The 57671-nt window shown below is 38.9% G+C and carries 51 protein-coding genes and 1 tRNA gene (1 of these 52 running past the window's edge); 38 read left to right on the top strand and 14 right to left on the bottom strand.

Going from position 1 to position 57671, the window contains the following annotated elements; all coding sequences use genetic code 11:
• Both H5087_RS15970 and H5087_RS15965 read right to left on the bottom strand, forming a co-directional pair.
• Positions 1-1637: the 5' portion of a M13 family metallopeptidase gene (locus H5087_RS15970; RefSeq protein WP_182672680.1), read on the bottom strand. 442 nt of this gene lie to the left of the window's left edge; 1637 of the gene's 2079 nt are visible here — the first part of the coding sequence; the start codon lies at positions 1635-1637; its stop codon lies beyond the left edge, outside the window.
• Positions 1638-1877: 240 nt separating this feature from the next.
• On the bottom strand, positions 1878-3656 hold the full coding sequence (locus H5087_RS15965) for an ABC transporter ATP-binding protein/permease (protein ID WP_182672679.1): 1779 nt from the start codon (positions 3654-3656) through the stop codon (positions 1878-1880).
• A 101-nt stretch (positions 3657-3757) separates the two neighbouring features.
• Here H5087_RS15965 and H5087_RS15960 point away from each other — a divergent pair, with 101 nt between their 5' ends.
• The 7 genes from H5087_RS15960 (at position 3758) to H5087_RS15930 (ending at position 9055) form a co-directional block, all read left to right on the top strand.
• Positions 3758-4219, top strand: a complete 462-nt coding sequence (locus tag H5087_RS15960; RefSeq protein ID WP_033039295.1) for a hypothetical protein — start codon at positions 3758-3760, stop codon at positions 4217-4219.
• Positions 4220-4327: 108 nt separating this feature from the next.
• A complete protein-coding gene (gene secD / locus H5087_RS15955) occupies positions 4328-6166 on the top strand; it encodes a protein translocase subunit SecD (protein ID WP_182672678.1) in 1839 nt (612 codons plus the stop codon).
• Entirely contained in the window at positions 6159-7103 is a 945-nt protein-coding gene (secF, locus tag H5087_RS15950; protein WP_182672677.1) for a protein translocase subunit SecF, read from the top strand. The genes secD and secF overlap by 8 nt, the downstream gene beginning before the upstream one ends.
• 181 nt (positions 7104-7284) lie before the next feature.
• On the top strand, positions 7285-7761 hold the full coding sequence (locus tag H5087_RS15945; RefSeq protein ID WP_182672676.1) for a GreA/GreB family elongation factor: 477 nt from the start codon (positions 7285-7287) through the stop codon (positions 7759-7761).
• Positions 7762-8084: 323 nt separating this feature from the next.
• On the top strand, positions 8085-8342 hold the full coding sequence (locus H5087_RS15940) for a type II toxin-antitoxin system Phd/YefM family antitoxin (RefSeq protein ID WP_010555056.1): 258 nt from the start codon (positions 8085-8087) through the stop codon (positions 8340-8342).
• Positions 8330-8647: a type II toxin-antitoxin system RelE/ParE family toxin gene (locus H5087_RS15935; RefSeq protein ID WP_182672675.1), complete on the top strand. Its 318-nt coding sequence runs from the start codon at positions 8330-8332 to the stop codon at positions 8645-8647. The genes H5087_RS15940 and H5087_RS15935 overlap by 13 nt, the downstream gene beginning before the upstream one ends.
• A 198-nt stretch (positions 8648-8845) precedes the next feature.
• Positions 8846-9055 carry a zinc ribbon domain-containing protein gene (locus H5087_RS15930; RefSeq protein ID WP_007582647.1) on the top strand — a complete coding sequence of 70 codons (210 nt, stop codon included), beginning with the start codon at positions 8846-8848 and terminating at the stop codon, positions 9053-9055.
• A 272-nt stretch (positions 9056-9327) separates the two neighbouring features.
• Here the strand turns inward: H5087_RS15930 and H5087_RS15925 are convergent, their stop codons facing one another.
• Positions 9328-9666, bottom strand: coding sequence for a zinc ribbon domain-containing protein YjdM (locus H5087_RS15925; RefSeq protein ID WP_182672674.1), 339 nt, complete (start codon positions 9664-9666; stop codon positions 9328-9330).
• A gap of 293 nt (positions 9667-9959) precedes the next feature.
• On the opposite strand from H5087_RS15925, the gene H5087_RS15920 reads away from it, so the two are divergent.
• From H5087_RS15920 to H5087_RS15910, 3 genes are read left to right on the top strand one after another with little or no spacing between them, the layout of a single operon-like run.
• The gene (locus H5087_RS15920) at positions 9960-11354 is read left to right on the top strand and encodes a RimK family protein (protein WP_182672673.1); all 1395 of its coding nucleotides are present in this window, start codon (positions 9960-9962) and stop codon (positions 11352-11354) included.
• Between the two features lie 4 nt (positions 11355-11358).
• Positions 11359-12471 carry a GNAT family N-acetyltransferase/peptidase C39 family protein gene (locus tag H5087_RS15915; RefSeq protein WP_182672672.1) on the top strand — a complete coding sequence of 371 codons (1113 nt, stop codon included), beginning with the start codon at positions 11359-11361 and terminating at the stop codon, positions 12469-12471.
• An 8-nt stretch (positions 12472-12479) separates the two neighbouring features.
• A complete protein-coding gene (locus H5087_RS15910; RefSeq protein ID WP_002960746.1) occupies positions 12480-12992 on the top strand; it encodes an MgtC/SapB family protein in 513 nt (170 codons plus the stop codon).
• 16 nt (positions 12993-13008) lie between these two features.
• Here H5087_RS15910 and H5087_RS15905 read toward each other — a convergent pair whose 3' ends face one another.
• Both H5087_RS15905 and H5087_RS15900 read right to left on the bottom strand, forming a co-directional pair.
• On the bottom strand, positions 13009-14235 hold the full coding sequence (locus H5087_RS15905) for an EAL domain-containing protein (protein ID WP_182672671.1): 1227 nt from the start codon (positions 14233-14235) through the stop codon (positions 13009-13011).
• A gap of 88 nt (positions 14236-14323) precedes the next feature.
• The gene (locus H5087_RS15900) at positions 14324-15334 is read right to left on the bottom strand and encodes a GlxA family transcriptional regulator (protein WP_138488986.1); all 1011 of its coding nucleotides are present in this window, start codon (positions 15332-15334) and stop codon (positions 14324-14326) included.
• Positions 15335-15460: 126 nt separating this feature from the next.
• Here H5087_RS15900 and H5087_RS15895 point away from each other — a divergent pair, with 126 nt between their 5' ends.
• Positions 15461-17368 (top strand): beta-ketoacyl synthase, encoded by a 1908-nt coding sequence (locus H5087_RS15895; RefSeq protein ID WP_182672670.1) that lies wholly within the window; start codon positions 15461-15463, stop codon positions 17366-17368.
• A gap of 181 nt (positions 17369-17549) precedes the next feature.
• Positions 17550-18575 (top strand): energy transducer TonB, encoded by a 1026-nt coding sequence (locus H5087_RS15890; protein WP_182672669.1) that lies wholly within the window; start codon positions 17550-17552, stop codon positions 18573-18575.
• A 62-nt stretch (positions 18576-18637) separates the two neighbouring features.
• On the opposite strand, the gene H5087_RS15885 is transcribed toward H5087_RS15890, so the two are convergent.
• Together H5087_RS15885 and H5087_RS15880 are read right to left on the bottom strand one after the other, a co-directional pair.
• Positions 18638-19822, bottom strand: a complete 1185-nt coding sequence (locus H5087_RS15885) for a DUF1624 domain-containing protein (protein ID WP_182672668.1) — start codon at positions 19820-19822, stop codon at positions 18638-18640.
• Between the two features lie 149 nt (positions 19823-19971).
• Positions 19972-20388, bottom strand: a complete 417-nt coding sequence (locus tag H5087_RS15880) for an MgtC/SapB family protein (protein ID WP_002960738.1) — start codon at positions 20386-20388, stop codon at positions 19972-19974.
• Between the two features lie 512 nt (positions 20389-20900).
• Here H5087_RS15880 and H5087_RS15875 point away from each other — a divergent pair.
• On the top strand, positions 20901-21275 hold the full coding sequence (locus H5087_RS15875) for a hypothetical protein (protein ID WP_182672667.1): 375 nt from the start codon (positions 20901-20903) through the stop codon (positions 21273-21275).
• On the opposite strand, the gene fghA is transcribed toward H5087_RS15875, so the two are convergent.
• Together fghA and H5087_RS15865 are read right to left on the bottom strand one after the other, a co-directional pair.
• Positions 21229-22071 (bottom strand): S-formylglutathione hydrolase, encoded by an 843-nt coding sequence (fghA, locus tag H5087_RS15870; protein ID WP_182672666.1) that lies wholly within the window; start codon positions 22069-22071, stop codon positions 21229-21231. The genes H5087_RS15875 and fghA overlap by 47 nt on opposite strands.
• Positions 22072-22137: 66 nt before the next feature.
• Complete coding sequence (locus H5087_RS15865) at positions 22138-23259, bottom strand: S-(hydroxymethyl)glutathione dehydrogenase/class III alcohol dehydrogenase (RefSeq protein WP_182672665.1); 1122 nt, start codon at positions 23257-23259, stop codon at positions 22138-22140.
• 134 nt (positions 23260-23393) lie between these two features.
• On the opposite strand from H5087_RS15865, the gene H5087_RS15860 reads away from it, so the two are divergent.
• From H5087_RS15860 to hflX, 7 genes are all read left to right on the top strand, one after another.
• Positions 23394-24266, top strand: a complete 873-nt coding sequence (locus H5087_RS15860; RefSeq protein ID WP_182672664.1) for a LysR family transcriptional regulator — start codon at positions 23394-23396, stop codon at positions 24264-24266.
• Between the two features lie 147 nt (positions 24267-24413).
• Positions 24414-25631, top strand: coding sequence for a lipoprotein-releasing ABC transporter permease subunit (locus H5087_RS15855; protein WP_039490161.1), 1218 nt, complete (start codon positions 24414-24416; stop codon positions 25629-25631).
• A complete protein-coding gene (lolD, locus tag H5087_RS15850) occupies positions 25624-26322 on the top strand; it encodes a lipoprotein-releasing ABC transporter ATP-binding protein LolD (protein WP_182672663.1) in 699 nt (232 codons plus the stop codon). The genes H5087_RS15855 and lolD overlap by 8 nt, the downstream gene beginning before the upstream one ends.
• Positions 26312-27556, top strand: a complete 1245-nt coding sequence (locus tag H5087_RS15845; protein ID WP_182672662.1) for a lipoprotein-releasing ABC transporter permease subunit — start codon at positions 26312-26314, stop codon at positions 27554-27556. Before lolD ends, H5087_RS15845 begins: the two co-directional genes overlap by 11 nt.
• Before the next feature lie 117 nt (positions 27557-27673).
• Positions 27674-28147: a DUF1456 family protein gene (locus H5087_RS15840; protein ID WP_002960721.1), complete on the top strand. Its 474-nt coding sequence runs from the start codon at positions 27674-27676 to the stop codon at positions 28145-28147.
• 373 nt (positions 28148-28520) lie between these two features.
• Positions 28521-29873, top strand: a complete 1353-nt coding sequence (gene gdhA / locus H5087_RS15835) for an NADP-specific glutamate dehydrogenase (RefSeq protein WP_182672661.1) — start codon at positions 28521-28523, stop codon at positions 29871-29873.
• 197 nt (positions 29874-30070) lie between these two features.
• The gene (gene hflX, locus H5087_RS15830; RefSeq protein WP_182672660.1) at positions 30071-31420 is read left to right on the top strand and encodes a GTPase HflX; all 1350 of its coding nucleotides are present in this window, start codon (positions 30071-30073) and stop codon (positions 31418-31420) included.
• Between the two features lie 142 nt (positions 31421-31562).
• On the opposite strand, the gene H5087_RS15825 is transcribed toward hflX, so the two are convergent.
• Positions 31563-33296, bottom strand: a complete 1734-nt coding sequence (locus tag H5087_RS15825; protein WP_182672659.1) for an AMP-binding protein — start codon at positions 33294-33296, stop codon at positions 31563-31565.
• 185 nt (positions 33297-33481) lie between these two features.
• Positions 33482-33928 (bottom strand): DUF3010 family protein, encoded by a 447-nt coding sequence (locus H5087_RS15820; RefSeq protein WP_002960715.1) that lies wholly within the window; start codon positions 33926-33928, stop codon positions 33482-33484.
• 354 nt (positions 33929-34282) lie between these two features.
• Between H5087_RS15820 and thrS the strand changes: the two genes are divergently transcribed.
• From thrS to H5087_RS15770, 10 genes are all read left to right on the top strand, one after another.
• Entirely contained in the window at positions 34283-36193 is a 1911-nt protein-coding gene (thrS, locus tag H5087_RS15815) for a threonine--tRNA ligase (protein WP_024606251.1), read from the top strand.
• A 59-nt stretch (positions 36194-36252) separates the two neighbouring features.
• Positions 36253-36813 (top strand): translation initiation factor IF-3, encoded by a 561-nt coding sequence (gene infC, locus H5087_RS15810; protein ID WP_002960714.1) that lies wholly within the window; start codon positions 36253-36255, stop codon positions 36811-36813.
• 211 nt (positions 36814-37024) lie between these two features.
• Positions 37025-37225, top strand: coding sequence for a 50S ribosomal protein L35 (gene rpmI / locus H5087_RS15805; protein ID WP_002960713.1), 201 nt, complete (start codon positions 37025-37027; stop codon positions 37223-37225).
• 15 nt (positions 37226-37240) lie between these two features.
• The gene (gene rplT / locus H5087_RS15800; RefSeq protein ID WP_002960711.1) at positions 37241-37600 is read left to right on the top strand and encodes a 50S ribosomal protein L20; all 360 of its coding nucleotides are present in this window, start codon (positions 37241-37243) and stop codon (positions 37598-37600) included.
• Positions 37601-38041: 441 nt separating this feature from the next.
• On the top strand, positions 38042-39859 hold the full coding sequence (locus H5087_RS15795) for a M14 family metallopeptidase (RefSeq protein WP_182672658.1): 1818 nt from the start codon (positions 38042-38044) through the stop codon (positions 39857-39859).
• A gap of 1 nt (position 39860) precedes the next feature.
• Complete coding sequence (locus H5087_RS15790) at positions 39861-40502, top strand: MBL fold metallo-hydrolase (RefSeq protein WP_138488997.1); 642 nt, start codon at positions 39861-39863, stop codon at positions 40500-40502.
• Positions 40503-40608: 106 nt separating this feature from the next.
• Positions 40609-41067, top strand: coding sequence for an Lrp/AsnC family transcriptional regulator (locus tag H5087_RS15785; RefSeq protein WP_002960703.1), 459 nt, complete (start codon positions 40609-40611; stop codon positions 41065-41067).
• Between the two features lie 128 nt (positions 41068-41195).
• On the top strand, positions 41196-42752 hold the full coding sequence (locus tag H5087_RS15780; RefSeq protein ID WP_182672657.1) for a SulP family inorganic anion transporter: 1557 nt from the start codon (positions 41196-41198) through the stop codon (positions 42750-42752).
• Positions 42753-43001: 249 nt separating this feature from the next.
• Positions 43002-44078: a sensor histidine kinase gene (locus H5087_RS15775; protein ID WP_024596641.1), complete on the top strand. Its 1077-nt coding sequence runs from the start codon at positions 43002-43004 to the stop codon at positions 44076-44078.
• Positions 44071-44895 carry a LytTR family DNA-binding domain-containing protein gene (locus H5087_RS15770; RefSeq protein ID WP_024596642.1) on the top strand — a complete coding sequence of 275 codons (825 nt, stop codon included), beginning with the start codon at positions 44071-44073 and terminating at the stop codon, positions 44893-44895. The genes H5087_RS15775 and H5087_RS15770 overlap by 8 nt, the downstream gene beginning before the upstream one ends.
• Positions 44896-45172: 277 nt before the next feature.
• On the opposite strand, the gene pyk is transcribed toward H5087_RS15770, so the two are convergent.
• Complete coding sequence (gene pyk / locus H5087_RS15765) at positions 45173-46609, bottom strand: pyruvate kinase (protein ID WP_002962904.1); 1437 nt, start codon at positions 46607-46609, stop codon at positions 45173-45175.
• A 377-nt stretch (positions 46610-46986) separates the two neighbouring features.
• Here pyk and gndA point away from each other — a divergent pair, with 377 nt between their 5' ends.
• A complete protein-coding gene (gene gndA, locus H5087_RS15760) occupies positions 46987-48360 on the top strand; it encodes an NADP-dependent phosphogluconate dehydrogenase (protein WP_165743572.1) in 1374 nt (457 codons plus the stop codon).
• A 68-nt stretch (positions 48361-48428) separates the two neighbouring features.
• On the opposite strand, the gene ansA is transcribed toward gndA, so the two are convergent.
• Entirely contained in the window at positions 48429-49439 is a 1011-nt protein-coding gene (gene ansA, locus H5087_RS15755; protein WP_002962901.1) for an asparaginase, read from the bottom strand.
• An 82-nt stretch (positions 49440-49521) separates the two neighbouring features.
• Positions 49522-51387, bottom strand: a complete 1866-nt coding sequence (sppA, locus tag H5087_RS15750) for a signal peptide peptidase SppA (RefSeq protein WP_039489813.1) — start codon at positions 51385-51387, stop codon at positions 49522-49524.
• A 219-nt stretch (positions 51388-51606) separates the two neighbouring features.
• Between sppA and H5087_RS15745 the strand changes: the two genes are divergently transcribed.
• The 7 genes from H5087_RS15745 to H5087_RS15715 all read left to right on the top strand — a co-directional run bounded on the left by H5087_RS15745 (position 51607) and on the right by H5087_RS15715 (position 56969).
• Positions 51607-53568, top strand: a complete 1962-nt coding sequence (locus H5087_RS15745) for an FAD-dependent oxidoreductase (protein ID WP_182672656.1) — start codon at positions 51607-51609, stop codon at positions 53566-53568.
• A gap of 93 nt (positions 53569-53661) precedes the next feature.
• Positions 53662-54345, top strand: a complete 684-nt coding sequence (locus tag H5087_RS15740) for a DoxX family protein (protein WP_182672655.1) — start codon at positions 53662-53664, stop codon at positions 54343-54345.
• Positions 54346-54474: 129 nt separating this feature from the next.
• On the top strand, positions 54475-55023 hold the full coding sequence (locus tag H5087_RS15735; protein WP_138489000.1) for an NAD(P)H nitroreductase: 549 nt from the start codon (positions 54475-54477) through the stop codon (positions 55021-55023).
• 203 nt (positions 55024-55226) lie between these two features.
• Complete coding sequence (locus H5087_RS15730) at positions 55227-55604, top strand: hypothetical protein (RefSeq protein ID WP_024596649.1); 378 nt, start codon at positions 55227-55229, stop codon at positions 55602-55604.
• A gap of 144 nt (positions 55605-55748) precedes the next feature.
• Positions 55749-55839 (top strand) — tRNA-Ser (locus tag H5087_RS15725).
• A 53-nt stretch (positions 55840-55892) separates the two neighbouring features.
• A complete protein-coding gene (locus H5087_RS15720) occupies positions 55893-56279 on the top strand; it encodes a hypothetical protein (RefSeq protein WP_182672654.1) in 387 nt (128 codons plus the stop codon).
• A gap of 69 nt (positions 56280-56348) precedes the next feature.
• On the top strand, positions 56349-56969 hold the full coding sequence (locus H5087_RS15715; protein ID WP_002962890.1) for an FKBP-type peptidyl-prolyl cis-trans isomerase: 621 nt from the start codon (positions 56349-56351) through the stop codon (positions 56967-56969).
• Positions 56970-57671: the final 702 nt, after the last annotated feature.

The following is a 57671-nucleotide window of genomic DNA, read 5'->3' as shown; positions in this document are numbered from 1 at the left end:
TTTTCGTCAGATTTTGAACCTTGATCGTCAAACCCATGACCCATTTCGTGACCAATTACAGCACCAATACCGCCATAGTTTACAGCCGGATCGGCATTTGGATCGAAAAACGGCGGTTGTAATATCGCAGCCGGAAATACAATTTCATTAAACGAGCTATTGTAGTAAGCGTTTACGCGTTGTGGCGTCATGCCCCAGCGGTTACGGTCTGTTTTTTGTAGCTCTTTTTCAACACTTTCTGCATGAAAAAATTCACGCATGTTTTTCACATTACCGATTAAATCGTTTTTAGTAATGCTTAAACCATCATAAGACTGCCAAACATCGGGATAACCAATTTTTGGTACAAATGCAGCCAGTTTAGCGCGCGCATTTACTTTAGTTTCATCGCCCATCCACTCTAGGTTATCAATACGTTCACCAAGAGCTGTACGAAGGTTTTCAACCAGCTCTGACATTTGTTGTTTTGACGACTCAGGAAAGTAACGTGCTACGTATATTTTACCAATAGCAAAACCAAGCGAACTTGTGCCCGACATTTCACTGATTGCACGCTTCCAACGAGGGCGAGGCTCTTGTTGTCCGTTTAGTTCTTTACCAAAAAAAGCAAAGTTAGTATTAAATACTTCCTCTGATAGTAAACCTGCGTTACCGCTAATAGCGTGATACGTTAGGTAGTCTTTCCATACTGCAATATCTTCTTGATTGATTAGCTCAATCATCGCTTTTATAGGTTCAGGTTGAGAGACATTTAACTGAGGTACTTTATAACCTGTTTGCGCAAAGTATAAATCCCAGTTAAAACCAGGATAAGCAGTGCTTAAATCGGCGCGTTCAATTTGGTTTAGCGTTAAATCGCGATTACGGCGCTTTTCACGAGGCCAATGACCTTGTGCAATTTTGGTTTCAAGATCAACAATTGCTTGAGCACGCTCTGCGCTATTTTCGACTCCTGCAAACTCAAGCATGTCAGCAATGTGGGCAACATAAGCTGTACGGGTTTTAACAAAGCGCTCAGCATCTTCAAGGTAGTAAGAACGATCGGGTAGACCTAAACCACCAGCACCTAGTGACATTTCATATTTATTAGGGTCTAGGCGATTAAACCACATGCCGCCGCCAAAAGGAGCTTTATTACCGGTTAACCAAGACTTACCAAACATTTCAGCTAAATCGTCGGTCGACGCTATATCACTAATTTCACTTAACAATGGCTTAATAGGCGCTACACCGAGTTTATTAAGTGTTTCGGTATCCATATAGGCATTGTAAAAATCAGCAACGAGTTTTTCTTCTGCGTTTAAGTCTTTGCGTGCTGCTATTTCTTCAATAATAGCTTTAACATCGTCTTCGCTTCGCTCAGCTAATCCAGAAAATGCACCATAGCGGGTTTTATCTGCAGGCATTTCGTAGTTGTCATACCACGTGCCGCTGGCATACATAAAAAAGTCATCGCCTGGTTTAACGGCTTCGTTACGAGCTGTTAGATCAACACCAAAACTACCTAACTCTGCTTTTTCTGTCACTGCTGCAGTGACTACTTTAGGTTGTTGCTCGTGTGTTTTTGTTGTTTGCGGCTCTGAACAACCGGTAATAAATGTGGCAGCTAATGCTGCGGCAATTAAACTCTTTTTCATTACTTACTCCTGAGTATCACTGATTGAATTAAAGCAGCAGTGAATTATTTTTATTGTTACGAATATTTAACTTATCGATTGTTATTGAAATTAATCAGACAAACAAATCTTTTGAGGTGAATCACCACAGTGCTCGATAAAACTAATATAGGAGTAAAGAGAAGGGCTAATAGGTTCTATAAACGCTTTATTTAGCTCGAATACTTGAAGGTATCCGAGCTAAGAGGGGTTACACACTATTTATTTTTTATGCTGTAGTTCCCACATACGGGCGTATTCTCCGGCGAGTGTAAGTAATTCATCGTGCTTACCTTGCTCAATAATTTGTCCGGCTTTGAGCACAATAATGGTGTCTGCATCGGTAATAGTAGATAACCGATGAGCAATAACAATACTCGTATGGTTACTGGCAACTTCACGCATTGCTGCGAGAATTGCTTGCTCAGAATGAGAGTCGAGTGCAGATGTTGCTTCATCAAAAATTAAAATAGGGGATTTTTTCAAAATAGCGCGGGCAATGGCAATACGCTGTTTTTCGCCGCCGGATACTTTTAAACCGCGCTCGCCAACCAGTGTTTTATCGCCTTTATCAAGTGTGTCTATAAAGTCTTTTAAATGCGCCATTGCAATGGCGTCGTCAATTTCAGCATCGCTTGCTGTTGGTCTACCGTAAGCAATATTTTCACGAATCGTGGTGTTAAACAACACGGTGTCTTGCGGGACTATTGCAATGGCTTTTCGTAAACTATTAAGTGTTACTGAGTTTATAGCTTGATTATCAATACTAATTTCACCGGCGCTTACATCATAAAAACGATAAAGCAGTCGCGCCAATGAGCTTTTACCAGCCCCACTGGCACCAACAATAGCTACTTTGCTGCCTGCTTTAACACTAAAGCTAAGATTATTAAGAATAGGGCGATGCGCATCGTAACTAAAACTTACATTATTAAATGTTATTTCACCTTGGCTAATATTGAGCTCTTTAGCATTAAGTGCATCGGTTATTTGTGGTTTTTTGTTAAGTAGTCCAAGCATGTTTTCAAGGTCGGTTAGTGCGCGCCTTATTTCGCGGTACACAAAACCTAAAAAGTTAAGCGGTAAAAACAATTGAATCATATACGCGTTAATCATCACAAGTTCACCAATAGAAAGCGTACCTGCAACTACCTCGGTTGAGCCCAACCACATTAAAGCGGTAATAGCACAAGCGATAATAAGTGCTTGGCCTGAGTTGAGGGCGAGCAGCGACATTCTATTTTTTAAACGGGCTTTTTCCCAGTTTGCTAAAAAGGTGTCGTACGTTTTTGCTTCAAACTGCTCATTATTAAAATACTTTACAGTTTCATAATTAAGTAGGCTGTCTATAGCGCGGGTATTACTTTGATTGTCGGCAGCATTTGCTTCTCTAATAAAGCGGTTTCTCCACTGGGTAACAACCACAGTAAAGGTAATATAAATAGCAACTGCCAATAATGTAATCAGCGCAAACCAAACAGAAAACAACGTGCCAAAAATAATCGCAACAGTCAGTATTTCAAATAAAGTAGGCACAATGTTAAACATTAAAAAACGCATTAAAAAGCTTAACCCACTTGTACCGCGTTCTATATCGCGGCTAATGCCACCGGTTTGCCTATCTAAATGAAAAGCCAGCTCAAGTGAGTGCAAATGCTTAAATACTTTTAAACCAATATCACGAATAGCGTGCTCGGTTACGCGAGAAAATACAGCATCTCTTATCTCACCTAAAAATACGCTAGCAAAACGCAGTGCACCGTACATCAATAACAATAAAGCAGGGATAACTAACAGTGGGTTAATTGACTTATCTACCGAGTCTATTATTTCTTTAAGCGCCCAAGGCATTAACAAAGTGGCACCTTTTGCGCCTATAAGCGCCATAAGTGCAATAAAAACACGGCCTTTAAATTTTGTAAGGTAGGGCCAGAGTGTTTTTACACTTTGGCGTAAATTCATGGCGTCTGGTCGTTTTTCTGTGCTTTGTCTGGGGCGCATTAGTGATCTCTGTTAAAACTAAATACTTAATTAATAAGCATTGTATTTTAAATGCTTGCCCTTATATACTACGCATCCCTTATTTTAGTTTTAAAACGTGAATGTTTAAATTTAGAGTGTTTTTAACTGCCTTTTTGCTACTTGCTGCACTTTTTAGTGTGCAGAGTAATGCTATGGGCGCCTCACAAAATTTAAATATAAATATTAGCACGCAGGTTTCGCCTACTGATATTGGCGATTTAACTAAAATACAGCCCATTACTAAGTCTGTAGATACTACGCAGCATAAAAAAACGCATCAAACCGATTTTGACGCGCACCAACCACGATTAACTGCCAATAATTCATCATTGTTTTTGCACACTGTGCAAAGTGAGGCTGAATACGATGTGGTTTTTGAATTTTTTGCTCAAAATCTTGTTAGGCATATATTTTTACGACCGAGAGCCGTTAACCGCATACAACCTTGGTATACGCTTGTGACTAATAGTAAAAAGTCGCGCTTAAGTGGCTGGAAAGACGTTAACTTACTCTACACTGCCGTAACTACCTACCACGCTTAATTTCCCTTATTTAATTTTATTAGGTTTTAACTTTTAAAGTTTTAGCCTGCAGATTAATTGTGCTTTTAAAAAGTACGTTGCTAGCTTTGCTGGCAATAAGGATTCAACATGTTAAGTTTTAAAAAAGATAAAAAGCCGTCTACGGCTAAGTTCAAATTAAGCTATATAGCCATGCTAATAGTATTGGTTTTATTAGCTATCAGCGCATTACCAAATTTATACCCTAATAAATCGTGGTTGCACGTAAGTAATACGCCGCACAGCGAAACGCAATCTTTACCGAGCACTAAAACGCTAGTTACTTTTTTAAATAAACAAGGGCTAGAGGTTGAGCAGGGTTTAGATAAGCAATCCACTATTAATATACTTTTAAACGAGCCAACTAAAAGCGCTCAGGCGCAAGCGGCTATAAAAGCGCAATATCCAAACACGCAAGTTAAAATTATTGAGCATGCAACCAGCCCAACATGGTTACAAGATTTTGGTTTATCACCAATAAAGCTGGGCCTTGATTTAAATGGCGGTGTGCTATTTGTACTAGACGTAGATTTAGATAAAGCCGTTGATGAGCAATTAGTCAGTGCGTATCAACAAGCTAAATCAATCATTATTAAGCAAAAAGCACATGGCGTAAAAGCGCAGCAAACTCAGCATGGGTTTGAAATAAACGCACTGCCTAATGCAACCGACAAGTTAACCCCCGTTATTGAAGAGCTACTAAGCCGATTTGCTAATTTAGCCGTTGTAACAAGCAATAACGGCAGCGTTAAAACTGCCAAATTTAGTTATTCAGAGCAAGGCCGCAGCAGCTTTGATAAAGAAGTAATGGGGCAAACACTTACAACCCTTCGTTCACGTATTGAAGAGTTAGGCATTACCGAAGCGGTAACACAGCGCCAAGGAAAGCACCGCATTCGTATAGAGCTACCAGGCGTGCAAGATCCAACCGAAGCAAAACGTATTATTGGTGCAACAGCATCGCTTGGTTTTTATCAATTAAAAGAAATTGGCGGGCAAACATTTAATATGCAATCGGGCGGAACCATAAAGCTCGATCCTGTGCCAATTTTTACAGGCGATCATATTAATAATGCAAACATAGGCCGCGACGATTGGGGTAAACCACTTGTACAACTAAGCCTAGACGGCCAAGGCGGGGATGCAATGTCGGCGTTTTCAAAAGCCAATATTGGTAAGCCAATGGTGACGGTTTACTCTGAGTACTCTCAAAATGCTAAAGGCGAAGTAGTTAAAAAAAGCGAAGTTATTAACGTTGCTAATATTGCTCAGCATTTAAGTTCGCGTTTTAGTATTACCAATATGAAAAGCCAACAAGCGGCAGCCGATCTGGCATTGTTACTACGTGCAGGCTCGCTTACAGCGCCCGTTACAATTGTGCACGAACAAACAATAGGGCCAAGCCTCGGCAGCGAAAATATTAGTAATGGCTTAGCCGCGCTTATGTTAGGCATGGGTATTACCCTTGCATTTATGGCGCTTTGGTATCGCCGTCTAGGCCTTATTGCAAACGTAGCACTTATATTAAATTTAACGTCGCTTGTGGGCTTAATGTCATTATTACCAGGGGTTGTGTTAACGCTTCCGGGTATTGCAGGTCTGGTGCTAACCATAGGTATGGCGGTAGACACTAACGTTATAATATTTGAACGTATTAAAGAAGAACGTCGCCAAGGCCGTGCACCATATCAAGCTATTCAAGAGGGTTATAAACAAGCCGCAAATACAATATTTGATGCCAATATAACCACCATGATCACTGCACTTATTTTATACGGTATAGGCTATGGGCCCGTTAAAGGTTTTGCCATTACACTCGCACTGGGGCTTTTAACGTCTGTATTTACAGGTGTGTACGTATCAAAAATATTAAGCCAAACGTTGTATTTAAAAATGGGTAAAAAAGCAGGAGTAAAAGCACATGCTTAATTATTTTTTAAAAGGTGAAAAGGGTACACGTTTACGCTTTATGGGCATGCTTTTAAGCGCCATTTTAGTGCTGCTATCCGTATTTACGCTTACGCAAAAGGGTCTAAATTTTGGCCTAGATTTTACCGGCGGTTATTTAACTGAGTTTACAATCAGCCAAAGTATTGAGCTAAAAGAGCTTCAATCGTTTATTGCTAAAAATCACAACGGTGAGTTTGAGCTAACCGCGCAAGGTAATAGTCATTTTCAATTAAGAGAAGCGCCAAGTGCATCAACTACATCAACAACAGCTAATAGCCCTGACTGGCAAAGCGCTGTTACACAAAACGATGATATAAACGCACAGGTTTTATCGTCGGCCTATATTGGCTCACAAGTGGGCGATGAGTTATTTGATCAAGGTTGTTTAGCCATGTTTGCTGCAATGATTGCAGTAATGATTTACCTTGCAGTGCGTTTTGAATGGCGATTAGCGGTAGGGTCTGTGGTTGCGCTAGTGCACGATTTAATACTCGTACTTGGGTTATTTTCACTATTACAAATTGAATTTAACCTAACCGTACTGGCAAGTTTACTGGCTATTATTGGTTACTCACTGAACGACTCAATAATAGTAGGGGATAGAGTGCGTGAGCTTTTACGTGTTCAATCAAATAATGTACTTAGCCCAGCGACTATTATTAATAATGCGATTAAAAGCACACTAACGCGCACCTTAATAACGTCGGGTACCACACTTGCGACGGTTGCGAGCGTTTGGTTACTTGCAGGCGCACCACTGCAAGGCTTTGCTATAGCATTATTTACTGGCATTGTAGTGGGTACGTTCTCGTCTATTTGTATAGCGGCAACCTTGCCAGAGCTATTGGGCTTAAGCGCTAAAAACTACGAAGTTAAAGTAGATGCCCACACGCAAACATTATTAGATATGCCATAAGGTTTTTAATAAAGCATAAGCAAAGAGCTGTACCAACCAACCGCAATTTGCTTGTTTAATGCTAATTTAAGCCCCGCTAGTATTCCCACCAAACTTGCGGGGTTTAAAACAATGGTTTTAAGCCTAGCAAAAATGTTAAACTAGCTGCCTTATTTTTACAGCCTGTATTGTACTAATCCCCATGAATAAAACCCACGTTATCGAACATCTTCGCTTTGCGCTAGAAGCGCAGCTTACAACAGCAAAAGTAGCGGCAAAAACTGCGCACGACACCGCCACACATGAAGAAAACATAGCCGAAAATAAATACGATACTCTAGGGCTCGAAGCCGCTTATTTAGCACAAGGCCAAGCCCAGCGCGTAAACGATTGCTATAAAAGCATAGAGTTGTTTGAGCCTGCCTTTAACGAAAAGCGAACCGACAAAATAGCTATCGGTTCGTTGGTGTGTTTAGAGGATGATAACGCAGCGCAAAAATGGTTTTATTTAGGCCCTGCAGCAGGTGGTTTAACCGTAAATGTTAAACAACATGCAATTGCTGTTGTAACACCCGGCGCACCAATGGGTAAGCAGTTACTAAATAAACAGATTGATGATGAAATTACATTAACAATTGCAGATAAAGCCCACGAATATGTGGTGGTAGAGATTTTATAAAGCTTTGGTTTTTTTAGAGAACACCATCTGACAAAGCTATGCCAACGTAATAATCGCTTATTTATATTCATAAATTAATTGTCGGATGGCATGGCTTTGCCATTTATCCAACCTACAGCTATGTTTTTATAGCGTAACGTGGTGTGTATTTCAATTTCTACAAAGACATATAATGAGAAGTACCTAATAGTTTATAAGTGAGCAGGGTTGACGTTAGGTGCTCCCTTTTTAATTGATTTTAGTGGTTATACAGCCTCGTTAGTTGTATTTCCCAAGTTGGCTACTCGGTGCTACTATAGTGATACATTTGTTTGGGGATTATTATGAGAGTAGAACTAGTAACAACATTGAAGCGTCAAGCAACGAAGATATTATCTGAACTTCATTCCTCTAAAGAACCTGTGTTGATAACTGAACATGGACAACCATCTGCATACTTAGTAGATGTTGATGATTATGAATTTATGCAAAAGCGTATGCAAATTCTTGAGTCTCTTGCAAAAGGAGAGCAGGCAATAAGTCGTGGTGAAACCATGTCGAATGTTGAAGCTAAAGATAAAATGAATAAATGGCTGAAATAATTTGGGCTAATCCAGCTTTGGATGATCTTAACGATATCGCTGAATATATCGCATTAAGCAATTTGCAGTCAGCGAAAAAATTGGTTTCCAAAATATTTGAAAAAGTTGAACGTCTCGAACTCTTTCCTGAATCAGGTAAAAAACCAATTGAGTTAGCTAACCTAAATTATCTTGAACTGGTCGTGAATCCTTGTCGTATATTTTACAAAAAAGATAACGATAAAGTATATATTTTGCACGTAATGAGACAAGAGCGAGACTTACGAAAATTTTTGTTGTTAACGCAATATACAGCTAACAAGTAGGTAATCCCTGAGTGAAATTAGTATGACCCCCATACTAATTATTATAAAAAGCAATTATTAAAAAGCCATCCAAACATCTGTCAAAATTCCAACTTAACCAATATAAGGACTAAACTATGGTTTGTTTATTAAAAAAATTGCTACACACGTTCCTTAAGTGTTTAATATACCGTACATAAATAATATGGAGGTTGAAATATGAGACATAACAATTGGTCTTGCTCTAAGTGTAATAATAACGAATTTGATACCGGTGAAATAAGAGTTTCGGGTGGCTTTTGGTCAAGAATTTTTGATGTTCAAAATAAAAAGTACACCGCTGTGACATGCAGTCGATGTAGCTTTACTGAATTTTATAAAGGTTCATCATCAACACTTGGTAACGTATTTGATTTCTTTACTGGGTAATCAAAGCTTAAAAAGCACTTTAACTGAAATGTAAACTGATCAGTCCAAGAGATACCTCCTCATTAAGGTGAGGAGGTTAAATGCTTAAATATACCTAAGCGATAATTCGCCTTATTAAATGTAGGTGGACCTTTAGATATACACCAACTAATAGCAGTTAAACAAAATCTATTATACGCACTAATAATAGGCTTCAATAACAGGCCATAAGGCTTGGATGAATTTATTTTTATGATTTTTCATCTAACATCCTATATTTTAAATATTTAATTTTAGGTAGCTTTTTTCACAAATTTCGCTGTTACCATCATTTCGCCAATGCCATCTACTTTACAATCTAGCTCGTGATCTTTTTTATCAAGCACACGTCTAACAACCGCTTTGGTGCCAATTTTAATGACTTGCGAGCTGCCTTTAATTTTTAAATCTTTGGCTACGGTCACTTTATCGCCATCATTAAGTAAAGTGCCGTTGGCATCTTTTACTAAAATTGCGTCTTCATCATGTGCAGTATTTGGGTTCCACTCATGGGCGCACTCGGGGCAAATAAGCAGTTGTTGGTCTTCGTAAACATATTCACATTGGCATTTTGGGCAAGCAGGCAGCGACATTTTTAACTCTCATAAGGTGTTGTTTTACGTATTTTAATCTGCATTATTAGTTAATCAATATTTTTCATCTTCACGCTAAAAATATCTCGTTTGTGCGTTTTTAAAAAAGGGCATATAAAGCACATGTCGCTTAAGCAATTTAAGCGCTAACTCGTACAGTAGGTACCTGTTAAAGCACCCATCATATTAAGTGATTCGCGCAATGCCCACTTAGTACGATGGGTGTTTCTATTTATAATGCTTAGTATTTTACTAAGCATGCTTTTTATATTTTGACTTAACTAGGAAAAGTCGTGTTTAAAACCTTAATTGTGGTTGATAACAACGAGCAAACGCTTGCTCAATCGTTCGAAAATGTAATTACGTTTAATACCTACTTACGTGATTATCCAAAACATAACGAACCAAAAACACGCATTATTAATCTGTGCGACTCAAGCCAATACTTGAGCAAAGGTTACTATTGCTCATTACTTGCAGAGGCGCGCAAGCACCAAGTTTTACCCAGTGTAAAAACCATTAATGCTCTTCGTAGTGGCCAAGCTCCTATGTTAAATGTGGCCCAAATAGATGGCACACTTTACTTTGGTAATGCCCAAAACGATTTACAATCAAAAGCGGCAAAGTCGGTATTTAAACAATACCCAGCGCCTATTTTATTTGTTGATGAACAAGGCTTATTGCAACAAGGCTCGATGTCGTCTTTAAGTGAGCAGCAGTACAGCGAATTTGTAGCCAAGCTAGATAACTTTACTAAAACGCAGTGGCGTATTAGTTCTGTGCAACGTCGTTTTAGATGGGACATGGCAATACTTGTTGATCATAACGAAAAAGTACCACCGAGTGACAAAGACGCCATTGCACGTTTTATTAAAGCAGCGGCTAAACACGGTATTTATGCACAAGCATTAAGCTTTGACGAAATTGATAACATTGCCCAGTTTGATGCGTTATTTATTCGCCAAACTACAGCGATTGACCACCCAACGTATCGCCTTGCAAGCAAAGCGCAAAGCCTGGGTTTAGTGGTTATTGACGATGCTGAGTCTATTTTACGTTGTTGTAATAAAGTGTATTTACACGATGCATTTAATTATCAAAAAGTGCCAAGTTTAAAAACGGTTGTAGTGGCTGATCAAGCAAATGAAACGCTTGAGCAATTAGAAGAAGCGTTTACGTATCCGCTTGTTTTAAAAATGCCTGAAGGATCGTTCTCAAAAGGTGTGTTTAAAGTTTCAAACCGTGATGAGCTTGCCGCTAAGCTTACCGAGCTGTTTGAATATAGCGCATTAGTGCTTGCACAAGAGTATATGTATACCGAATACGATTGGCGAGTGGGTGTGTTAAATGGCCGTGCAATTTATGCATGCCGCTATTTAATGGCGCGTAACCATTGGCAAATTTATAACCACGATGCTAAACGGTTTTTCTCTGGTGGCTTTGAAACATTGCCAACCTTTGAGTTACCAAAAGCAGTATTAGATGCAGCTTTAAAAGCATGTAAAACAGTGGGTAGGGGTTTATATGGCGTTGATGTTAAAGAGCATCAAGGCAAAGCATATGTACTTGAAGTAAACGATAACCCAAGTATTGATCACAAGGTAGAAGACGGCTATTTAGGCGATGAGCTATACATGATCATTATGGATGAGTTTAAACAACGCTTAGAAGCACGAGGCCGTGGGTAATAACATGAGCAACCTTGTTATTCGAAAGGCGCTTAGCAGTGATTTAAATGCACTGATTGACGTTGAAAATGCTTGCTTTAATAACGATAAATTAAGTCCGCGTAGTCTAAAACGCTGGCTTAGTGCAAAACACGGTATTTTACTCGTTGCAGAAAATGGCGAGCAAGTATGTGGATATGGATTAGTGTGGTGCCATAAAGGGACGCGTTTAGCGCGTTTATATTCGCTCGCGGTAAAACCCACAATGCAAGGTAAGGGCGTTGCAAAGGCATTACTTACTAGCCTTGAAAAAGAAACGTATGAGCGAGGGCGTATTTACCTTCGTTTAGAAGTGGCTGTAAATAACGAAGGTGCGATAGGGCTTTATAAAAGCTTAGGTTACAGAGTGTTTGGTCAATATAGCGATTATTACGATGACCACAGTGACGCACTACGAATGCAAAAAAACATTCGACAAACGAGTGAGTTAAAAGTGGCGCGTTTAACGCCGTGGTATCAGCAAACTACCGAGTTTACTTGTGGGCCTGCTGCGCTATTAATGGCAATGGGTGCACTTGAGCCAACAACTGAGCTTACTCAATCACATGAGCTGGCACTTTGGCGTGAAGGTACCACCATTTTTATGACATCGGGTCATGGTGGTTGCCATCCGTTTGGTTTGGCACTTGGGGCTAATAAGCGTGGTTTTAAAAGCGAAGTAATGGTTAATACCACAGAGCCTTTGTTTTTAGATGGCGTACGCAACGAAAACAAAAAAGTGGTACTTGCCACCGTGCATCAGCAATTTGTAGATGGTATTGCACAGGCAAATATACCGCTTACGCATAAAGATGTAGAGCTTGAGCATATTGAGCAGTGGTTAAGTAAAGGCTTTAGTGTGCTGTTATTAATTAGTACATACAGTTTTGATGGTAAAAAATCGCCACACTGGGTGTGTGTTACGCACCTTGATGAGCACTGCGTGTATGTTCACGACCCGTTTTGTGAGCCCGGTAACGATAAACAGCTCGCAATAGACTGCCAATATGTACCTATTGCACGAAGTGATTTTAGTAAAATGTCAGCGTTTGGTAGCCAACGTTTAAGAACGGCGGTGGCTATAGCTAATAAAATATAAGGTTAACAGTGACTTTTTTAGATTTAATTGATGTAGCCCCGTATTCGTGGGCAGCTATTGGTACTGCGGCTTTTTGTGGTGCTATTATTGGAATAGAGCGCCAATTGCGTGGTAAACCTGTAGGAATTCGTACATCAGCCCTAATAACGCTGGGCACGTATTTGTTTTTATCCACTGCGTTTAATTTACAGGGGGATGTAATTGATCATTCTCGTGTAGTTGGGCAAATAATTACAGGTATTGGCTTTTTAGGGGCAGGCGTTATGCTCGCAAAAGATGGTGCGGTAGTTGGCGTAACCTCTGCTGCAACCATTTGGGTGCTTGCATCAATAGGCGTGATGATAGCGACCGAAAACCTTGGGGCTGCAATAAAACTCTCGGTGCTGGTGGTCGGTATTTTATATGGTGTAGACGTACTTGAGGCTAAATTTAAAAGCTTAAGCAAAGGCGTACACACTAAAGTAAAAAACTATCAAAAGCGCTATTATCGAAAAGAATTTAACGAATCAGAACGCCACTAAAAGTGGCGTTTATTAATTATAGCGTAATTGTTTGATATTGGATGGCATCTTCAATAGGAGCTGGGCGCCCAATAAAATAGCCTTGTACGTTATCAACGCCTAGTTTTCTTAGTGTGTTTAATTCATCTTGATTTTCTATACCCTCAGCTACAATTGAGCAATTAATTGCTTTGGCAAATCCGCATAGTGCTTTAGCTAATAAAAACTTTCTACGATCTGTGTTTATATTCTGAGTAAGGCTGATGTCTAACTTAATGATATCTGCTTCTAATTCTAAAATATGCTGAAAGGATGAGAATCCAGCACCTACATCGTCTATAGCGAGTTTTACACCTCGGTTTCTTAATGGTAGAAGTGCGGTTCGCATCGCTTGGTAGTCTAAAATAGGAGAATGTTCAGTCACTTCTAAAATTATTCTATTACAATCGATGCTTTGTAATACTTTGTCTATTGAGCCTGATAAAATATGCTGAGGTGAAGTATTTATAGTGATATAAGCTTTTTCATCAAATTGGTCTAAACAATGTAAGGTATTTTGTATAGCAAGTATTTCTAATGCTTCTCCTAAACCTAGCTTTTCAGCATCTTTAAACCAAATGTCAGGTGTTTTATAGGGTTCAATAAAAAAGCGTGACAGAGACTCATAACCCGAAAGTTGGTTGGTTGATAAATTAAATATGGGCTGAAAATAAATCGTAATATCGTTTGTTTTTATAATATTTTCAATCAGCGATTTTGACTCATTATTTAAAATGTCAGACTGAACTTTTTTTTCGATTAACTCAGTAGCTATTTCAGAAATGAGCCTAAGAAATGACAAATCTTTGTCGTTCAGGGCATTGTCTAATACGGTTTTATAACAGCAAAAAGTTCCATAAACTTTTCCGGTGGATAAAATAATGGGTACACCAATATAAGAGCCAATATTTAGCTTTTCTGTGACTGGCATGTTGCGGGTTATTGGGTGCTCAAGAGTATTAGGGATTATTTGTTCTAGCTCGCTATCGGATATTTTTTTACAGTAAGTTTCGCAAATTGGATCTGAATTACCTACTGATACGCATGTATTTGTAGTTTGGTTATCTACCACTTTAAAAACGCGATCAGTATTGGTGAATTCTGAAATAAACGCGACTTCCATACTCAAATGTTTTCGTACAAGTGAAAGTAACTTTAATAACTTTGATTCAATAGAAGCATCGCTTTGTGGATCAAAAAGGTGCTTACTAAGTTTATCTCTCATGCAGTTACCTTGGTATGGCATAAATTATATTATTGATAAGAGTATAATTTATGTATAAAAAAATGCCAATTTAGAGTGCCGCCGCTGGTTAGCCAAATAACTTTCGTCTAACTACTTTTCTATAACCACTAGGTGTTTGGCTTAATACTTTTTTAAACACGCGGGTTAAATGCCCTTGGTCGTTATATCCAACTTCTAAAGCCACTTCTTGAATTGATAAATTTGATGATGCTAATAACTCTTTCGCACCTTCTACGCGTAATTGTTGCCAATACTCAATAGGGCTTTGGTTCGTTGCGGCTCTAAAACGGCGGGTAAAAGTACGATAGCTTAAGCTAAATTGAGCTGCGACTTCTTGCAGGTTTAACTCGGTGGCTAAATTTGTTTTTAGCCAAAACTGAATTTGCGCAATTAGCTCATCGGGGTGGCGGTCTACTGCACCTTCTAAGTAGCGTTGATCTTCATAGGGTTTGCGTATTTCGTGCGAAAAATTACGCTCTACATGCTGCGCGGCGGCTTTTGTGTAGTACTGGCTGATAATATGTACGATCACATCTGCAAGGGCATTAAGGCTTGCTACGGTATACATGCGCTCTGATTGGGTTATAAAAAAGTCGGGCTTTAAGCGCACCTGCGGGTAGTCATGGCTAAATTGTTTGGCGTAATGCCAATGGGTGGTAGCAGGGTGGCCATCAAGTAAGCCAGCCTCTGCTAATAAACAGTTGCCAGTACCGACACCAATTATATGGCTGCCTGCGCTAAAGCTTTCGCTCAGCCAATCAACTATTTCTTGATTTGTTCGCACCACTGGGCGTGGGTTTCGCCAAATACCCGGCACTATAATCAAATCGCTGTAGGGCGCGTTAGTTGTTATGCAATCAGGATTTATAGCAAGGCCTGCACGGGTGGGTATAGATTCAGCACTTTTAGCCACTAAATTTATAGCAAGTGGCCTAAAGCTTTGCTTATCAAGATGCCCTTTAGCAAAGGCCTCGCCGGCTCTTAGCATTTCTATAGGCAGCGTTAAACTAGTCACTAATAAATGCGGATATACCGCTATAGCAATGTTTAGAGGTGGATTAGTGTGTTTATCAGTCATATAAATGCTCCGACCAGTACATTTTGGCCTTTTGTGCTTAATATTTGGCTATTAAAGCACAATGTGTGGTGCATAATCCATTTAAACTGCCTCTTCTCCTTATAACACGTTTCTAAAAGGTAAATTATGACAGCATTACCCGTTATAGTAGGCATGGGTGGCATTAACGCCGCTGGCCGTACTTCTTTTCATCAAGGTTATCGCCGTATCGTGTTAGATAGTTTAAATGCTCAAGATCGCAGTGAAACATTTTTAGGCCTCGCCACACTGATGAATCTAGTAAGCGTTGTAAACGGCCAATTACAAGATACACAAGGTAATAATGTTGAGCAAAGCGACATAGAAGCACGCTTTGGTGAGCAAATTATTGCTGGTACACTTATTCGTAAAATTGAAAAAGAACACTTTGATGCCGATGCCACACCGTGGCAGCAAAAAATGACACTAACCGCATCAAGCGATAACGCAATTGTGTTTGAAACGCGTGCTCGCGACTTACCTGCACCTGTTCCAGCTAGCTGGCAGGTTGAAGAGCTTGAAGGCAAAAAAGTTAAAGTAACTATTGCAGCCGACTTAGACGTAAAGCACGACTCAACACGCGATAACCCAATTAAATCTGCTGGGCAATTTCCGACTGGGTTTGATCCATCAGTTATGTATAACAGCCGCTATCAGCCTCGTGGTTTGCAAGCCACTATTTTTGCAGCTACAGATGCGATTAAATCAACAGGGCTTGATTGGCAGCATATTATGAATAGCGTAGAGCCAGATAAAATTGGTACCTATTCAGCATCGGTAATTGGCCAAATGGACGACAAAGGTCTAGGTGGTTTAGTAAAAGCGCGCCAACAAGGCGACCGTGTTAGCACTAAGCAGTTAGCACTGGGCTTAAATACAATGTCTACCGATTTTATTAATGCCTATGTTACGGGCAATGTAGGGACTACGTTTTCGACCTCGGGCGCATGTGCAACGTTTTTATATAATTTACGTGCAGCGGTTAATGACATACAAGCAGGGCGTACACGCGTTGCGGTTGTCGCAAGTGTTGAGTGTGCTATTACACCAGAAGTTGTAGAAGGCTTTGGTAACATGAGCGCACTTGCAAACGTTGAAGGTTTGCGCCGTTTAGATAACTTATCAAATGATGAAGAACCTGATTACCGTAATAGCAGCCGCCCATTTGGCGATAACTGTGGCTTTACATTAGGTGAAGGCGCGCAAGTTGCTATTTTAATGGATGATGCTTTAGCCCTTGAGTTGGGCGCTGATATTATGGGCAGCGTACCGGATGTGTTTGTAAATGCAGATGGCGTTAAAAAGTCGATTACATCACCTGGACCTGGTAACTATATTACAATGGCAAAATCAGCCGCACTTGCTAGCAGCTTATTAGGTAAAGAAGCACTGCAAGAACGTAGCTTTATTTTAGCTCATGGTTCTAGTACACCGCAAAACCGTGTAACAGAGTCTTTGATTTATCACAAAATAGCGCAAACGTTTGCTATTGATAACTGGAAAGTAACAGCGCCAAAAGCGTATGTTGGCCATACTATTGCACCTGCAAGTGGTGACCAGTTAGCGATTGCGTTAGGCATATTTAGTCATAATATTATGCCGGGTATTACCACTATTGATAAAGTGGCTGATGATGTTTATGGCGACCATCTTGATATTCGTAATAGCCATTACGAGTGCGCTGATATGGATATTGCTTTTATAAATTCAAAAGGCTTTGGCGGTAACAATGCAACAGCTACCGTACTTTCACCAAAAGTAACAATGCAAATGCTTGCTAAGCGCCATGGCGATGATGTTATGACTAGTTACACACAGAAAAATAGTGTGGTTAGCGCTTCGCAGAAAACGTATCAAACGCAAGCAGATTTAGGCCAGTACGAGCTTATTTATCGCTTTGGCGACGGACTTATTGACGACAACGACATTGTAATAGACGAGCAAAGTATTCATTTACCAGGCTTTGAAAAAGCAATTACGTTTAGCACAACAAACTCCTATCAAGATATGTTTTAAGCACACATACTTGTTAGCAAGGCGCTTTTTAAGCGCCTTTTTTAATGCCATAAATATATTTATCTATTAAGTTCTTTCTAAGTAAAGCTCATTAAATAAACTAATTTTTTGTATTTACATTTGCTTTTATATCGATCGTTTGTTTCTATTATATAAACACTATCTAGGATGGATAAAATCGATGAAAAAACTCATATTAGCGCTTACTTTTACTTCTGCTTTTACTCAACTCCCTGCGTTTGCTGACGACTTTGTCCCTGCAGAGGTGATTAATAAAAATTACGATCAACTTACTAATACCTCACCGCGTGCGTCTCGATTAGAAGGAATTAATTTAAGTAGTTATCTTGTTGATGAAAACGGCCAAGTGAGCGATATCGAAATTGTAGCTACAGCTGGTCAAAAAAAGTATCAAAGAGAAGTAATGGACTACGTGTCTAAGCTCAACTACAAAAGTGCAAAATTAAATGGCGAGACTATACCTGTAGCAAAAACTATTACTGTAAGTTCGCAAAATTTACATGCTGGTTTTTCAAATGATAAAGCGTCTCGCGGCTTTTTTAATGATTATGAACAAGCTAGTAAGTTAATCGATGAAAAGAAATACGATGAAGCTAAAAGCCGTATTGATGAGTTAGAAAACGAACATACGAAAAATACGGTTGAGATTGTTTTGCTTGCATGGCTTAAAAGCCAGCACAGTTATTTTGTACAAGATTGGAAGAGCTTTGATCAGCACATCAACGAAGCATTTTTATTTCGAGGTAACCTACCAGATCAAATTCAAAAGCGTGTGATAAAAAATGCATTACAATGGTTTATATCAAAACAAGATTATGTACGTGCCTATGACGCAATAGATGCGTTAGGCAATATTGAATCCATCACTTTTACACAGCAAAATAAGGAGCAGTTATTAGCTCAAGTTAATGACATTTATAAAAGTTCTGGCGATATAAAACAACAAATAGAGCTATTGCCTAAGCAGGCGGTATTACCTTTATTGTCAAAAAGTGAAGTAGCGCTTGAAGCGCAAATGCCGCTAACTAAAGTTCAGTTACGCTGCGAGAACAAAGTAGTAAATTACGATACAAGCACAATTGATAAAATTGTAATTTCACAAAACGATGTGCGTTGCGGGTTATTAATTAAAAGCGCTCAAGCACAAACTGTTACGCTAAATCAAAGTGGTGATAGCTTTTTATAAGTTTTACGTATTGGTTAATGATATAAAACCCCGCAAATATTATGCGGGGTTTGTGTTTTTACTTATATATATTTAGCAATTAAGGTATGTTTGTGGCTTCGCTTCCAAACAATGTATCGCTTAGCGAGTAGGGTTGTTAGCCCTATTACAACGGCTATAAATAAAAGTGTTGCTGTGTAACTCATGCCATAACCTTCAGGCAAACCAACGAGAGTATCTGCGTAGGTCATATCGCTAAAATTAAAGCCAAGAATAGGTATAAGTAACCAAGCAATAGCATGTAATAAATACAAATGCACAAGGTATGAAAACATACTTGTTTTACCCAGTACTTGTAAAAAGTTATGCGAAAAATCGGTTTTTAAACCACTTAATGCTTTTAAAGAAATAAGTCCAAGGCCTACTGTAAGTAGCATAAACTGCAGCGAAAGCGGATACTTTGTTGGGTTTAGAAACGACATAACAGTGAGTAATGAGCTTGTATGTATAGCAAACTGTGACATATCACCGTATAAGTTAAATCCACGTAAAACGCCATAAAGCGCAAGGCAAGTAACGCCTAATAATAATGCGTGATTCATCACTTTTTTACTGTATTGTTGCGCTTTGTAATAAACACCAGCGCAATATGCCAATGCCATTAAGCCAACAATGGGGGCAACTGGGTAGGTTGTTCTAATTTGAAAATCAAAAGGGAGATCAAGTACATTTTTTTGATGTGCAATAGACCAAGCAGTATGTGCAAATGTATTAGGCTCAAAGCTTGTTCCATCAAATAAATTATGCCCAAACACGAGTAATAAGCCTGCTACAAAAATGGCATAAATGCCCAAGAAACGCAGCAGTCCTAAAATAACAAAGCCCCAGCCGATAGCCCAAATAACTTGTGCGTATAGCATTGGGTATAATGGGTTAAAGCTCCAAGACCACGAAACAATAGTAAATTCAAACAAAATTAGTACTAAACCACGAATAATCAAGCTTTGTGAAAATGCTTTAGTGGATACATATTTATGCTCTGTTATAGCCGCAGATAGACCTGCTAAGAATACGAAGAGTGGTGCGCAAAAGTGAGAAACAAAACGCGTAAAAAAGGTAACGGGATCAGTCCCTGGAATGGTCATCGGATCGGTAACTGAGTAATTAAGGCAATAATACATACCATGGTCAATAACCATAAATATAATTATAATGCCCCGTAATATATCAATATGATGTAAGCGGTTATCGGTTGAAGGTAGCGACATAAGAGAGCTATATAGAGTGATTTAAAACTGCATTTATTATATGTTATATTGTATCAAATTGAAATCGTGTATTTATATTTTGCCAGTGATTATACACACGTAATACTACCAATATCTGCTCGCATTACTTGTAATAATACAGCTAATTATCACTTAAACTTTTTTACATACCTTAGCGTTATAAAATTAATAATGGCGAGCAAAATGGCTATTTCGTAACGGCTATAGGCTACAGCTATACCAATTAAGCCCATATTCCAAATACTGGCTGCGGTTGCTGTACCGGAGGTTGATTTATTATTTTTCAAAATTGCACCACCGCCAATAAAACCAATGCCAGTAATGATGCCTTGTAACATTTTAGATTGAGCTTCTGCGCCATCTAAAACCGACATAGCTATTAATGCATACCCACACGATGCAACCGCAACAAGAGGAAAGGTACGAAGGCCTGCACCATCATGGCTACGCTCTCTGTCGTAAGCCATAGGTAGCGCAAGTAGGTATGCAATACCTAAATGTATTAAGTTATCGATGATTTCATTCCACTGTAAATCAATTTCCATTATTGAGCCTATGCGGGTTAATTTTGTTAATAACAAGCAAACAACGGGCCATTGCATAAATAACTAATAATCAATGGTTTATTGTAGGAAGCTGAGTTTAATAAAAATTATTGAGGAAACTTTTACATGTTTTTATTACTATTTTACGCGATAGTTAATTTGATCTGAGTTTTAAAGACCCGTATTCTTTTATCCTACCTAAAAGATACCTATGTGAACCTTTTACCTTTAAATAAAACATTAATCACAACAACTAAACTTAAAAAACAGCGTTACTATTTTGCGCTGGGTTATCTGTTTTTGCTTTTTTATTTCCTGAATTTCTCACAGAACACTTACAACCTACCATTAATAAAACTTTAGGTTATTTAGGATCGCCATTTTTTATATAGCAGCTGGTGGGTGTTACAAGAGAGTTTATAAATGATTTTAGGTAGTAATACTTACATTTTTTTACAGAGTTACAATAAAAAACGTATACAATTTAGGTAATATTTTGTTTAGGATGAATGATGAAAACAATTATTGTACTTTTGTTTTTTTATTGCCTTTCTGGCTGTACAGTTGCGGGCGCTATTATTGATGGGCAAGCACAATCTCAGGCGCGTAATGATAAAAATAGTATTAGCCCGGCGCAGTCAACACCTTATAAAAACCCACTAGAGCCAGTACCTTCAGATAAAAACGGATTTAACTTTACTGATATGGGATTAAAGATAGATTCAGCTCTTGTTAGCCTAGTTAAAGGGGAAAGCACTACTACGCAAGTATGTAGGCAGGTCACTAAAAGTCTAAAAGAGTGTGTAGAGGTAGAAAAGTCATCTCTACACACTAATGAATCTAAGCAGTTAAAAACTGATGATGAAATAATAAGTGTTGGTCAATAAAGCTGCTTATAAAAAAGTAGCTATGATCGTAGCCTGCTTGCATTTCAAGTGTAAGCGGGTAGCCTTTTTTATCTGCAATAGCGACTAAGTTTTCTGGCTTAAGTTGCTCTTGTAAAAAACCATCGGCATCGCCTTGGCTTACTAACATAGGTAAGTAATTAGTTGGCTCTGTATTTTTCATCAGCTCGCAGCTATCGTATTGCTTCCAAAGCGCTTTATCATTTCCTAAATAACCAGTAAATGCTTTTACACCCCAAGGGCATTCAATCGGATTTACAATAGGGCTAAAAGCCGAGGCACTTAAAAACGCAGTCGGGTTTTTAAGTGCAACCATTAATGCACCGTGCCCGCCCATAGAGTGACCGCTAATTGCTTTTGTGCTTGTTACCGGAAAATGTTGTTCAATCAATGCTGGTAATTCACTAACAACATAATCGTACATATTAAAATGGGTGTTGTAAGGAGCTTGCGTGGCATTTACGTAAAAGCCTGCGCCTTGTGCAAAGTCGTAGCTGTCTTCATTGGGTACGTTTTCGCCGCGTGGGCTGGTGTCAGGCGCTACAATAGCAATACCCAGCTCTGCCGCTTTTTTAAATGCACCGGCTTTTTGCATAAAATTTTCGTCGGTACAGGTTAAACCTGATAACCAATAAAGTACCGGTACTTTATTTGCTTCACTTGCGCCAGGTGGTAAAAATACGGCAAAGCGCATAGTGCAATGTGTACTTTGCGAGCTATGAGTATATTGCTTATGCCAACCGCCAGACACTTTTACACTTGAGATATTTTCTAACATACTTAATCCTTAAAAGCCGTAAACTTAAAAGTGTTACGGCTTATTATTTAACGTGCTTAGCTGTTATCAGTAATGAATGACTGTACGAATACTTTTGCCTTCGTGCATTAAATCAAACGCTTCGTTAATTTCTTCAAGGCTCATTGTGTGAGTAATAAAGTCGCTAAGAGCAAATTCACCTGCCATGTAACGCTCAACAATTTCAGGGAGTTGTGAACGGCCTTTAACGCCACCAAATGCACTACCACGCCATACACGCCCAGTTACCAGCTGAAACGGACGGGTTGATATTTCTTGGCCTGCACCTGCCACACCAATAATTACCGACTCACCCCAACCTTTGTGGCAACACTCAAGCGCTGAGCGCATTACGTCAACATTACCGATACATTCAAACGAGTAGTCAACGCCGCCATCTGTCATTTCAACAATAACTTCTTGAATTGGCTTGTCGAAATCTTTTGGGTTAATTAAATCAGTAGCACCTAGTTTTGTAGCTAAATCGAATTTAGTGGTGTTTATATCAACACCAATAATACGATCTGCACCAGCCATTTTTGCGCCAATAATCGCAGATAAACCAATACCGCCTAAGCCGAATATAGCAACAGTGTCGCCAGGCTTTACTTTAGCTGTGTTGGTAACTGCGCCCATACCTGTTGTTACACCACAGCCTAGTAAGCAAATCTCTTCTAGTGATGCTTCTTTATTTACTTTAGCAAGTGAGATTTCTGGCAATACAGTGTACTCAGAGAACGTTGATGTACCCATGTAGTGATAAATTGGTTGGCCGTCTTTAAAAAAGCGTGTTGTGCCGTCTGGCATAAGGCCTTTACCTTGTGTTTCGCGCACGGCTGAACACAGGTTCGTTTTACCTGAAGTACACATTTTACATACGCCACATTCTGCAGTGTATAAAGGAATAACATGATCCCCCACTTCAACACTCGTTACGCCTTCGCCAACTGCATAGACAACACCAGCGCCTTCGTGACCTAAAATAGCAGGAAATATGCCCTCAGGATCTTGGCCTGATAATGTAAATGCATCGGTGTGACATACACCTGTAGCGGTAATTTTTACCATTACTTCGCCTTTTTTAGGCATCATCACATCAACTTCTTCAACACTAAGTGGTTGATTAGGACCCCAAGCAATCGCCGCTTTTGATTTAATAAATTCAGACATGTGTTTTATTTCCTTTAACTGGCTATTAAAAAATAATTGTAGACCCAATTTGCTTGGGTGATGGGCTTATTGTATTTGTTTCTCAAATAATGATAATCTCAATTTTATTAAAACACTTTTACAGTATGGTAATAATGTCGCGTTGGGATGGAATTGATGAGTTTATAGCGGTTGGTGAAGAGGGTAGCTTTACTGCGGCTGCAAAAATGCTTGGGCTTTCGGTTGCGCATATTAGCCGCCATGTAACAGCGCTTGAGCAACGTTTAAATACGCAACTATTAACTCGTACTACTCGTAAAGTGGTTTTAACTAAAGAAGGTGAAGTGTACTTACATCAAATAAAGCACTTACAACACGCTATGGACGAGGCAACTCAAGGTCTTGCTCAGCAACAAAGTACGCCTAAAGGTAAAATAAAGCTCACAGCACCCGTTATGTACGGGGAGAGCTTTATTATGCCCATAGTGCATAATTTTATGAAGGATCATCCCGATGTCGAAGTTGTTGCCACACTAAGTAACGAGCAAGAAAACTTATTAGAGGGCGGATTTGATTTAGCCATAAGGCTAGGGCATTTAAAAGATTCGAGCTTAAAAGCGCGTAGGTTAAGTGCGCGGCGTTTTATTATGTGCGCGGCACCACAGTATTTAACGCGATTTGGTGAGCCGCACACTTTAGGCGAGCTAAACAGCCATGAATGTTTAATTGGGAATAGTAGCTATTGGCGCGTAAACGAAAATGGGCGCGATAAACACATTAAAATAGCGGGACGGCTACAGTGTAATAGTGGTTGGGCGCTGGTGGATGGCGCAAAAAAGGGGCTTGGTATTGTGCAGCTCCCAGACTACTACATTGCAAACGAAATTAACTCAGGGCAATTGGTGCCTATTTTAACACCCTATCAACCACAGCAAGAAGGGGTGTGGGGCGTATATCCACCAAGGCAGTTTGTGGCCACTAATGTACGGGTATTGCTCGATTATTTAGTTAAAGGGCTGAAAGCTTAACCGCGAATTAATGGTTAAGCATGTATTGCTGTAAATATAGCCAAGTATCAGATTTTTAAATTATTTCTTACATTTTACGCCATACCCAAAGGCACTTTTTTCGTGCTACTATTGCTCAATACTTTTACGATAAGTGTTAAAAATAATATGTTTCAACCGGTTAGCTTATTTATAGGGCTTAGATATAGTCGCTCCTCTAAAGGAAATGCGTTTATATCGTTTATTTCGTTTTTTTCTATTGCCGGTATCGCTATTGGTTTAATGGCATTATTTACGGTAAGCAGTGTAATGAACGGGTTTGAAAATAGCCTAAAAACCAATATGCTTGGACTTATTCCGCATGTTGAAGTTAGCGCAGGTAAACACACTGCCACCCAAATGAACACCCTAAAAACCGACCTCGAACAATCTCCTTATGTTGATCATGTAAGCTTATATCGCCACGGCGAAGCTATTTTGCAAACAAATAAAGACTTGCACGGCGTTTTACTACAAGGCCTTTATAACGATAGTGGTTCTTTGTATAAAATTACCGATAAAATAGTGCAAGGCGATTGGAAAACTGTATTAAACAAAAATTACAACATTGCTATAAGTCGTTATTTGAGTCGTAAATTAGGCGTTAGCGTGGGTGATAAGCTTCGCGTTATTATGCCTAATGCTTCAACATATACACCTCTTGGGCGAGTACCCAGCCAGCGTTTATTTAAAGTGGCCGCAATATACGAAACCGGATCTGAGATAGATATGGCACTTGCGTTTACAAGTGGCGCTTCATTACAACGGGTATTAAAGCTGGATAAAAACACTGCCCCAAATTTAAGTGTTTCATTGCACGAACCTTTCGAACTAGATGAGTTTATTGAAGCAAGCCAGCGTATTTTACAAGATCATAATTATAGTGATTGGCGCAGTACCCAAGGTACTCTATTTGCAGCCGTTGCTATGGAAAAGCGCATTATGTCTATGTTGCTTGCCCTCATTGTATTGGTGGCTGTATTTAATATTGTATCGGCATTAACCATGATGGTAAGCGAAAAACAAGGTGAAGTGGCCATACTGCAAACGTTAGGTTTAACGCCTTCGCAAGTGCAAAAAGTGTTTATGGTGCAAGGCTTATATAACGGCGTAATTGGTACCGCAATAGGCGCATTTTTAGGTGTAATATTTAGTTTATACATAAATGAGCTACTTGCCTTAGTGGGCTTAAACTTATTGGCGGGTATAGAGCTTCCGGTAAAATTTGATATTTTGAGTTTAGTAATAATAGCGTTTGCCAGTATTGCTATGAGCTTTTTAGCTACCTTATATCCTGCGCGTAAAGCCGCAAAAGTAAAACCAGCAGAGGTATTACGTTATGAATGATTTAGTAATTAGTTGTGAAAATTTAAGTAAGGTTTATCAAGATGGCAGCAACCAAGTTGAAGTATTAAAAGGCGTTGATTTAGCGCTGCAGCAAGGTGAAATGCTCGCTATTGTGGGGAGTTCTGGCTCTGGTAAAAGTACGCTTTTACACATACTTGGCACATTAGATACCGCAAGCTCAGGTAGCGCTAAAATTAAAAACCAAGAAGTTGCAAAACTTTCGCGAACAGAGCAAGCCGCATTTAGAAACCAAAATTTGGGCTTTATCTATCAATTTCATCACTTATTAATGGAGTTTAGCGCAGTTGAAAACGTGGCTATGCCATTATTAATTAAAGGCTTGAGTGCAAAAGAATCCAAAGCTCAAGCGCTCGATATGCTCGAAAAAGTAGGCCTTGCACATCGCAGCTCGCATAAACCGTCTGCGCTTTCTGGTGGAGAGCGCCAACGCGTGGCTATTGCCCGCGCACTGGTTACTAAACCTGCGCTTGTGCTTGCTGATGAACCAACCGGTAATTTAGATAAACAAAATGCGATTAAAATTTACGATTTAATTAATGAGCTTAATCAAAGCTTAAACACCAGTTTTGTGGTAGTTACACACGATTTAGAACTTGCCGATAAGCTAGGCAAAATAGCTTATTTAGACGATGGAAAACTAGCTATTAAAGAGTCGCAGCATGTTGCTTAGTGCATTTTTAAGTAAACGTTTTAGAGCCTATTCAGGCCACAAAGATGAAAAAAACGGCTTTGTTAGTTTTATCGCTAAAGCGTCGACTATTGGTATTTTATTAGGTGTCGCGGTTTTAATTGTGGCGCTGTCGGTAATTAATGGTTTTGAGCAGCAACTAGTACATAGATTACTAAGTGTTGTGCCGCAGGTTGAATATGTAGCACCAAGTAGACCCATTGCAAATTGGTCGCAAAAGGTTGAGGATTTACAAACACAACCGCATGTAACAGGGGCTGCGCCATTTATTGCCGTTAACGGAATGGCGCAATATAAAAGCCAGCTAAAAGCGATAGAAATTCGAGGTGTTGAGCCATCGCTCGAGAGTAATGTATCGGCGGTAAACCAGTTTACCAGTGGTAAATTAGTGAGTCAGTTAGGCCTTGACGATGTAGTTTTAGGTAAGCAAATAGTAAAACAGTTAGACGCCAAAATAGGCGATAATATTACATTACTTATTCCGCAAATTAGTCAAAAAGGTCAATCATTATTAGCGCCTAAACGCGTAACACTTAACCTTGCAGGTGTTATAGAAATGGGCGGACCGATTGATAGTACCGCTGCATTTATACATCTTAACAAAGCACAGCAAACATTGGGTTACGATGAAACCCAAGTAACAGGGCTGCGGTTAAGTGTTGATGATGTGTTTTCGGCGCATCAAATAGCGCTAAAAGTGGGCCAAACTATTGACGACTATGTGTATGTTTCTAGTTGGTTTAGAACCCAAGGCAGCCTTTATCAAGATATTCAAATGGTACGTACCATTGTTTATATTGTGGTGTTTTTAATTATAGCGGTAGCCAGTTTTAATATTGTATCGTCCTTGGTGATGGAAGTACGCGAAAAACAAGGCAATATCGCAATTTTAAAAACCATGGGCGCGAAAGACAGTACTATTTTAGCCACCTTTGTAATGCAAGGCTTAATGCAAGCATTTGTAGGCGTGGCACTAGGAACACTAATTGGCGTAGTATTAGCGCTTAATATAAGTGAGCTTTTTACGTGGATAAGCCAATTATTTGGAGCCAATCCACTTGAGGGCGTTTATTTTATAGAGTTTTTGCCAAGTAAATTAGTACTTGAGGACATTGGTATTACAGTGATTGTTACATTTGTGCTTGCGATACTTGCCACTATTTATCCTGCATGGCAAGCAACACGCGTAGATCCTGCCAAGGTGCTTGGTAACTAGGTATAAGAAGCTCAGATAAAAATTAATAGGGTGGTATTAGTAAACCTGTTAAACTAGGTGCTTATTTAAAATTAAGCAATAACTGCTTGGTTGCTATACCTCACTTTGGGATTTACTTTGACTAATAACGATATTTTACGCCGCATTCGCTACACTTTTAACTTAACTGATACTGCCATGGTCAATGTTTTTGCATCAGCAGAGCATACGGTCACCAAAGAGCAAGTAATTGCATGGTTAACTAAAGAAGGTGAAGAGGCTTTTACCCCAATAAGTGATACTGAGTTTGCTAGCTTTTTAAATGGGTTTATTAATACCCAACGTGGCAAACGCGAAGGTGAGCAACCAGAGCCTGAGAAAAAGCTAAACAACAATATTATCTTTATGAAGCTACGTATTGCTTTAAATATGAAAGCAGAAGATGTTATAGCAACACTTGCACTTGTTGATTTTGATTTAAGTAAACATGAGTTAAGCGCATTTTCTCGTAAAGTAGATAACAAACATTACCGTGTTTGTAACGATCAAATATTACGCTTGTTTTTAACCGGTGTACAAAAGCAGCATCGTCCAGAAGAGTCTGCTGAGTAACTGGTTTTAGCTAATTAGCTTTTAGTTAGTGGGTTTTTTGCGAGCGCAATGCAGTATAAAACCCATTAATTGTTATATTTTCAAACAAACCCATACCTAACCTAATACTTCTAAAACTCCCTTTTGAAAATATAAAAATTCGCTTGGCACTGTTCTAATTTTAAACCTGTGAATTTAAATTCATATTTAATAAATAAAAATCAAACTTCCAATCAAAAATAATTCACGCAGCTGGCGTTAAATATCTCAATTTTTCATGCTAAGGTAATAGTTAATTATATTAAATTAAGACCTTAAAGCATGAATCATAAACTTGATCACGTTTACTTTAACATCTGATAAATACTTTTATTATTAACACGGAAGAATAATTATGAATTATATCCATAGCACAATCGCACAATTAAAAAATAGTAGTCCTGCACAATGCGAGTTTTATCAAGCCGTTGAAGAAGTACTTGAATCACTCGAACCTATCTTAGAAAACTCAGAAAAATACAAAAAAAATGCCATTATACAACGCTTAGTTGAACCTGAACGCCAAATTATGTTTAGAGTTCCTTGGGTTGATGACGAAGGCAATATTCAGGTAAATAAAGGCTACAGAATTGAGTTTAACTCTGCACTTGGCCCCTATAAAGGTGGCTTACGTTTTCACCCAAGTGTGAATGCCAGCATAATTAAATTTTTAGGGTTTGAGCAAATATTTAAAAATGCTTTAACAGGTTTACCAATCGGTGGTGGTAAAGGCGGGGCAAACTTTGATCCAAAAGGGCGCTCAGATGCTGAAATAATGCGTTTTTGCCAATCATTTATGAGCGAGCTCTATCGCCATATTGGCCCTACAACCGACGTACCCGCTGGAGACATTGGAGTAGGGGCGAGAGAAATAGGTTACTTGTTTGGTCAATATAAGCGTTTGACTGGGCGCTATGAAGGTGTTTTAACAGGTAAAAGCTTATTGTGGGGTGGATCGCTTGTACGAAAAGAAGCCACGGGATATGGCGCTGTTTATTTTGCTGACTATATGCTGCAAGCGCGCGGCGATAGCCTACAAGGTAAGCGCTGCTTGGTCTCGGGCGCAGGTAATGTTGCTATTTATGCAATGGAAAAGCTTTATCAAATGGGGGCAACACCAGTAAGTTGCAGCGACTCTCGTGGCACTGTGTATCATGAATCGGGTATAGATTTAAATCTTATTAAATGTTTGAAAGAGCAATCGCGTGATTGCTTGAGTGAATATAAACAAACTCACCCCGATGCTATTTATATTTCTGTAAATGACTACCCTAAAGATGGGCACGCTGTTTGGCGCTTTAATGCTGCCGCTGCTTTTCCGTGCGCCACACAAAATGAATTAACACAGGCGGATGCAAGCGCTTTATTATCCGGCGGTTGTTTATTAGTAAGTGAAGGCGCAAACATGCCTTCAACAAAAGAGGCTATTGATTGCTTTATTGCTGCAAAGATTCCGTATGGACCAGGTAAAGCGGCCAATGCCGGCGGCGTTGCGACAAGCCAATTAGAAATGGCACAAAATGCGAGTATGCAAAGTTGGACCTTTGAAGAAGTTGATGAAAAGCTAAAACAAATTATGAAAAATATATTTGTTACCGCCAACGATACCGCTACAGAATTTGGTGAGCCTGGAAATCTTTTATTAGGCGCTAACATTGCAGGCTTTAGGCGCGTCGCCGATGCAATGATTGAGCAGGGCGTCGTTTAATATTAAAGCTGAACATAAGGCTTTACTATAATGTGATTTTAAAACTAGCCATAAAATTGAGTATATTATGGTTAGTTTTAAATATTAACGCCATTAGTGAACTATAACCCTATAAAGCTGGGCTATAACAGCGTAGGATCAAGTTACTTTCGAATGAAAATTAGGTTTGCACTTTAGGTGCATTAAGACAAAAAATTATGCAACTAACTGCAAAACCATCACTTCCTAATGCGTTACTTATTTCTATTAGCACACCACAATTTAAAGGCGACGAAGCAAAAGAGTCGCTTGCAGAGCTTGCTCGTTTGGTGACTACGTTAGGATTTAAAGTAGTAGGTACGCAATCGCAAAAGCAAAGCTCAACTCAAAAAGTTAATGTACTGGGCTCAGGTAAACTAGCTGAAATAGCCCACCTTACCGGTAATAAAGGGATGGTTGAAAACGAGCAAGAAGATGATTTACTTGATGAAGACCCTTTAACCGAAATATCCTCAGAAATCCCATCAGGCGAACTTGATTTTGCATGTGCTGATGTAGTGGTATTTGACTGCGATTTAACGCCTTCTCAACTACGTAATGTTGAGAACCAGCTAGGTGTAGAAGTATTTGACCGCACCGGTATTATCATTGAAATATTTAGTCGTCATGCGCGTACTAAAACTGCAAAATTACAAGTTGAAATAGCTCGCCTTAATTATGTAGCGCCACGACTGCGTGAAACATCAACAGGTGATAAAGAACGCCAAATGGGTAAAGGTGCGGGTGAAACCACACTTGAGCTTAATCGCCGTAAGGTGCGCGATCAGTTAGCAGAATTAAAGCGCGAACTTGTTAGTGTTCAAGATGTAATGATGGACAGACGTACGCAGCGCTCTGAGCTATTCTCAGTGGCTTTAATTGGTTATACCAATGCGGGCAAGTCATCGATGATGCGCGCAATTACAGGTAGTGATGTAGAAGGCGAAAACAAACTTTTTGCAACGCTAGATACCACTGTTCGGGCGCTGTATCCGATTACACAGCCTCGTATATTGGTTTCAGATACGGTTGGTTTTATTAAAAAGTTACCTCACGATTTGGTGGCTTCATTTCATTCAACACTCGCTGAAGCACATGATGCGTCGTTATTGTTGTATGTTGTAGATGCTTCAGATCCTTCTTTTCGCTCACAACTTGAAGTAGTACATAAAGTACTGGCAGAAGTTGGGGTAGAAGGTAGCAAAAAATTATTAGTACTGAATAAGTCAGACCAATTAAGTACTGATCAACAGCAGTCGCTAATGGATGAGTTTCCTGATGCGATGATGACCTCTACACGTAACCCAGATGATATTAGTAAATTGCACAAATACATTATTGGCATTGCTCAAGAGGACATGATTGAAGAAGAGATTGTTATACCGTACACAGCCAAAGGTATTGTGGGCGAAATCCGATCGAGTATGAGTGTTGTTAAAGAAGAATATGAATACAGCCATATTAAATTAACAGTGCGCTCGAGTGCGATTGATTTAGAACGTTTAAAAAAGAGAATGTTGAATTTATAATAAATTCAGTACATAAAAAGCAAAGCCAATTGGCTGTGCTTTTTAGTATTAGTCCTAACATACGTAAATTTAACGCTGCTAGCTCTGAACATAGCTCTGAGATAAATTCCCTATCCAGATCCTCAGTTACTTAAAGACGAAACTAGGAAAAAGCGTTGTCGCTTAGCTCTTCTTGCATTTGCTCGCGCATTTTAAATTTTTGCAGTTTACCTGTTACTGTCATTGGGTAGTTTTCTACAAAACGGATATGTCGTGGCATTTTAAAGTAGGCTAGTTTGTCTTTTAAAAACTCACGAATTGCTTGCTCATCAAGTACAGCATCTTCTTTTGGTTGGATCCAAGCGCATACTTCTTCGCCATACTTTTCATCGGTTATACCAAATATGGCAGCATCTTGAATGCCAGGGTAGGTGTAAAGTACTTCTTCTATTTCTCGAGGGTAAATGTTTTCGCCGCCGCGAATAATCATATCTTTTATACGCCCAACAATCGTAACAAACCCTTCTGTATCCATGACACCTAAATCGCCAGAGTGCAGCCAACCTTCGTCATCTATTGTGGCTTTTGTTTTAGCTTCGTCATTCCAGTAGCAGCGCATTATGCCTGCACCTTTACTACACACTTCGCCAGGTTGACCAATTTTTTGAATGTTACCCAGCTCGTCAATTATTTTAACCTCGGTATGGGCAAGGGCGCGGCCAACTGTCGTTACTTGCCGCTCTATTGAAGAGTCTGTTTCGGTAATGTTGTTTATGGGGCTGCACTCCGTTTGCCCGTAAGCAATCAGTACTTGATGCATGTTCATTTGTGTTTGTACTTTGCGCATTACTTGCTCTGGGCATGTAGAGCCTGCCATTACACCCGTGCGTAAAGTACTTAAGTCATAATCGTTAAAATTACTTAGCTCAAGCTCACTAATAAACATAGTAGGTACACCGTGCAGCGCTGTACATCCTTCTTGTTGAACTACATCTAGTGTGGTTTTTGCATCGAACGAATCACTTGGGTAAATGGCTGCTGCACCTTTACTAACACACAATAAGCTACCCAATACCATTGCAAAGCAATGATATAACGGGATAGGGATACATAACTTGTCATCGCTCGTAAAGTGCATAGATTCGGCGACGAATAGCGCATTATTTAAAATATTTTTATGCGTGAGCGTTGCGCCTTTTGGGTTGCCTGTTGTGCCTGATGTAAATTGTATATTGATGTCTTGCTCAGCATTTAAGTTTTCACCTATTGCTTTTAATTCAAGCTCATGAGCAGCTGTTGGCAAGTTAACAACATCTTTAAAAGAGTGCATACCAGGAGATGCTTCATCGCCAATGCGGATTATATTTTTAAGAGTGGGCAGTGCTTTTAAATTAAGTGTGTCTTTATCGCAAGTTGCAAGTTCTGGCGCTAAACAATTAAGCATTTCTAAGTAATCACTGCCTTTAAAATTTGATGCTGTGATTAGAGTAGAGCATTCAACACTATTTAAAGCATATTGTAATTCGTTAGGACGATAGGCCGGGTTGATGCACACCATTATTGCGCCAATTTTTGCCGTTGCAAATTGGGTTAAGCACCACTCAATATTATTAGGAGACCAAATGCCAACACGCTCGCCTGGTTTTACGCCAAGGGCAAGTAACCCCTTCGCAAGCTGATTAACTTCTTTTTGAAATTCTTTATACGTTAATCTAATACCTTGGTGATGAACTACAACAGCTAACGCCCCTGGGTTTTTGTCGACAATAAAGTCAAAGTACTCGCCTATAGTTGAATTTGTTAAAGGTGTGCTTTGTATACCTTTAAAGTAGCTTTGAGATAACGGCAAGTGATTTATTTGCTCTACTTCTTTTACCGCAATAGTGTGTGTGTGCATTGCTCTCTCCATGAAAATGTGTGTGAGTTATGTAAACTACAAAGTTAAAATAAACACATATTGTCGACAAAGAGAAGTGCAGTTAGACTAATGTATTATTAGATTAATAAAAGCTAATACTACTTTTTAGACACAAAAAAACGCGTCTTACAATGTAAGTACGCGTTTTTAAACGAGTAATGAGTTTACATTTCGTCGCTGCGGTATGTTTTTTTCATGATGTAAACGTAAGCGTTTACAAAAGCATTTTCTTGGTACTTTTTAAGGCCTGTTTCTTCAAAATCAATAGGGATGGGGTTGCGTTTTAACTGCTCTTTAACTTCAGTTGTAGTAAATAAACGTACATCTAAGTTGTCGATTAATTGAATTGCAGTTTCCATTTTAAAGCCTTTTGCACTGCCAGCAAATTTACCTTTAGGCTGACGCTCACGAATTGCAACAGAATCAATTTGGTAATCTTGCATTAGTTTTGCAAAATCGAATTGAAATTTACGCATTACTTCAGTGTCGTTACCGTTACCTAAGGTAAAGCGTGTTTGGCGCACATCGCGAATATCAAATACGTCATTATCTTTACTTAAAATACAAAGTAGTACATCACTACCGGTAATTTCTACACCACATGTTCTCATGTCTATTCTCTAAAATAACTTAATTACGCAGTATTATACGCAACGCACATTAAAATGCGAGTCTGGGTATAGTTGTAGGCGCGTAATTAACGCATTGATGCTTTTATATTTTAATAAAATGATTTTTTTGCTTTAAAAGCTACATTTTGTGGATAAAACGGGTGGATTTCACCCCTTTAAACTTGTAATTAAATGCGCGGCACGCGACAATATATCTTTGTAGTTGAATAGACTCCTCATCTACATATATTAGTCAATGCTTATTCGTAAAAGCGTTGTCGAGTCATTCTCATTTAATTTATTAAAAATACACGTGATACATTGTAGGTGTCACCACTGTAGCAAGGATTTATAATGCCAGTTATTACTCTTCCAGACGGAAGTCAACGTAGTTTTGAAAACCCTGTAAGCACGCTTGATGTTGCAAACGACATTGGTCCTGGTTTAGCTAAAGCGACCATTGCGGGTCGTGTTAATGGCGACCGTGTTGATGCATGTGATAAAATTTGTGAAGATTCTCGTCTTGAGATCATTACCGCTAAAGACGATGACGGCCTTGAAATCATTCGTCACTCTTGTGCTCACTTAATTGGTCATGCCGTTAAGCAACTTTTCCCAGACGCAAAAATGGCAATTGGTCCTACCATTGATAACGGTTTTTACTACGATATCGATATGGAACATTCATTATCACAAGATGATCTTGAAGCAATTGAAAAGCGTATGCTGCAACTTGCAAAAACCAACTACGACGTAGTGAAAAAAACAGTAAGCTGGCAAGAAGCACGCGATACATTTGAAGCGCGTGGCGAAACATACAAAATAGAAATTCTGGACGAAAACATCGCTAAAGATGACCGCCCAGGTTTATATCATCACGAAGAATATGTAGACATGTGTCGTGGACCTCACGTTCCTAACATGAAATTTTGCCAAAACTTCAAAATAATGAAAGTGGCGGGTGCATATTGGCGTGGTGATTCAGAAAACAAAATGCTACAACGCATTTATGGCACCGCGTGGGGCGATAAAAAGCAACTTAAAGCGTATTTAAAGCGCCTTGAAGAAGCTGAAAAACGCGATCACCGTCGTATTGGTAAAGCGCTTGATTTATGGCATTGGCAAGAAGAAGCACCAGGCATGGTATTTTGGCACAACGATGGTTGGAGCATTTACCGCGAGCTTGAAGAATTTGTACGTGAAAAATTACGCGAATATGAGTACGAAGAAGTAAAAGGTCCAATGATGATGGACCGTTCACTTTGGGAAAAATCAGGTCACTGGGAAAAATATTCAGAAGCAATGTTTACCACTGAGTCTGAAAAACGTGAATACGCAATTAAACCTATGAACTGTCCTGGTCACGTGCAAATCTTTAACCAAGGTTTAAAATCGTACCGTGATTTACCACTTCGTATGGCTGAATTTGGTTGTTGTCACCGTAATGAACCATCAGGTGCACTACACGGTTTAATGCGTGTACGTGGCTTTACACAAGATGATGCTCACATTTTCTGTACTGAAGAGCAGATAATGGACGAAGTGTCAGCGTGTATTAAGATGGTTTATGATACATATGAAACATTCGGATTTGAGAAGATTGTAGTTAAGCTATCTACTCGCCCAGAACAACGCATTGGTGAAGACCATATGTGGGATAAAGCAGAGCTTGCTTTAGCTGATGCACTTAAGCTAAACGATATTGAATTTGATTATCTTCCGGGCGAAGGCGCGTTTTACGGTCCGAAGATTGAATTTACTTTGTACGATTGTTTAGACAGAGCGTGGCAGTGTGGTACAGTGCAATTAGACTTTGCATTACCGGGTCGTTTAGGTGCTACTTATGTAGCAGAAAATAACGAGCGTCGTACACCTGTAATGATACATCGTGCTATTTTAGGTTCTATTGAACGCTTTATTGGCATTTTAACTGAAGAGTACGCTGGTTTATTCCCGACGTGGCTTGCACCAAAGCAAGTGGTAATTATGAATATTACCGATAAACAGGCTCCTTATGTTAAAGAAGTTGTACAAAAATTAAATAAACTTGGAATTAGAGCCGCTGCTGACTTGAGAAATGAGAAGATTGGCTTTAAAATCCGTGAGCATACACTGAAGCGTATTCCATACTTGCTTGTTGTTGGCGATAAAGAAGTTGAACAGCAAGAAGTAGCAGTGCGTACTCGCACAGGTGAAGACCTTGGCAAATTTAATGTTGATGATTTTGTAGCTAAAATTAGTGAAGAAATTAAAAATCGACAGTAAAAATCGAGCGTGTAAGGCATTAACAAACAGCCATTTACACGCTTATATTATTGATATTCTTGGAGGAACGTACTATTAGAGGCGGCAAGAAAGGGCAACAAACAGCTCAAAAAAATCGTATTAACGAAGAAATTACAGCGCAAGAAGTTCGTTTAATTGACATCGAAGGCGAACAAGCTGGAATTCAGTCATTACAAGACGCGCAAACTATGGCCGATGCAGCGGGTGTTGATCTTGTTGAGATCAGTCCAAACGCTGAGCCGCCTGTTTGTAGAATCATGGACTACGGTAAGTTCATCTTTGAAAAAAGCAAAGAACTAAAAGAGCAGAAGAAGAAGCAAAAGCAAATCCAGATAAAAGAAATCAAATTCCGTCCTGGTACGGATGAAGGTGATTATCAGGTTAAGCTTCGCAACTTACGTAAGTTCTTAGAAGCTGGTGATAAAGCTAAGATTACTATCCGCTTCCGTGGTCGTGAAATGGCTCACCAAGAAATTGGTATAGAATTATTAAACCGTATCAAAGCCGATTTAGAAGAGCTTGCAGTAGTTGAGTCTTTCCCAAATCGTGTTGAAGGCCGCCAAATGGTTATGATGATGGCGCCTGTTGCTAAAAAATAATTTTTAAGCGATAATACGCACCGAAATTAGCTCAGGTCTGCAAGCAATATGCGAATATTCACCTGAGTTAACCGGTCTTAAAGCAAGATTGCGGCATTTATGTTGGGTCTTCACCGGAACATGGCAGTAAGTTAGGCCTAAAAGTGGAGTTATAGAAATATATCTCACGCCTGCTTACTAATTTAAAAGCAATACAATTGGAGTTATTGCAATGGCTTATAAGCTAAAAAGTCACAGTGGCGCTGCTAAGCGTTTCAAAAAGACTGCTTCTGGCGGTTTCAAGCGTAAACAAGCGCATCTTCGTCATATTCTGACTAAGAAAACTTCTAAGCGTAAGTTACACCTACGTCCTAAGATGATGGTTCATAAAAATGACCATGGTCTAGTTTCACGTATGTTACCGTTCGCTTAATAGGGGTTTTTAGAAATGGCAAGAGTTAAACGCGGCGTTGTCGCACGTGCACGTCACAAAAAAGTTTTAAAACAAGCAAAAGGTTACTACGGAGCACGTTCACGTGTTTACCGCGTAGCTTTCCAGGCTGTTACTAAAGCGGGTCAATACGCTTACCGTGACCGTCGTGCGAAGAAACGTACTTTCCGTCAATTATGGATTGCACGTATCAATGCTGCTTCACGTCAAAATGGTCTGTCTTACAGCCGTTTTATCAATGGTCTTAAAAAGACTTCTGTAGAAATCGATCGTAAGATCCTTGCAGATATCGCTGTTTACGACCAAGTTGCATTCGCAGCGCTTGTAGAAAAAGCAAAAGAAGGCCTAGCCGCTTAAGCTTTTTTATATAAGTATTAAAAAGGAGCCTATGGCTCCTTTTTTTGTGCCTGTAATTTAGTAACTTAAACCAATGAGTAATACCAATTCGCTTAATTAAAGGAGCTATTTTGAGAGCGTAAAAACGTATTGATAGCTAGGCAAAAAATTCGCTATTTAGTTGTTCTCGGCAATTGCTCCTGCATTGCTCTACCTTCTGCATCCATGCAGTCGTAAATGAGAGTTTTTTAACGCAGGTAGCGACATGTTTAGCCCCGCAAAATGATTAAGTATTATTGCACATTGGTATAATACTTAATAAGGTTATAAAGCCTAAAAACACAGGTGTTAATGAGTGAAATGTATTTGGCTGCATTTTTTTGTTGAATCACCGCAGTTTCCTCATTATAAAAAATTTAGTTGATATAATTTATATAATTAAGGCGTTTGTTAGAGAATTTTATGTTTGCAAGTTTACTCATTTTATCTGCAAGTGTGGCGTATGACGCACACTTACCTCCACTCATTGAGTGGCAGGGGAAAAGCGTAGAGCTTTTACAAAAACAAGGGCCGTTAACTACTGACTTTGAGTTATCTGCAGGTGAAGCGTCGCCCGATTATGCAAATACAATGGCATTTGTAGATAGGTTAGTTGCTGCAAACCCTACTCAGTTTCAATCTCAAACCATAGGCTATAGTAATAGTAAGCGTGCAATAAAAATGCTAATTGCCAGTGAGCAAGGTTTTTTTGAAGCAAGGCAAATGGCTAATAGCACTAAGCCAACTATTTTTATCCAGGCAGGAATACATTCTGGGGAAATAGACGGTAAAGATGCCATGTTCATGTTACTCAGAGATATAGCGACGGGTAAGCGCCGTGACATTTTAAAAAAGGTAAACATATTATTTATTCCTATTTTAAATGTAGATGGCCACGAACGTAGCAGTGCATTCAATCGCATTAATCAACGGGGCCCTGCAAAAATGGGCTTTAGAACAAATGCTAATAACCTTAATTTAAATCGTGATTTTACTAAATTAGATACCCCAGAAGTTAGAAGTGTTTTAAAGGTTATTAACGACTACAACCCAAATTTATACATTGATGTACACGTTACCGACGGCGCAGATTACCAATACGATGTGACTTATGGTTACAATCCGGTATTTTCGAGCGAATCGCCTGCGGTATCAGATACATTAAACCAGTTTTTTAAACCTCTCATTGACGATACGCTAGCGAAGGAAGGACACATCCCAGGACCACTTGTTTTTGTTATGGACAAGCGCGACTTTAAAAAAGGGTTAGCGGGCTGGGTTGCTACGCCACGTTTTTCAAATGGTTGGGGGGATTTAAAGTCATTGCCGACTATTTTAGTCGAAAATCATTCATTGAAGCCTTACAAGCAACGTGTATTGGGAACTTATGTATTTTTAGATGGTGCTATTACTGCGCTATCAAAGCACAGTCATGAATTAGCTAATGCAGTAAAAAAAGAACAAGAATTTGTTCCTAAACAGTTAATAGTAAAGCGTGGCTATGCCAAGCAAGCTGATACGATTGCGCAGTTTAAAGGTATTGAATATTCATCAAGCATGAATTCACTTTCGGGTCAAAATGAAGTGAAGTATTTGGGTAAAGCACATACATATACTGACTTACCTATTTATTGGCAAAAAGATGTACAACATACAGTTGAAGTACCTAAAGCTTTTTTTATTCCGCCTGTATATAGCAACATTATTGAGAAACTAAAGTTACATGGTGTCTCTATTAATAAACTTGAAGGGGCAAACACACAGCCTTTGAAAGTTGCAAAGGTGGCAGACTACACGTTTGATAAAGCACCATTTGAAGGGCGTTTTAGAGTATCAGCAACTTTTGATTACGTCCCTGCTATAAATGTAGATTTAGATGGTTGGTATCAAGTCAATACTCAACAAAAAGCAGGTGAATTAGCAGTTCATTTATTGCACCCGGAAGCCCCTGATTCATTTTTTGCGTGGGGTGAATTTAATACTATTTTTCAGCGTACCGAGTACATGGAAAACTATGCGCTAATTCCGTATGCACGCCAAATGCTAAAAGATAACCCAAAGCTTGCGCTTAAGTTTGATGAAAAACTTAAAGATAAATCATTCGCGAGTGACGCAGAGGCACGATTAAATTGGTTATATGAGCAAAGTCCATTTTATGATCAAGCGTACTTAAAGTATCCAATACTTATGTCATTCGAAGAAGAAGTTGTTATCCCGGATCAAAAAAGTAAAGAAATCTAATATGCAAATTATAACCATACCAGTCACTGCATTTGCACAAAATAGTCGTATTATTTGGTGTAGTGAAACTAAACAAGCCGTAGTCATAGACCCAGGTGGCGACCCTGATAAAATAGTAGCAGCCCTTAATGAGCATAAACTAGAATTAAGTGCTATTTGGTTAACGCACGGGCATTTAGATCATGTGGGTGGGGCTGATATTTTACGTAATCAATTTAACGTACAAATTATTGGCCCACAAAAAGATGAGTACTTCTGGTTTGAAAACTTACCTATGCAAGCACAAATGTTCGGGTTTAAACCCATTGAGCCTTTTTATCCGGATATTTGGTTAAACCATAACGATACCGTGAGCGTAGGTAAACTTAGCTTTTTAGTGAAGCATTGCCCAGGGCATACACCTGGTCATATTGTGTTTTATCAACAAGAGAATGAATGCGTTATTGTAGGTGATGTTATTTTTAAAGGCTCAGTAGGGCGCACTGACTTCCCTAAGGGGAACAGTGAACAACTTATAGAGTCGATTAAGACGCATATTTTAACCTTACCTGATAATACTAAAATACTGGCAGGACATGGTAGCGACACTACGGTGGGATTTGAAAAGAAAACAAATCCTTTTGTGAGTGGTAAGTTTGGTTAAGTTACTTATTTTAAGTTTACAAACTGTATAAACATTAAAAATAAGCAGACTGAGTTTTAAAATGGTTGTATAATTTAACCAGTTTATTTGATAAATAAGAAATAAAATGTCTCTAAATCACGTAGATCGCCAAATATTGGCACTTTTACAACAAGATGCTAGTTTATCAACCGCAGAAATTGCAGATAAAGTAGGCTTGTCTCAATCTCCATGCTGGCGTCGAATCGCTAAGCTAGAGCAAGATGGTTATATAAAAAGCAAAGTGGCTCTTTTAGATGAGAAAAAACTTGGCTTTGATATGCTTGTATATGCACATGTGCGTTTATCAAATCACGGTAAAAAGAATCTTGCTGAGTTTGAAAAGCTGATCATGAGCTACGACGAGGTAACAGAGTGTTACACTATGGCTGGTACCATGGACTTTATGCTACGCATAATTTCACAAGGCATAGAAGGGTATGAGCATTTTGTGCGCGATAATTTACTAAGCTTAGAATACGTTCAAGAAGTACATTCTAATGTAACAATGACATGTGTAAAACGCAGTACTTCCCTTCCTTTGTAAAAGCACTTCTTTTAAAAGCTAAATCATTTTTAGTTTAGCTTAACCACATAATGACAATTGTTAACTGAGCGCTAATTTGGTAGAATTTAGCGCTTTTTTGATACCCATTACACCATTTGAGGACCTCAATGTTTAACTTACTCAGTAGGGCGCCTAGCTCTGCTAAAAACGATATTCTATCTGGATTAACTGTGGCGTTAGCCTTAGTCCCAGAAGCAGTTGCGTTTGCATTTGTTGCAAATGTAGAACCTTTGGTTGGTCTATATGCCGCGTTTATCGTTGGTTTAATTACGGCTATTTTTGGTGGTCGCCCTGGTATGATTTCAGGTGCAACCGGTGCACTAGCTGTTGTCATGGTAAGTTTAGTGCTTGATCACGGTGTTGAGTATCTATTTGCAACTGTGTTGCTGATGGGAATACTGCAAATTCTCGCGGGTGTATTTAAGCTCGGTAAGTTTATCCGTATGGTTCCTCATCCGGTAATGCTTGGTTTTGTAAACGGGTTAGCAATTGTTATATTTTTAGCTCAGCTAGGGCAGTTTAAAGTGCCAGACGGTATGGGCGGACAAGAATGGATGACAGGTAATCCATTATTTATCATGCTTGGCTTAGTTGCATTAACCATGGCAATAATCCACTTTTTGCCAAAATTGACTACAGCAGTGCCTTCATCTCTAGTTGCTATTGTAACTGTAACTGGATTAGTGATTGGGTTTGATTTAGAGGCGCATACAGTATTAGATTTCTTAAAAGGAATGACAGGCGACGAAGCTGCAACAATCGCTGGCGGCTTACCTGAATTTCATATTCCTATGGTGCCTTTTAATGTAGAAACACTGAAAATTATTTTCCCATATGCACTTATTTTAGCGGCTATTGGTTTAATTGAATCATTATTAACGCTTAGCTTAATTGATGAGATCACAGAAACTCGTGGTCATAGTAATAAAGAATGTATTGGTCAAGGCGCTGCAAATATTACCTGCGGTATGTTTGGTGCAATGGGTGGTTGTGCAATGATTGGTCAATCAATGATCAATATAAATTCAGGTGGCCGCTCTCGTTTATCAGGTATAAGCGCTGCACTTATGCTACTTGGTTTTATTATTTTTGCCTCTAGCTTAATTGAAATGATCCCATTAGCTGCACTTGTTGGTGTTATGTTTATGGTAGTACTTGGTACATTTGAATGGGCAAGCTTTAAAATGATGAAGCGCGTACCATTATCTGATGCATTTGTAATTGTTCTTGTGTCGGGCGTGACGGTTATTACTGATTTAGCGATTGCTGTATGTGTGGGTGTTATTGTATCGGCTCTAGTATTTGCTTGGCAGCATGCGAAGCAGATATATACAACTAACTACATTGATCAGGAAGGCGCTAAGGTGTACGAACTACATGGTCCGTTATTCTTTGGCTCTGTTAAAAACTTTTCTGAGTTATTCGATGTGAAAAATGATCCTAAAAATGTGATTGTTGAATTTAAACACAGCCGCGTATCTGACCACAGTGCAATAGAAGCAATTGATACACTTGCTGACAAATACACAAAAGCAGGTAAACAACTTCATTTACGTCACTTAAGTAAAGACTGTACGCAGTTGCTTCATAAAGCACGTGATTTAGTTGAAGTGAATGTGATTGAAGATCCAACCTACAAGGTAGCATCAGATAAACTAGCTTAATTTACACAAAGCTATTGATATTTAAAAAGCGGAAGGTGGATAACCTTTCGCTTTTTTAGTGTCTCGACTATTTGTTTGCGGTAAGACTCTTAAAAAGCAAGGCAAGCTGTAGTGCTATGCAAACTCATAAATCTATATAATAAGACTACCTAATTTTGTGAAAATTAGCCCTACATAGGTAAAAATAATAAAAATAACAAACGCCTATTTTATGGAATTAGTTTTAACCATACGGAGTAAACATCTATTTTGAACTGGCAATCTTTAGTCGATAACAGGCAACGTTTTTTTTGGCTTTTGCAAATCGCGGGCTGGATTGGTTACGCGTTAGTAAATTATATCGGCTCTAAAGTATTTGAAATGCGTGATATATATGTATTTGTTATTTTATTGAATGCTTACGCTGGTTGTTTGATGACAGTGCCGCTTAGGTATATTTACCGTAAAATTTGGAATGCCTCGCCTTGGGTATTAATGATTGTAGTATTTGGTGCCTCTTATATAACGGGGACTCTATGGGCTGTCGTTCAAAAATTCAATCTATGGGAAATATACCGCCATGGTTATAGACCAGAGGAGTGGTTTTATTACCTGCAGCAAGGCTTAGATTCTGTATATATTATTTTATGTTGGAGTGGTTTGTACTTTGGCGTTAAATATTATCAGTTATTACAAAGTGAGCGACAAAAAGCGTTAAAGGCCACAACGATGGCACACGAAGCGCAACTAAAAATGCTCAGGTATCAGTTAAATCCCCATTTTTTATTCAATACACTTAACGCTATTTCTACTTTAATTTTGGTTAAAGAAAACAAAGATGCTAACTTAATGGTAGCAAGGTTAAGTGACTTTTTACGTTACACACTTAATACCGATCCAATTAAAAAAGTACCGCTTGAGCAAGAGCTACATGCTCTCATGCTTTATTTAGAAATAGAGCGCGTCCGTTTTGATGAGCGATTGAAAGTAAATGTAGATATTAGCGAGCAAGCAAAAGAGGCTTTAGTACCGAGCTTAATTTTGCAACCAATTATAGAAAACGCGATTAAATATGCCATTGCCCATCTGACAGAAGGTGGTGTAATTGATATTAAAGCACAAGTATTTGCGAATGAATTATTACTAGAAGTGGGTGACAACGGCCCAGGCACTGAAATACTTGATGGCCAATTAGTTAACGCTCAAGGTGTAGGTGTTGCTAACACCAAAGATAGATTAAAAACGTTGTATGAAAATAATTATTCGTTTGTATTATCACATAATACGCCAAGTGGATTAAAAGTTAATCTGCGAGTACCTTTTGAGAAGGCTGTGAAAAATGACTAAAATAAAAACACTCATTGTTGATGATGAACCGTTAGCGCGAAAAGGTTTAGCGGTAAGACTTGAAGAATATTCTGATATTGAAGTAATTAAATTATGTAGTTCAGGCGCTGATGCAATTGAAATGTGCCAAAGCGAGAAAATCGATTTGGTTTTTTTAGATATTCAGATGCCAGGTATGAATGGCTTTGAGGTGGCAAGAGCGCTTAGCGAAAGTACAAAAGTATTACCTGCTATAGTATTTGTAACTGCTTTTGATCAGTTTGCTGTAAAAGCATTTGAAATTCATGCTCTCGATTACATTTTAAAACCCGTTGATGATAACAGATTAAAACAGGCGGTAGAAAAAGTGCATACTTATTTAAAAACGCAGCAAGACAACGCCCATAAGAAAAAATTAGCGAGTTTTGTAGCCGGTATTACTGGTAATAATTGCGAAGAAATATTAAAAAAATTAGCCACTGGCGATACCTTAACAGATAGACGTTACCCAGAATCGCTTGCAGTAAAAGAGCAGGGTGAAATTATACGGGTACCTGTAGCGACTATCCAATGGGTTGATGCTGCAGGTGACTATATGTGTTTACACTGTGAAGATGGACAAACGCATATACTTCGTAAAACAATGAAAGAGCTTGAGCAAGAGCTAGACCCTCAGTTATTTGTGCGTGTACACCGCAGTGCAATAGTAAATACAAAACAAATTAGTAAGCTGGTTACACAAGTAAGTGGCGAGTATTTATTAGTACTTGAAAACGGACAAGAATTAAAAGTGAGCCGTAGCTACCGAGATAAGGTTAAAGCGGCATTAGCAAGTTAAAGCCAACGCTTTTATTACAGGCACAAAAAATGCGAGCTAAGCTCGCATTTTTTATATTTAGTAATTATACCAATCCGCAATAATACTTAGTTATTTTGCGGGGCTAACGTGTCGCTACCTGTGTTAAAAAAATTCTCATTTACGACTGCATGGATGCAGAAGGTAGAGCAATGCAGGAGCAATTGCCGAGAACGACTAAATAGCGATTTTTTGAATAGCTATCAACACGTTTTTCTATCCTCAAAATAGATCACTTAATTAAGCGAATTGGTATTAATTATGCGACAGTTACAATTTTCATTGTGTTAGTTGCGCCCACAGTTTCCATTGAGTCACCGTGAGTAATAATTACCGTATCGCCAGACTGTAAAGAACCTTGAGAAACTAAAGTATCAAGTGCCGCTTTTACCATACCGTCTTTTTCAGTTTTTGTAGAATCAAAAAATACTGGGTAAACACCACGATAAAGTGCTGTTTGACCTAATGTACTCGCATGGCGTGAAAGCGAGTAGATTGGTAAGCCAGAGCTGATACGTGACATTAATTTAGCCGTGCTACCAGATTCAGTAAGCGTGATGATAGCTTTAACAGAATCTAAGTGATTAGCTGCATACATAGCAGAAAGTGCGATAGATTCTGCATTGTTAGAAAAACGACTATCTAAACGATGCTTAGAAACATGCGTTTCTTTTTGAGATTCAGCACCTAAACAAACACGTGCCATAGTTGCAACAGTTTCTTCAGGGTAATCACCAGCAGCTGTTTCAGCTGAAAGCATTACAGCATCTGTTCCATCAAGAACAGCATTTGCAACATCCATAACTTCTGCACGTGTAGGCATAGGGTTATCGATCATCGATTCCATCATTTGCGTTGCTGTTACTACAGTACGGTTTAATGAACGAGCACGACGAATAATTAGTTTTTGCTTGCCCATAAGAGCTGCATCACCAATTTCAACACCTAAATCACCACGAGCAACCATTACAGCGTCAGACGCTAGAATGATGTCATCAACAGCTTCTTGTGTTTCAACGGCTTCAGCACGTTCAATTTTTGCAAGTAGTTGTGCTTTTGAACCAGCAGCTTCAGCAAGTGAGCGTACGTAGCGCATATCGTCGCCACTACGTGGGAATGATACGGCAATGTAATCTACGTCAATTTCAGCGGCAGTTATTAAATCTTCTTTATCTTTTTCAGTAAATGCTGGAGCAGTTAAGCCACCACCTAAACGGTTAATACCTTTATTGTTAGATAAAACACCGCCAACAGTTACAGTACAATGTACTAAGTGCCCAGCTACTTCATCAACAGTTAGTTGAATAAGGCCGTCATTTAGGAGTAGTAAGTCGTTAGGGCTAACATCGTTAGGTAATTCTTTATAATCAATACCTACAGAGTTAACATCGCCTTCGCCTTTTTCCATTTTTGCATCAAGAGTGAACTTTGCACCCACAGCAAGCGTTACTTTACCTTCTTTAAAAGTAGAAACGCGGATTTTAGGGCCTTGAAGGTCAGCAAGGATAGCAATATGCTTGCCTAATTTTTTTGCAATATCGCGTACAGCTTGCGCACGGTCTTTATGATCTTGGGCAACACCATGTGAGAAGTTTAAACGTACTACATTAGCCCCAGCGATAATAATTTTTTCTAAGTTGTTATCTCTATCGGTAGCAGGTCCAAGGGTAGCGACTATTTTCGTGCGTCTTAGCATCAATTTCTCCTGTTTGCTTGGTGAAAGCATGTTGACGTTATTTTGTTGAATTAAAACATCTATATTAGATTAAAATATTTTAATTATGTGCAAACTTCAAAGGTTTGCCACTATTTTATACAAAACTATTGTGTCATCATTATGACACCGGTGTCAGAATGCGTCAATGATCTTAATTTCAATTAGCGTTGCTTTTAGTCACCCCGAGAGCATTGATGTTTGATATAATTACGTAGCTTATTTATCTGTAATAAAAAAGCATGTTGTATGGGCTCATAGTTAGTATTTTATGACTGTATGAGTATAATGCACGCGGTATTATTTAATTTATACACTGAATTTTCTAACCAAATAGTTGTTACCGAGGAGGACACTAGATGCAAGTTGCATTAGTAGGGTTAGGCGTTATGGGAAAAAATCTTGCCCTAAACTTGATTGAAAAAGGGATAACGCTAGTCGCTTATGATAAAAACCCACATGCGGGTGAAGAGTTACTAAGTTGTGCCAAATCACAAGGCATGGCTGATAGGCTTCACATTGTCTCTGATTTAAGTGACATGGTAAGGCGTTTAGAGGCACCTCGTTCTATTTTATTACTTGTACCTGCTGGTGAGTTAGTTGATACAGTTTGTAATGAACTTGTAGAGGCCGGCGTTAATTGTGACGATATGATAGTCGATTGCGGTAATAGTAATTATAAAGACGGTATAACGCGTAAACTCAAATACCAAAATAAATTTGAATTTGCCACTATGGGAATTTCTGGCGGTGCAGAAGGCGCTCGCCATGGTCCTGCAATGATGGCAAGTGGTTCTGAAGGTGGTTGGGAACGTATTGAGCCATGGTTTGAAAAAGTAGCTGCTAGCTATAATGGCGATTCATGTTTTGCACGTGTTGGCCAATCAGCAAGTGGTCATTTTGTAAAAATGGTTCACAACGGTATTGAATACGCACTGATGCAACTTATTGCAGAAGTGTACCAATTACTTCGTTTAGGTACTAATCGTTCTCCAAAAGAAGTAGCTGAGATATTTAATGACTGGTCAGAAGGTCAATTAAATAGTTACTTACTGTCTATTTCTAGCCATATATTGTCACTTGAAAATCATAATAATGTACCGCTTGCGGACTTAATTGATAATAAAGTTGGCGCTAAAGGTACTGGTCTTTGGACTGCGCAAAATGCACTCGAACTTGGTATTGCTGTCCCTTCACTTGTTGCTGCTGTTCAAGCTCGTCATTTAACTAATGCATGTAACACAACGGCTGCACAAGAGATGACATATGCATCTAAATCAACGAACAATGTTGAAATTGATTTAGAAGAGCTAAAAGACGCGTTCTTACTTGCAAGCTTACTTGCGTATCGTCAAGGTTTAGCGCTAATCAAAGGTGCATCACGTACTCATCAGTGGAAAGTAGATTTATCTAAAACGCTTCAAACGTGGCGCGCTGGTTGTATAATCCGTGCTGACTACCTAGATAGCGTTGCACAAGGTGTTGAATTTATTGACACTCTTGAAAAAGAGTCTAACTCTTTGCGAAAAATTACCGGTCAAGCAATAATGACTGGTTTAGCATTCCCTGTATTGGGAGCTACACAAACGTATTTAGCAACATTAACTACACCGAGTAATGGGCATTTAGTTCAAGCCCAGCGTGATTACTTTGGTGAGCACGGCATAAAAACCCACAGTGGTGAAATGTGTCATTTAACTGATTTAGTAGATATAGACGCTAAAGTTAGATAAAAAACAGTTGTTTAAAACGATAAAGGCACGCTATTTAGCGTGCCTTTTGTATTTTTAGCCCGTAAAAATTAACGGCTTAACTCACCACGTAAGTTATCTTGCATTAAATGACGAATCGTTTCGACTTCAAGCTTTTGGCTAAATAAATAATGTAACTTAGTTAAACATGCTTCAAGGGTCATATCGTACCCACTTATTACACCAATATTTAATAGCGCATTACCTGTTGCATAGCCACCCATGTTTACATGACCTTTTAAACACTGAGTTAAGTTAACAATTACGACGCCACGTTTACTTGCTTCTTCGAGTATTGACAAAAAGCTCGGATCTTGTGGTGCATTACCTACACCAAAGCTCAGTAGCACCAGTGATTTAATATTGCCATTGACCAAGCTTTTAACTACCTCTTGGCTAATGCCAGGATACAAATAAAGTACCCCGATAGGTTGAGGTGTAATTGGTGTAACTTGCAGCTCATTTTCAACATATGGGCTAAGCTGACCCTTAATAAGTTGAATATTAATACCTGATAACGCTAAGGGGTCTAGATTAGGCGAGGCAAAAGCATTAAACCCATCCGCGTGTGCTTTAGTTGCTCTATTACCTCTAAACAGTTGGTTATTAAAAAAGAGACTTACTTCAGCAATAGGATAATTTGCAGCTAAATACATGGCATTAAGTAAGTTTACTTGGCCATCAGAACGTAATTGTGAGAGCGGAATTTGTGAGCCGGTTACAATCACAGGTTTAGTCAAATTTTCGAACATAAATGACAGCGCTGATGCTGTATACGCCATAGTATCAGTGCCATGGAGCACCACAAAACCATCATAATCTTGGTATTTATCTTTGATATCATTAGCAATGAGTTGCCAATGCTCTGGTGACATGTCTGAAGAATCTATAAGAGGGCAGTATTCGTGAATATCAAACAAAGGCATTTCATCACGATTAAATTCTGCGTTATTCACTACGGTTTCTGTTAAAAAACCTTCAGCCGGAATATAGCCTCGACTCGATTTTTTCATACCTATAGTACCGCCAGTATAAGCGATATAAATGCGTTTACGTTTCATAAAAAAAGCCCAGTAAAAAAACTGGGCCTAGTATAACGTTAAGCAGCTTTAAATACAGCTGATTAGGTGAAGCTATGCACTTTTATTGTGCAACGTTACACACTAAACAGCGTGCGTATACACCTTGTGGATCGTTGTAATCTTTAAGGTTTTCAACTTCAGTACTTAATTGGTTAATAACACTTTGTAAATTAGCTTGTGTTGCTAACACAGATGTTTTTTGTGTTTGCAAACCAAGCATAGATTTAATAGACGCATTACCAAAAATGTTTTGGATCATTTTTTCTTGCGAGCTTAAATCTTGTTTAATAGTTTTAACTTCATAATGATTAAGCTTGGCAAGTGCAGCAGCGGCTTCAATCGCACCTTGTTTGTCGCCTAGCTTATCAACCAAACCTAGTTCAAGTGCTTGAGATGCAATCCATACACGGCCTTGGGCAATTTTGTCAACCTGCTCAGGCGTCATATTACGCGCATCAGCAACAACATTTAAAAAGCGACCGTATGCTTCCTCAACGTTCATTTGAATTACTTGACCCATTTTTTCATTTAGTGGACGAGTGATAGAAAAGCCAGCCATTTCGGTTGTTGCGACGCCATCTGAATAAACACCAATTTTCGATAAGGTTTTCTCAAATGTCATAAAGGTACCAAATACACCAATTGAACCTGTAATAGTACTCGGTGCTGCCCAGATTTCGTTTGCAGCAGAGGCAATCCAATAACCACCTGATGCAGCCACAGAACTCATTGAAGCAATAACAGGCTTTCCAGCAGCTTTAAGCGCTAATACTTCTGCACGAATAACTTCAGAGGCAAACATACTACCGCCACCAGAGTCGATACGTAGTACAACCGCTTTAACTTTATCATCAAGGCGTGCTTTACGAAGTAGGGCAGCTGTAGAGTCACCCCCAATTTCGCCCGCTTTACGCTCACCATCAACAATCGTACCTTTAGCAACAACTACCGCTACTTTTTCGGTAATAGGGTTATCAATTTCAATAGGCGGTTTAATTAAGCTTAAGTATTCACGAAATGAAACTTGCTTAAATGTCTTACCATCTTCTTGTGTGCCCACTAAATCAATTAATTGTTTGCGAACTTGCTGATTTGTTTTTAAAGAGTCAACCCACTGGTGATCAAGTGCATATTTACCTGCATCGCCATCGGCAGCTTTCATTTTTTCTAGATATACGTCCATTGTTTCGTCAAAATTTGACTCATCAAACGGGCGAACAGCGGCAACATCTTGTTTGTATTCGCTCCAAAGAGCGCCTAACCAAACGCGGTTAGCTTCTTTAGCTGCATCGGACATGTCGTTACGAATAAAAGGTTCTACTGCTGACTTAAATGTACCAACACGGAAAATATGCTGCGTTACTTCAAGCTTTTCAAGTGCATCTTTAAAGTAAAGCGGGTACATGCCATAACCTTCAATACCTACGCTGCCGTATGGGTGCATAGCTATTTCGTCAGCATGCGATGCAATATAGTATTGTGCTTGAGTATAGTAATAACCCGATGCAATTACTTTTTTGCCAGCTTGCTTGAAGGCATCAATAGCCTTTGTAATTTGCTTAAGTTTATTTAAATGTGCTTTAGGCATCTCTTGTAAATCAAGCAATATCACCGTGATACGATCGTCTTTAGTCGCTTCGTTTATTACTTCAACAATATCGTCGAGTAATATTTCGCTTGGTGCTTCAGAACCAGAAGTTGCATCACTAATTGCGGCTTCAACTGGGTCTATATATGTTTTCTCTTCAACAATAGGGCCATTTAAGTTAAGCCTAAGTACAGAGCCATTTTCAACTATTATTTGATCATCGTCACTTGAGAGTGACACAAAGAAAACAATTACCAGTAATAAAAACAAAATGTTTAGTATTAAGCGACGAGAAAAATTAATTCCAGCCCAAATACCTTTAAATACCTTTGCTATCAAAATAGCTCCTTAATTTGGTACAGTTAATACATTAGTCCCATCTTAGCCTAGAATAAAAATAAATTTAACTGCTAAATCGTAACGAAGTGTTTATGAACCTATATAAACGTAAGTTTTTACTGCTATTTTTAATTAAATGCATGCACATATTGCTTATTACTTGCCATTAAAGCAGAATTAGCTAATGTATACAGGTTAGACCAGTTAACGGGGCACAAGATGTTAGAACAACAATTACAACTAAAACACACACAATTACGTAACCGCTTGGTTATGGGCTCAATGCATACAGGTCTTGAAGAGGGCTGGCATAATCGCAAACGCTTACGCGCATTTTATGAAGCACGTGCAAAAGGTGGCACCGCAATGTTAATTACAGGCGGATACAGCCCTAATTTACGTGGCAAGCTAACACCTATTTCTTCCTCATTTAATAGCTATTACGATGTGTTTAAGCATCGGGCTTACACAGATGCTGTGCATAAACACGGTGGAAAAATTTGTTTGCAATTATTACATGCTGGACGTTATGCATACCATCCTTTCAATCAAGCACCAAGTGCAATAAAAGCACCTATTAATCCTTATAAACCTAAAGCGATGCCGCTTGGCTCGATTAAAAAAACAATTAAAGACTTTGCGCATTCTGCCTATATGGCTGAAAAAGCCGGCTACGATGGCGTAGAAGTCATGGGTTCTGAAGGGTATTTGATTAATGAGTTTATGGCGCCGCACACCAATAAACGTGATGATGAGTTTGGTGGCAGCTTAGAAAATAGAATGCGACTTGCACTTGAAATAGTTAAAGCTGTGAGAGCAAAAGTATCTGAAAAATTCTTAATTATTTTTAGATTGTCGGTCATTGATTTGATTCCAAACGGTTCAACACCAGAGGAAGTTGTTATTCAAGCTACCGAACTTGAAAAAGCGGGTGTTGATATATTTAACACTGGTATTGGTTGGCACGAAGCGCGTGTACCGACTATTGCGAGTATGGTGCCACCGGGTGCATTTAAAGAAGCATCAAAGCGTTTAAAAGACGTAGTTAATGTCCCTGTGATTGCTGTTAACCGAATTAATACTCCAGAAATTGCTAACGATATTTTAAATGCAGGCGAGGCTGATTTAATTTCGATGGCACGTCCATTATTAGCTGATCCTGAGTTTTTTAATAAGTATGTAAACAATCAATCTAAACAAATTAATATTTGTATTGGCTGTAACCAGGGTTGTCTAGATCACGTATTTAAAAATAAACGTGCTACGTGTTTAGTTAATCCACAAGCTGCATTTGAGCTAGATTACCCGCTAGAGCAAGCAGCTAAAGCTAAAAATGTATTAGTTGTCGGTGCAGGTCCTGCTGGTTTATCAGCAAGTTGTTACTTGGCTCAAAAAGGGCATAACGTCACGTTAATTGATCAAAAATCGCAAATGGGCGGCCAATTTAATTTAGCCATGCAGATACCGGGTAAAGAAGACTTTAACCATACACTTACTTACTTCACTAATGAGCTCGAGCGATTAAAAGTAACTGTGGAGCTTGGTAAAGCTTACGACGATTCAATGCTTAAAGATTATGATGATGTTGTTTTTGCAACAGGCGTTAGGCCGCGTGAAGCCTCTATTAAATGTAGTGATGATAAGCGTGTGTTTGCTTATGACGAAGTCATACGCGGCGAAGTAGAACTGGGCAAATCAATCGCTATTTTAGGTGCTGGCGGTATTGGTTTTGATATGGTTGCTTTTTTAAGTGAACATAAATCACAATCTATTAGCGAGTTTAAAACGCAATGGGGGATTGAGTGTGATGCACAGCCTCATAAAGACGAGCGCCAATTGTATATGTTAAAACGCAGTTCGGGTCGTTTTGGAAGTGAGCTTGGTAAAACCACTGGTTGGATACATCGCCAAGTTGCTAAACAGCATGGTGTTAAACAAATTGCTGAGTGCCAATATCAAAGTTTTGATAAAAATGGGTTAACAGTTAATGTTGCTGGAGAAGTTCAAGTACTGCCGGTAGATACTGTTATTGCCTGTATAGGTCAGGTTTCTAATAGCGAAGTGCTAGAAGGTTACACAGATAACGCAAAAGTGCATGTGATAGGCGGAGCTAAACTGGCTGCTGCAATTGATGCTAAACGCGCTATTTTTGAAGCCCTACAAGTGGCGAGAAGTATTTAACCTTTGTAAATAAATTGAAATAGTTTATCAATTTATACGGTCTTTGTTGTTTATAGTCTATAACTTAATAAACATTGAACACACAGGATACGCATGAATAAACTAATCAGTTTTTATAACACAATATTGGGTAAACTATCGTTTTTAGATGGTTTACCTGCTTTACTATTTCGCTTAATCTTAGCTCCCGTTATGATCATCGCAGGTTATAACAAACTTGCTATAAGCACTGAAACACAAGGCTTTCTAAGTAACTTTTTAGCGTCGCCTGATGTCGTTCAATGGTTTGGTAATAGTGAATGGGGTTTAGGCTTACCGTTTCCTGATTTACTAGCTTTTTTAGCTGGATGGAGTGAATTTTTAGGTGGTTGGTTGTTATTATTTGGCCTTTTAACTCGCTTAGTCAGTATCCCGCTTATGTTCACAATGGTTGTAGCGGCTACTTCAGTACATTGGCATAACGGGTGGTTTGCAATAGCGCCGACTAATCCAGAAACAAGTGCTGCGCAAGTACTTGATTGGTTATCTATCCCTGGTGCAAAAGAAAGCCTCGAAAACTCACTAGAAGTACAAGACAGGATAGGGAAAATTCGAGGCTTAGTTGAAGAGCACGGCTTTCCTGATTACCTATACGAAAAAGGTAAACCATCTATTTTAAATAATGGCATAGAATTTTCGGCAATTTATTTTGCTATGCTCCTAAGTTTATTTTTTATGGGCGGTGGGCGTTTTGTTAGTATTGATTACTGGTTAAAGCGAAACGTTATAAAAAAATAACGCATTAAATGTATTTTATTAACGGCTGCATAGTTGACCCTTTGCGGCCGTTTTGCATTTTAATTTCTCGGTATTTATTATTTAAGGTTTTAAATGTTACTCTGTCGTTTTGAATTTTGAGGAATCGTTATGAACGCTATCGAGCTTTTACTTACCCGCCAATCAGACTCTAAACTAACAGAGCCGGGTCCTACGCCTGAGCAGCTCGACATAATTAAGCAAGCAGCATTACGTGTTCCTGATCATGGCTGTATAGCACCGTGGCAGTTCATCATTGCTCAAGGTGATGCACGCAATAAACTGGGTGAAATTTACCATCAAAGTGCAGTGGCAGAGCAACAGACAGAAAAAGTAATTAACCGTGCTAAAGAGCTTCCCCTTCGTGCGCCTATGATTGTAATAGCAATTGCTAAATATCAAGAACACCCAAAAGTACCTCGTATCGAGCAGGTACAAAGTGCAGGCTGCAGTGTATTAGCAATGCAACAAGCTGCATTTGCTCAAGGTTTAGGTGGTGTTTGGCGCACAGGTTACTTTGCACAAAGTAGAGCAGTCAAAAAAGCGCTTAACTTACATGAGCAAGATGAAATAGTAGGGTACTTATACATTGGTACTCCTCAAGTCGAGTGTAAAAAGTCACCTCGCCATAAACCAGAACATTATTTTAGTAATTTGTGAAATAGTATGAACTTTATGCAATTTGCATAGTCATAATTCATTAAGGTTACTAAGAGTAATATAAAAGAGTTAGTGGTTTGGCTGTGAGAAGCGCTTGGAAGCACAAAAGTTAATAATTCTTCTTCAGTTTGTTTTTTAATCGGTTGTTTTTTGATACATTATGGAAAGTCTTAATAAAAATAACGATAAAGAAGACGAAAACAATGGGAAATTTATTTTTACAGGAAAAAGAAAACTGGCTTGCGTGGTCAATTTGGGGAATTGTTGGTGCTTTTGTAACCTTGTATGTTGCAATGAGTACAAATGCAGCGCATTTTATAGCAGGCTCTGCAATAGGTATGCTAATATTGTTAACTTTATGGATGCAACAGTCTAAACGTTTTGACTTTGGACGGGCATTTAAAGTGTGTTGTTATGTTTTAGCGCTAAGTGTACTCCCCGCTTTTATGTTTGTAATAGTGCCAAGTGATGATTTAAATCGATTTGACTTAATTTTTCAAAGTGTAACATTCGCGGCATTGAGTTTGTTGGCTTGTTTAATTTGTTCTTGGATTGCTCGCAGGCCTAAACAATATTACTGAGTATTGAATTAATAAGCGTGTTGAAGTAATTAGCTTAACAAAAGAGCAATGTGACTTGTTTTTAATCGTTTAATTATTATTTACGATTAATTTATATTTAGCTCTTTACAAGTAACACGTTTAACCATATTATTCGCGCCGTACGGAGAGATGGCAGAGTGGTCGAATGCACCGGTCTTGAAAACCGGCATGGGTTTATAGCCCATCTAGGGTTCAAATCCCTATCTCTCCACCATTATTTAAAAAAACCGCCTTATAGGCGGTTTTTTGCTTTGTGGAGTTTAATTAATGACTAAAGCAACGAACCTATCAACCTCACAGCTATTAATAAAACATCTTTTATTATGGATGGTATTTGGTTACTGCTATCAAAGTGCTATTAGCTTGTTGGCAAAAATGGCGGTCGACGCACAACCAGAATATCCATTAATTACCGCTTTTGCTTATGGTCTTGGTTTTAATATTTTGGCTGCCCATCTTATTACTAAATATGATAAACATTGGCCAATAATTGGCTCTGCTTTTATTGGTTTAGTAGGCTTAGTTGCAGTGCCATTTTTATTGTCTGGTGAATCTGGATTATTAGCTATTCCTTTACTTGTTGGAATTTTATTCACTTTACCGCTTTGTAGTTATATTGTTGGCCTAATTAAGCTAAAACTCAGCAAAAACTAGCCCCAAACGGGGTTTATTTTGTGATAGCATAGTCGTGTCTTTTAACTAACAAAACGTGAAAAACACATTATGTCAGATAATTTTACTACAGATGCTGAAAAAGCAAGTTACGGTATTGGCTTACAAATGGGTGAGCAACTTAAGTCTAATCCTTTTGAAGGCTTAAACCTAAATTCAGTATTTGAAGGCATGAAAGATGCGTACGCTGGTAGCGCATTTCAAGTTGAGATCCCTGAGATTCAAGCTGCATTCGAAAAGATTAACGAAGAGATCCAAGCTCGTCGTGAAGAAGAATCTAAAGTACTTTCTGCAGAAGGTATTGCATTCTTAGAAGAAAACGCAAAACGTCCTGAAATCACAGTAACTGAGTCTGGTCTTCAATATGAAGTACTAGCGACTGGCGAAGGCGAAAAGCCAACAGCTGAGTCTACAGTACGTGTTGATTACCACGGTACACTAATTAACGGTACTGTGTTTGATAGCTCATACGAGCGCGGTCAACCAGCTGAATTTCCAGTTGGTGGCGTGATCAAAGGCTGGACTGAAGCATTACAAATGATGCCTGTAGGTACTAAATGGCGTATCTACGTTCCTCATGAGCTTGCTTATGGTGAACGTGGTGCAGGTGCTGCAATCGCACCTTTCTCAACGCTTGTATTTGACGTTGAACTACACGAAATCATTTCTTAATTTAAATAAATTTTAAAATTAAGAGTTTAAAAAGCCGTATTCAATCTGAATACGGCTTTTTTGTGTCTGTAATCTAAGTGTTTTATACCAATTCGATTAGGGTCTGTTGATCTTTCAAGGTTAAATTTGCAGCAGTCTGTTTGGTATTTAGGCAAGGCAGAGCCTATGTAGTGTGGTTATTCCCCATAAATGGGCGATAACGTAGCATTAATGCCAAACAGGCGCTGCCCAAAGGGTTCTTTCTAGGGGCTATTTACTCTTTGTTGCTCGGTTTTTACTTAGCCCACTAGGTTACAAACCTCGCGCCGCGATTAAATAGCCCCTAGTTTGAACAAATTTTAATCCGCAAAGATCAACAGACCCTAATTAAGTGATCTACTTTACGCTAAGAAAATAGGGTTGATAACAAGGCAAAAACTTTTTTAACTAATTGTTATCACTAATTGTTATCACTAATTGCTCCTGCATTGCTCTACCTTTTGCATCCATGCAGTCGTATATCATAATTTTTTACGCAGTTAGCGCAAAGTTTAATCCCTTGAATTGATCAAGTATTATTGCCGATCGATATTATATATTTGTCCCGTCCTAAAATACGTTGACGGTTTTAAATGAAGGCCAGTAGCTTTTGCTCCTGGTCTTTTTTATGCACTTGGTTTGGTGTTTTCATTCCTAAACTTAAATGCGGCCTCAATTCATTGT

Origin of the sequence: Pseudoalteromonas sp. SR43-7, assembly GCF_014163785.1 — a bacterium.
Classification (GTDB): domain Bacteria; phylum Pseudomonadota; class Gammaproteobacteria; order Enterobacterales; family Alteromonadaceae; genus Pseudoalteromonas; species Pseudoalteromonas distincta.
This window is presented reverse-complemented; position numbering and strand designations above follow the sequence as displayed.

Excerpts from the sequence above, each read along its gene's own strand:
- ansA (WP_002962901.1), bottom strand. The coding sequence starts at position 49,439 with ATGAAACGTAAACGCATTTATATCGCTTATACTGGCGGTACTATAGGT.
- H5087_RS15720 (WP_182672654.1), top strand. The coding sequence starts at position 55,893 with ATGACTAAAGCAACGAACCTATCAACCTCACAGCTATTAATAAAACAT.
- H5087_RS15905 (WP_182672671.1), bottom strand. The coding sequence starts at position 14,235 with ATGAGAGATAAACTTAGTAAGCACCTTTTTGATCCACAAAGCGATGCT.
- H5087_RS15925 (WP_182672674.1), bottom strand. The coding sequence starts at position 9,666 with ATGTCGCTGCCTGCTTGCCCAAAATGCCAATGTGAATATGTTTACGAA.
- fghA (WP_182672666.1), bottom strand. The coding sequence starts at position 22,071 with ATGTTAGAAAATATCTCAAGTGTAAAAGTGTCTGGCGGTTGGCATAAG.
- H5087_RS15715 (WP_002962890.1), top strand. The coding sequence starts at position 56,349 with ATGTCAGATAATTTTACTACAGATGCTGAAAAAGCAAGTTACGGTATT.
- H5087_RS15930 (WP_007582647.1), top strand. The coding sequence starts at position 8,846 with ATGAGACATAACAATTGGTCTTGCTCTAAGTGTAATAATAACGAATTT.
- H5087_RS15860 (WP_182672664.1), top strand. The coding sequence starts at position 23,394 with ATGTCGCGTTGGGATGGAATTGATGAGTTTATAGCGGTTGGTGAAGAG.
- H5087_RS15935 (WP_182672675.1), top strand. The coding sequence starts at position 8,330 with ATGGCTGAAATAATTTGGGCTAATCCAGCTTTGGATGATCTTAACGAT.
- secF (WP_182672677.1), top strand. The coding sequence starts at position 6,159 with ATGCTTAATTATTTTTTAAAAGGTGAAAAGGGTACACGTTTACGCTTT.
- H5087_RS15895 (WP_182672670.1), top strand. The coding sequence starts at position 15,461 with ATGACAGCATTACCCGTTATAGTAGGCATGGGTGGCATTAACGCCGCT.
- secD (WP_182672678.1), top strand. The coding sequence starts at position 4,328 with ATGTTAAGTTTTAAAAAAGATAAAAAGCCGTCTACGGCTAAGTTCAAA.
- H5087_RS15885 (WP_182672668.1), bottom strand. The coding sequence starts at position 19,822 with ATGTCGCTACCTTCAACCGATAACCGCTTACATCATATTGATATATTA.
- H5087_RS15795 (WP_182672658.1), top strand. The coding sequence starts at position 38,042 with ATGTTTGCAAGTTTACTCATTTTATCTGCAAGTGTGGCGTATGACGCA.
- H5087_RS15825 (WP_182672659.1), bottom strand. The coding sequence starts at position 33,296 with ATGCACACACACACTATTGCGGTAAAAGAAGTAGAGCAAATAAATCAC.
- H5087_RS15940 (WP_010555056.1), top strand. The coding sequence starts at position 8,085 with ATGAGAGTAGAACTAGTAACAACATTGAAGCGTCAAGCAACGAAGATA.
- H5087_RS15880 (WP_002960738.1), bottom strand. The coding sequence starts at position 20,388 with ATGGAAATTGATTTACAGTGGAATGAAATCATCGATAACTTAATACAT.
- H5087_RS15855 (WP_039490161.1), top strand. The coding sequence starts at position 24,414 with ATGTTTCAACCGGTTAGCTTATTTATAGGGCTTAGATATAGTCGCTCC.
- H5087_RS15785 (WP_002960703.1), top strand. The coding sequence starts at position 40,609 with ATGTCTCTAAATCACGTAGATCGCCAAATATTGGCACTTTTACAACAA.
- H5087_RS15845 (WP_182672662.1), top strand. The coding sequence starts at position 26,312 with ATGTTGCTTAGTGCATTTTTAAGTAAACGTTTTAGAGCCTATTCAGGC.
- H5087_RS15890 (WP_182672669.1), top strand. The coding sequence starts at position 17,550 with ATGAAAAAACTCATATTAGCGCTTACTTTTACTTCTGCTTTTACTCAA.
- H5087_RS15865 (WP_182672665.1), bottom strand. The coding sequence starts at position 23,259 with ATGTCTGAATTTATTAAATCAAAAGCGGCGATTGCTTGGGGTCCTAAT.
- H5087_RS15790 (WP_138488997.1), top strand. The coding sequence starts at position 39,861 with ATGCAAATTATAACCATACCAGTCACTGCATTTGCACAAAATAGTCGT.
- H5087_RS15960 (WP_033039295.1), top strand. The coding sequence starts at position 3,758 with ATGTTTAAATTTAGAGTGTTTTTAACTGCCTTTTTGCTACTTGCTGCA.
- H5087_RS15965 (WP_182672679.1), bottom strand. The coding sequence starts at position 3,656 with ATGCGCCCCAGACAAAGCACAGAAAAACGACCAGACGCCATGAATTTA.
- H5087_RS15900 (WP_138488986.1), bottom strand. The coding sequence starts at position 15,334 with ATGACTGATAAACACACTAATCCACCTCTAAACATTGCTATAGCGGTA.
- thrS (WP_024606251.1), top strand. The coding sequence starts at position 34,283 with ATGCCAGTTATTACTCTTCCAGACGGAAGTCAACGTAGTTTTGAAAAC.
- H5087_RS15780 (WP_182672657.1), top strand. The coding sequence starts at position 41,196 with ATGTTTAACTTACTCAGTAGGGCGCCTAGCTCTGCTAAAAACGATATT.
- hflX (WP_182672660.1), top strand. The coding sequence starts at position 30,071 with ATGCAACTAACTGCAAAACCATCACTTCCTAATGCGTTACTTATTTCT.
- H5087_RS15745 (WP_182672656.1), top strand. The coding sequence starts at position 51,607 with ATGTTAGAACAACAATTACAACTAAAACACACACAATTACGTAACCGC.
- H5087_RS15945 (WP_182672676.1), top strand. The coding sequence starts at position 7,285 with ATGAATAAAACCCACGTTATCGAACATCTTCGCTTTGCGCTAGAAGCG.
- pyk (WP_002962904.1), bottom strand. The coding sequence starts at position 46,609 with ATGCTAAGACGCACGAAAATAGTCGCTACCCTTGGACCTGCTACCGAT.
- rplT (WP_002960711.1), top strand. The coding sequence starts at position 37,241 with ATGGCAAGAGTTAAACGCGGCGTTGTCGCACGTGCACGTCACAAAAAA.
- H5087_RS15740 (WP_182672655.1), top strand. The coding sequence starts at position 53,662 with ATGAATAAACTAATCAGTTTTTATAACACAATATTGGGTAAACTATCG.
- rpmI (WP_002960713.1), top strand. The coding sequence starts at position 37,025 with ATGGCTTATAAGCTAAAAAGTCACAGTGGCGCTGCTAAGCGTTTCAAA.
- lolD (WP_182672663.1), top strand. The coding sequence starts at position 25,624 with ATGAATGATTTAGTAATTAGTTGTGAAAATTTAAGTAAGGTTTATCAA.
- gdhA (WP_182672661.1), top strand. The coding sequence starts at position 28,521 with ATGAATTATATCCATAGCACAATCGCACAATTAAAAAATAGTAGTCCT.
- H5087_RS15735 (WP_138489000.1), top strand. The coding sequence starts at position 54,475 with ATGAACGCTATCGAGCTTTTACTTACCCGCCAATCAGACTCTAAACTA.
- H5087_RS15875 (WP_182672667.1), top strand. The coding sequence starts at position 20,901 with ATGAAAACAATTATTGTACTTTTGTTTTTTTATTGCCTTTCTGGCTGT.
- H5087_RS15915 (WP_182672672.1), top strand. The coding sequence starts at position 11,359 with ATGAGCAACCTTGTTATTCGAAAGGCGCTTAGCAGTGATTTAAATGCA.
- gndA (WP_165743572.1), top strand. The coding sequence starts at position 46,987 with ATGCAAGTTGCATTAGTAGGGTTAGGCGTTATGGGAAAAAATCTTGCC.
- H5087_RS15730 (WP_024596649.1), top strand. The coding sequence starts at position 55,227 with ATGGGAAATTTATTTTTACAGGAAAAAGAAAACTGGCTTGCGTGGTCA.
- H5087_RS15770 (WP_024596642.1), top strand. The coding sequence starts at position 44,071 with ATGACTAAAATAAAAACACTCATTGTTGATGATGAACCGTTAGCGCGA.
- H5087_RS15820 (WP_002960715.1), bottom strand. The coding sequence starts at position 33,928 with ATGAGAACATGTGGTGTAGAAATTACCGGTAGTGATGTACTACTTTGT.